Annotated in this window: 52 protein-coding genes (2 of these 52 cut by a window edge); 24 read left to right on the forward strand and 28 right to left on the reverse strand. The window is 63.1% G+C overall.

Annotated elements, in window-relative coordinates; genetic code table 11:
- Both queA and AC13C2_RS05205 read right to left on the reverse strand, forming a co-directional pair.
- Window positions 1–519, reverse strand: the start of a protein-coding gene (queA, locus tag AC13C2_RS05200; RefSeq protein WP_092762362.1) for a tRNA preQ1(34) S-adenosylmethionine ribosyltransferase-isomerase QueA. 540 nt of this gene lie to the left of the window's left edge; the window shows 519 of its 1059 coding nt (coding positions 1–519); it begins with the start codon at window positions 517–519; its stop codon lies beyond the left edge, outside the window.
- A 28-nt stretch (window positions 520–547) separates the two neighbouring features.
- On the reverse strand, window positions 548–3868 hold the full coding sequence (locus tag AC13C2_RS05205) for a YhdP family protein (RefSeq protein ID WP_482886139.1): 3321 nt from the start codon (window positions 3866–3868) through the stop codon (window positions 548–550).
- A gap of 109 nt (window positions 3869–3977) precedes the next feature.
- Between AC13C2_RS05205 and AC13C2_RS05210 the strand changes: the two genes are divergently transcribed.
- The 5 genes from AC13C2_RS05210 to AC13C2_RS05230 all read left to right on the forward strand — a co-directional run bounded on the left by AC13C2_RS05210 (window position 3978) and on the right by AC13C2_RS05230 (window position 8677).
- A complete protein-coding gene (locus AC13C2_RS05210; protein WP_092762358.1) occupies window positions 3978–4457 on the forward strand; it encodes a peroxiredoxin in 480 nt (159 codons plus the stop codon).
- Complete coding sequence (locus AC13C2_RS05215; protein ID WP_482886140.1) at window positions 4454–5269, forward strand: ferritin-like domain-containing protein; 816 nt, start codon at window positions 4454–4456, stop codon at window positions 5267–5269. Before AC13C2_RS05210 ends, AC13C2_RS05215 begins: the two co-directional genes overlap by 4 nt.
- 179 nt (window positions 5270–5448) lie before the next feature.
- Window positions 5449–6777: a M23 family metallopeptidase gene (locus AC13C2_RS05220; RefSeq protein WP_092762354.1), complete on the forward strand. Its 1329-nt coding sequence runs from the start codon at window positions 5449–5451 to the stop codon at window positions 6775–6777.
- Window positions 6767–7312 (forward strand): bactofilin family protein, encoded by a 546-nt coding sequence (locus tag AC13C2_RS05225; protein ID WP_092762351.1) that lies wholly within the window; start codon window positions 6767–6769, stop codon window positions 7310–7312. Before AC13C2_RS05220 ends, AC13C2_RS05225 begins: the two co-directional genes overlap by 11 nt.
- Window positions 7313–7417: 105 nt before the next feature.
- The gene (locus tag AC13C2_RS05230; protein ID WP_482886141.1) at window positions 7418–8677 is read left to right on the forward strand and encodes a nucleotide disphospho-sugar-binding domain-containing protein; all 1260 of its coding nucleotides are present in this window, start codon (window positions 7418–7420) and stop codon (window positions 8675–8677) included.
- Here AC13C2_RS05230 and prfB read toward each other — a convergent pair.
- Both prfB and AC13C2_RS05240 read right to left on the reverse strand, forming a co-directional pair.
- The gene (prfB, locus tag AC13C2_RS05235; protein ID WP_092762347.1) at window positions 8674–9798 is read right to left on the reverse strand and encodes a peptide chain release factor 2; all 1125 of its coding nucleotides are present in this window, start codon (window positions 9796–9798) and stop codon (window positions 8674–8676) included. The genes AC13C2_RS05230 and prfB overlap by 4 nt on opposite strands.
- 131 nt (window positions 9799–9929) lie before the next feature.
- Window positions 9930–12467 (reverse strand): penicillin-binding protein 1A, encoded by a 2538-nt coding sequence (locus AC13C2_RS05240; RefSeq protein WP_092762689.1) that lies wholly within the window; start codon window positions 12465–12467, stop codon window positions 9930–9932.
- Between the two features lie 262 nt (window positions 12468–12729).
- Here AC13C2_RS05240 and AC13C2_RS05245 point away from each other — a divergent pair, with 262 nt between their 5' ends.
- The gene (locus tag AC13C2_RS05245; protein WP_482886142.1) at window positions 12730–13242 is read left to right on the forward strand and encodes a methylated-DNA--[protein]-cysteine S-methyltransferase; all 513 of its coding nucleotides are present in this window, start codon (window positions 12730–12732) and stop codon (window positions 13240–13242) included.
- On the opposite strand, the gene AC13C2_RS05250 is transcribed toward AC13C2_RS05245, so the two are convergent.
- From AC13C2_RS05250 to purQ, 7 genes are all read right to left on the reverse strand, one after another.
- Entirely contained in the window at window positions 13243–14400 is a 1158-nt protein-coding gene (locus tag AC13C2_RS05250) for an N-acetylmuramoyl-L-alanine amidase family protein (protein ID WP_482886143.1), read from the reverse strand.
- The gene (locus AC13C2_RS05255; RefSeq protein WP_482886144.1) at window positions 14397–15545 is read right to left on the reverse strand and encodes a pyridoxal phosphate-dependent aminotransferase; all 1149 of its coding nucleotides are present in this window, start codon (window positions 15543–15545) and stop codon (window positions 14397–14399) included. The genes AC13C2_RS05250 and AC13C2_RS05255 overlap by 4 nt, the downstream gene beginning before the upstream one ends.
- A 159-nt stretch (window positions 15546–15704) precedes the next feature.
- Window positions 15705–18746: an Rne/Rng family ribonuclease gene (locus tag AC13C2_RS05260; protein ID WP_482886145.1), complete on the reverse strand. Its 3042-nt coding sequence runs from the start codon at window positions 18744–18746 to the stop codon at window positions 15705–15707.
- A 484-nt stretch (window positions 18747–19230) separates the two neighbouring features.
- Complete coding sequence (locus AC13C2_RS05265) at window positions 19231–19986, reverse strand: endonuclease/exonuclease/phosphatase family protein (protein WP_482886146.1); 756 nt, start codon at window positions 19984–19986, stop codon at window positions 19231–19233.
- Window positions 19987–20052: 66 nt separating this feature from the next.
- The gene (locus AC13C2_RS05270; RefSeq protein WP_339641874.1) at window positions 20053–21387 is read right to left on the reverse strand and encodes a sigma-54-dependent transcriptional regulator; all 1335 of its coding nucleotides are present in this window, start codon (window positions 21385–21387) and stop codon (window positions 20053–20055) included.
- Between the two features lie 9 nt (window positions 21388–21396).
- Complete coding sequence (locus AC13C2_RS05275; RefSeq protein ID WP_092762335.1) at window positions 21397–23208, reverse strand: sensor histidine kinase; 1812 nt, start codon at window positions 23206–23208, stop codon at window positions 21397–21399.
- A 63-nt stretch (window positions 23209–23271) separates the two neighbouring features.
- Window positions 23272–23940: a phosphoribosylformylglycinamidine synthase subunit PurQ gene (gene purQ, locus AC13C2_RS05280; RefSeq protein WP_482886147.1), complete on the reverse strand. Its 669-nt coding sequence runs from the start codon at window positions 23938–23940 to the stop codon at window positions 23272–23274.
- Between the two features lie 310 nt (window positions 23941–24250).
- Between purQ and AC13C2_RS05285 the strand changes: the two genes are divergently transcribed.
- Window positions 24251–24904, forward strand: coding sequence for a MarC family protein (locus AC13C2_RS05285; protein ID WP_175495838.1), 654 nt, complete (start codon window positions 24251–24253; stop codon window positions 24902–24904).
- Between the two features lie 118 nt (window positions 24905–25022).
- Here AC13C2_RS05285 and AC13C2_RS05290 read toward each other — a convergent pair whose 3' ends face one another.
- The 4 genes from AC13C2_RS05290 to purC form a co-directional block, all read right to left on the reverse strand.
- The gene (locus AC13C2_RS05290) at window positions 25023–26057 is read right to left on the reverse strand and encodes a zinc-binding dehydrogenase (RefSeq protein WP_482886148.1); all 1035 of its coding nucleotides are present in this window, start codon (window positions 26055–26057) and stop codon (window positions 25023–25025) included.
- A gap of 226 nt (window positions 26058–26283) precedes the next feature.
- Entirely contained in the window at window positions 26284–26481 is a 198-nt protein-coding gene (locus AC13C2_RS05295) for a CsbD family protein (protein ID WP_092762329.1), read from the reverse strand.
- 98 nt (window positions 26482–26579) lie between these two features.
- The gene (gene purS / locus AC13C2_RS05300) at window positions 26580–26822 is read right to left on the reverse strand and encodes a phosphoribosylformylglycinamidine synthase subunit PurS (protein WP_092762328.1); all 243 of its coding nucleotides are present in this window, start codon (window positions 26820–26822) and stop codon (window positions 26580–26582) included.
- A gap of 7 nt (window positions 26823–26829) precedes the next feature.
- Window positions 26830–27591, reverse strand: coding sequence for a phosphoribosylaminoimidazolesuccinocarboxamide synthase (purC, locus tag AC13C2_RS05305; protein ID WP_092762683.1), 762 nt, complete (start codon window positions 27589–27591; stop codon window positions 26830–26832).
- A 139-nt stretch (window positions 27592–27730) separates the two neighbouring features.
- Between purC and AC13C2_RS05310 the strand changes: the two genes are divergently transcribed.
- The 3 genes from AC13C2_RS05310 to AC13C2_RS05320 all read left to right on the forward strand — a co-directional run bounded on the left by AC13C2_RS05310 (window position 27731) and on the right by AC13C2_RS05320 (window position 30127).
- Window positions 27731–28051 (forward strand): DUF1476 domain-containing protein, encoded by a 321-nt coding sequence (locus tag AC13C2_RS05310; protein WP_092762326.1) that lies wholly within the window; start codon window positions 27731–27733, stop codon window positions 28049–28051.
- Between the two features lie 166 nt (window positions 28052–28217).
- Window positions 28218–29228: a betaine--homocysteine S-methyltransferase gene (bmt, locus tag AC13C2_RS05315; RefSeq protein ID WP_339641896.1), complete on the forward strand. Its 1011-nt coding sequence runs from the start codon at window positions 28218–28220 to the stop codon at window positions 29226–29228.
- Window positions 29228–30127: an endonuclease/exonuclease/phosphatase family protein gene (locus AC13C2_RS05320; RefSeq protein WP_482886149.1), complete on the forward strand. Its 900-nt coding sequence runs from the start codon at window positions 29228–29230 to the stop codon at window positions 30125–30127. Before bmt ends, AC13C2_RS05320 begins: the two co-directional genes overlap by 1 nt.
- 56 nt (window positions 30128–30183) lie before the next feature.
- Here AC13C2_RS05320 and AC13C2_RS05325 read toward each other — a convergent pair whose 3' ends face one another.
- Entirely contained in the window at window positions 30184–31227 is a 1044-nt protein-coding gene (locus tag AC13C2_RS05325) for a PA0069 family radical SAM protein (RefSeq protein WP_092762320.1), read from the reverse strand.
- Window positions 31228–31389: 162 nt separating this feature from the next.
- Between AC13C2_RS05325 and AC13C2_RS05330 the strand changes: the two genes are divergently transcribed.
- Complete coding sequence (locus AC13C2_RS05330) at window positions 31390–32088, forward strand: corrinoid protein (protein WP_482886150.1); 699 nt, start codon at window positions 31390–31392, stop codon at window positions 32086–32088.
- Between the two features lie 297 nt (window positions 32089–32385).
- Here AC13C2_RS05330 and AC13C2_RS05335 read toward each other — a convergent pair whose 3' ends face one another.
- Window positions 32386–32877: a gluconokinase gene (locus AC13C2_RS05335; RefSeq protein WP_482886151.1), complete on the reverse strand. Its 492-nt coding sequence runs from the start codon at window positions 32875–32877 to the stop codon at window positions 32386–32388.
- A gap of 120 nt (window positions 32878–32997) precedes the next feature.
- Between AC13C2_RS05335 and AC13C2_RS05340 the strand changes: the two genes are divergently transcribed.
- The 7 genes from AC13C2_RS05340 to grxD all read left to right on the forward strand — a co-directional run bounded on the left by AC13C2_RS05340 (window position 32998) and on the right by grxD (window position 37312).
- On the forward strand, window positions 32998–33210 hold the full coding sequence (locus AC13C2_RS05340) for a hypothetical protein (RefSeq protein WP_482886152.1): 213 nt from the start codon (window positions 32998–33000) through the stop codon (window positions 33208–33210).
- Window positions 33211–33214: 4 nt separating this feature from the next.
- Window positions 33215–33529, forward strand: coding sequence for a YbjQ family protein (locus AC13C2_RS05345; protein ID WP_482886153.1), 315 nt, complete (start codon window positions 33215–33217; stop codon window positions 33527–33529).
- Window positions 33526–34149 carry a DUF1638 domain-containing protein gene (locus tag AC13C2_RS05350; RefSeq protein WP_482886154.1) on the forward strand — a complete coding sequence of 208 codons (624 nt, stop codon included), beginning with the start codon at window positions 33526–33528 and terminating at the stop codon, window positions 34147–34149. The genes AC13C2_RS05345 and AC13C2_RS05350 overlap by 4 nt, the downstream gene beginning before the upstream one ends.
- Before the next feature lie 70 nt (window positions 34150–34219).
- Window positions 34220–36379: a phosphoribosylformylglycinamidine synthase subunit PurL gene (gene purL, locus AC13C2_RS05355; protein WP_482886155.1), complete on the forward strand. Its 2160-nt coding sequence runs from the start codon at window positions 34220–34222 to the stop codon at window positions 36377–36379.
- Window positions 36380–36446: 67 nt separating this feature from the next.
- Window positions 36447–36689 (forward strand): BolA family protein, encoded by a 243-nt coding sequence (locus AC13C2_RS05360; RefSeq protein ID WP_339645234.1) that lies wholly within the window; start codon window positions 36447–36449, stop codon window positions 36687–36689.
- On the forward strand, window positions 36686–36946 hold the full coding sequence (locus AC13C2_RS05365) for a hypothetical protein (protein WP_474520575.1): 261 nt from the start codon (window positions 36686–36688) through the stop codon (window positions 36944–36946). The genes AC13C2_RS05360 and AC13C2_RS05365 overlap by 4 nt, the downstream gene beginning before the upstream one ends.
- 3 nt (window positions 36947–36949) lie before the next feature.
- Entirely contained in the window at window positions 36950–37312 is a 363-nt protein-coding gene (gene grxD, locus AC13C2_RS05370) for a Grx4 family monothiol glutaredoxin (RefSeq protein ID WP_339645240.1), read from the forward strand.
- An 86-nt stretch (window positions 37313–37398) separates the two neighbouring features.
- Here grxD and AC13C2_RS05375 read toward each other — a convergent pair whose 3' ends face one another.
- The 4 genes from AC13C2_RS05375 to AC13C2_RS05390 form a co-directional block, all read right to left on the reverse strand.
- Complete coding sequence (locus AC13C2_RS05375) at window positions 37399–37623, reverse strand: hypothetical protein (protein ID WP_474520576.1); 225 nt, start codon at window positions 37621–37623, stop codon at window positions 37399–37401.
- A 122-nt stretch (window positions 37624–37745) separates the two neighbouring features.
- On the reverse strand, window positions 37746–39209 hold the full coding sequence (gene der, locus AC13C2_RS05380) for a ribosome biogenesis GTPase Der (protein WP_092762298.1): 1464 nt from the start codon (window positions 39207–39209) through the stop codon (window positions 37746–37748).
- A gap of 82 nt (window positions 39210–39291) precedes the next feature.
- Window positions 39292–40617, reverse strand: coding sequence for an outer membrane protein assembly factor BamB family protein (locus AC13C2_RS05385; RefSeq protein WP_092762296.1), 1326 nt, complete (start codon window positions 40615–40617; stop codon window positions 39292–39294).
- 40 nt (window positions 40618–40657) lie between these two features.
- Window positions 40658–41317 (reverse strand): hypothetical protein, encoded by a 660-nt coding sequence (locus AC13C2_RS05390; RefSeq protein WP_482886156.1) that lies wholly within the window; start codon window positions 41315–41317, stop codon window positions 40658–40660.
- A gap of 258 nt (window positions 41318–41575) precedes the next feature.
- On the opposite strand from AC13C2_RS05390, the gene AC13C2_RS05395 reads away from it, so the two are divergent.
- The 3 genes from AC13C2_RS05395 to AC13C2_RS05405 all read left to right on the forward strand — a co-directional run bounded on the left by AC13C2_RS05395 (window position 41576) and on the right by AC13C2_RS05405 (window position 47756).
- Entirely contained in the window at window positions 41576–42964 is a 1389-nt protein-coding gene (locus AC13C2_RS05395) for an efflux RND transporter periplasmic adaptor subunit (protein WP_482886157.1), read from the forward strand.
- Window positions 42961–46938: an efflux RND transporter permease subunit gene (locus AC13C2_RS05400; RefSeq protein WP_092762290.1), complete on the forward strand. Its 3978-nt coding sequence runs from the start codon at window positions 42961–42963 to the stop codon at window positions 46936–46938. Before AC13C2_RS05395 ends, AC13C2_RS05400 begins: the two co-directional genes overlap by 4 nt.
- 485 nt (window positions 46939–47423) lie before the next feature.
- Window positions 47424–47756, forward strand: a complete 333-nt coding sequence (locus AC13C2_RS05405) for a TfoX/Sxy family protein (protein ID WP_092762288.1) — start codon at window positions 47424–47426, stop codon at window positions 47754–47756.
- A 64-nt stretch (window positions 47757–47820) separates the two neighbouring features.
- On the opposite strand, the gene AC13C2_RS05410 is transcribed toward AC13C2_RS05405, so the two are convergent.
- From AC13C2_RS05410 to AC13C2_RS05435, 6 genes are all read right to left on the reverse strand, one after another.
- Window positions 47821–49020: a hypothetical protein gene (locus AC13C2_RS05410; RefSeq protein WP_482886158.1), complete on the reverse strand. Its 1200-nt coding sequence runs from the start codon at window positions 49018–49020 to the stop codon at window positions 47821–47823.
- 84 nt (window positions 49021–49104) lie between these two features.
- The gene (gene upp / locus AC13C2_RS05415) at window positions 49105–49734 is read right to left on the reverse strand and encodes a uracil phosphoribosyltransferase (protein ID WP_482886159.1); all 630 of its coding nucleotides are present in this window, start codon (window positions 49732–49734) and stop codon (window positions 49105–49107) included.
- Window position 49735: 1 nt separating this feature from the next.
- A complete protein-coding gene (locus AC13C2_RS05420; protein WP_482886160.1) occupies window positions 49736–50704 on the reverse strand; it encodes an adenosine deaminase in 969 nt (322 codons plus the stop codon).
- Window positions 50701–51876 carry a phosphopentomutase gene (locus AC13C2_RS05425; RefSeq protein ID WP_482886161.1) on the reverse strand — a complete coding sequence of 392 codons (1176 nt, stop codon included), beginning with the start codon at window positions 51874–51876 and terminating at the stop codon, window positions 50701–50703. Before AC13C2_RS05425 ends, AC13C2_RS05420 begins: the two co-directional genes overlap by 4 nt.
- Entirely contained in the window at window positions 51873–53189 is a 1317-nt protein-coding gene (locus tag AC13C2_RS05430; protein ID WP_482886162.1) for a thymidine phosphorylase, read from the reverse strand. The genes AC13C2_RS05425 and AC13C2_RS05430 overlap by 4 nt, the downstream gene beginning before the upstream one ends.
- A complete protein-coding gene (locus AC13C2_RS05435; protein ID WP_092762276.1) occupies window positions 53186–53584 on the reverse strand; it encodes a cytidine deaminase in 399 nt (132 codons plus the stop codon). The genes AC13C2_RS05430 and AC13C2_RS05435 overlap by 4 nt, the downstream gene beginning before the upstream one ends.
- 152 nt (window positions 53585–53736) lie before the next feature.
- On the opposite strand from AC13C2_RS05435, the gene AC13C2_RS05440 reads away from it, so the two are divergent.
- Window positions 53737–54210, forward strand: a complete 474-nt coding sequence (locus AC13C2_RS05440) for a YHS domain-containing (seleno)protein (RefSeq protein WP_092762274.1) — start codon at window positions 53737–53739, stop codon at window positions 54208–54210.
- 103 nt (window positions 54211–54313) lie between these two features.
- Here AC13C2_RS05440 and AC13C2_RS05445 read toward each other — a convergent pair whose 3' ends face one another.
- Window positions 54314–55228, reverse strand: coding sequence for an MBL fold metallo-hydrolase (locus AC13C2_RS05445; protein ID WP_482886164.1), 915 nt, complete (start codon window positions 55226–55228; stop codon window positions 54314–54316).
- Window positions 55229–55415: 187 nt separating this feature from the next.
- Here AC13C2_RS05445 and gltX point away from each other — a divergent pair, with 187 nt between their 5' ends.
- Both gltX and AC13C2_RS05455 read left to right on the forward strand, forming a co-directional pair.
- Window positions 55416–56747 (forward strand): glutamate--tRNA ligase, encoded by a 1332-nt coding sequence (gltX, locus tag AC13C2_RS05450; protein WP_482886165.1) that lies wholly within the window; start codon window positions 55416–55418, stop codon window positions 56745–56747.
- Between the two features lie 130 nt (window positions 56748–56877).
- Window positions 56878–57671 carry the 5' portion of a bifunctional alpha/beta hydrolase/OsmC family protein gene (locus tag AC13C2_RS05455; protein WP_482886166.1) on the forward strand. 469 nt of this gene lie beyond the right edge of the window, so only the first 794 of its 1263 coding nucleotides appear in the window; the start codon lies at window positions 56878–56880; its stop codon lies beyond the right edge, outside the window.

Consider the following 57671-nt stretch of genomic DNA (forward strand, 5'->3'; position numbering starts at 1 on the left):
GGTCTGATAATCGTCCTTGTCGCGCGCATCGGGCGCACGTTTGGCGGCGATATACGGCGGCAAAGGCATCTCGCCCGCGGCCTCAAGAACGGCGTGCAACGCGCTGGAGTCGCAGTCGAACCGCAGCGTCAGATCGGTCTCGCCCCGTGCAATGACCTGCGCCGTATGGCCCGCCGCCAATTCGATCAGATCGCCGGCGCGCAGCTTGCGCAGCGGCTTGGCCAGGGCCTTCCACGACCCGTCCGGCTGCGGCGCAGTCAGTGTCAGCTCGACCTTCGCGCGACCCGATCCATCCGCCGTCTGCCGCACCCGCGTGCCGTTCAGACGGGCTGGTATCACCTTGGTATCGTTCAAAACAAGACGATCTCCGGGCCGCAGCCAACGGGTCAGATCGGTGAAGACAGCGTCGCTGATCCGGTCGCCCTCCATCACCATCAACCGCGATGACGATCGCGGCGTGGCGGGCCGGGTCGCGATCAGGTCGTCGGGCAGGTCGAAATCGAAATCGCTGAGTTTCATGGCCGCCTCCTAGCAGCCGGGAAACCGCTCAGGAAGGTGGCGGCTTGCGGAAGATATCGCGGAACACCCCCGGCGTCAGGATCGACAGAGGATTGACCGAAACCTGCGGATCGGCGGCAAGCCCTGTCAGGCGATAGGTGAAGCCGAACAAGCCTTCGTCCCGTCGCGCAAACAGCGCACCGAACAGCCCGTTTACCAGATAGATGGGTGAAATGACGCCCTGCAGGTCCATCCGTTTAGTGCCGATATCATAGGTGCCGTCCGCCGTGATCGACATCGACGGGCCGACTGCGCTGGCCCGCTGCACGACGATGTCTTCGGGGCGTAACGTGAAGTCCGATTCGACCGTCTGGAAGAAAAGCCCCTCGCCGCCCAATTGCTCCAGAATGCCGACCACCGACAGCGCCTGCAAAAGCGAGGCCAGCGCAGGCGCGTTGCGGACGCGGACATTGCCCATGCGCAGCTCGCCTGAGTAAACGCCGGTCTGCCCGGTCGGGCGCAGCGTCATGGTGATCGACCCGCCGCGCGCGTCCCTGAACAGCCCGGCAGATTGCAGGACCGCGCCGCCATCCGTGCCCCGCACCTGCACCGCCGATCCGCCACCCTGTGGGGCCAGCACGCCCTCAACCGCAGCGCCGCCGTTGATGCGCCCGGTGAAACTGCCCGCTCCGCCACGCAGTGTCGCGCGCAGGTCGGTCAGCGCGATGCCTTCGGTGATCGTCAGGCGGTCAAGCACGATTTCCAGCGGCGCGCTGTCGCCCCCACCCCCGCTGCCCGCGTCGCCCGCCAGCAAGGCGCGGCGCAGGTCGGCCTGACCGCTGCGGATCGAGATGGCCGGCGATACGCCCGGACCCCGCCCCGTCAGGACGAGGGGGCCACGGAACCATCCGGTGTCGACGCTGTCGAAGGTGGCCCGCTCCAACCCGCCGCCGTTCGGGCGCAGGGTCACATGCCCCTGCGCGGTCAAGCCAGGTGCGTCCAGCTTGATCCGCGTGACCTCGGGCACGGCGCCCAATGTCGCTTCGACGGCGAAGGAGGCCGATTGTTCGGCGGGCTTGGACCAGCTGATGACGGGCAAAGCGACGGACATGCCGCGCAGATCGCTGGTGACCGACAGGCGCGGGGCAGCGCCCTGCGGCAAGCTGACGGAGATATCGGCCTGCGCCGATCCGCGCAGCGACAGCGCGTCCAGCGCTATCCCCAGCCGTGCCAGCCCATCGGGCGAAATGCGGGCCGTGCCGGTCACGCGCCCCGGCTCCGGCAGGGGCTGCGCCGGAGGCCGGGGCACATTCGGATCAAGGGGTATGGTCGAAGGGGGCGGCAGGGATTGTTGCCAGCGGCCGGAAAACGGCACACCTTCAAGCGCCATGTCGCCCGCGATCTGCACATGCCCCGGCACGACAGTTAGCGTCAGATCGTCCGCGGCAATCACACGCCCCGGAACGATGCTGCGACTTTCCACGTCCGTCAGGCGCGCGGTGACGTCATAGACGAAATCGGCCGGGGCATTGCCCTTGCGCAGAGGCAGGGTCGCCGACACCCGCGCCTCGGCCCGGCCAGATGCCATGTCGCGCGTCTTGTTCAGCCGTTGCAGCAGGCGGAATGGCGGGTTGTCCAGCAGGGTCAGCATGTCGCCGATCTCACCGCGAGCCAGAAGCGCGAGCTTGCCGGTCGAAGGTCGTTGTGTGGTATCGAGGATGGTAAAGGTACTGCCAGCGATATCGACTTCGCCCCCCGGCCCCGTCGGGTCGGACGGGTCTGGCCCGATGGCGGGCACGCGACCCCGGTCAACGCGCAGGGTCAGACGATTGCCACTCAGCTGTGCGGCCCCCGCCGCACCGGTAGCGAGCGGCATCGCACGCATGTAGCGGAAGTTGCCATCGGAGAAATCGAAGCTGGCCGCGACCTCGGGGGGCTGACCGGGCGCGATGCGGACCAGTGCCGTCGCATCCGTTGCCTGGCCGTCCAGAAGGTTCGTGGTGAACCAGTCGCGGGCCTGCGTCTGCAGGGACGGCGGCCAGAGCGCGGTCAGGTCCGCCACGTTCATGCGCGGCACCGACAGGCGCAGCGCACCGACCGCACCTTCAGCGCCGTAGTCCAGACGACCCGACAGACGCGCCGTTCCGCTTGGACCCGTTACCATTGCCTGCCCGATCCGCAGGCCCAGCGGACGCTGTATCAGCCGGGCCTCGATCACGCCCTGCCGGAATTCGACACGCCGGTCCAGCAGGCCTTCCGGGTCGAAGATCGTCTCCCCCAGTTGCAACTGCACCTGGACCGGTCCGGTCAATCCGTCGTCCAGAAGGACCTGACCGCCTGCGAGAACCGCAATCTCGTCCGACGAGGCCGAGATTTCCGACAGGCCGATCCGGCCCGATCCCGGCAACCAGTCGAAGGCCAGCACCGCCCTGTCCAGCGCCATCGACGCGTGATCCGTCATGCGGGCGTCGCGTCCCACCACGCGTCCCCGCAGCGGGCCGGGCGTGCCATCCTCGGACAGGGTCATGGCCGCGGTCGCCGACACCTCGCCCGTGACCAGCGTCAGGGCCGGAATATTGGGCAGCATGTCCGCCAATCCCGCCAGTGACAAAGAGGTCAGCGCAAAGGTCGCCTCGGCACCCTGTCCGGCTCCGTCGTCGTCCGTGCGCCGCAACAGGCTGAGTGCGGCCTGCGCCCTGCGCGCACCCAGCCGCAAATCCGACGTCAGGGTCAATCGCACGCCCGCGCCCTGTCGAGCCCAGGTGAAGGTGCCGTTTTCCGTCTGCTGCGACAGGCCGGTGATCACGTCGTCGAACCGGACGGTGACGCCCTCGATCGTGACGTTGTCCAGCGCGGCAATGGCCGGAGTCGCCAATGCTGTGTCCAGCGATGCAAGCGCCTCGGCCCAGGTGCCCGGCAGCGCGCCGCCGCCCGACCCGAATGCCAGCGAAAAGCGCCCCTCGGCATCGCGCGACATATCCAGCGTCAGTCCTTCGACCGCGACGGTGCGCGGGCGCAGCTTTCCGCGCAACAGGGCCGCGCCATCCAGTGTCACGCGCGCGTCGGGCAACAGCAGAACCTGCACGCCCGCGTCCGTCAGTTGCGCGTCGCGCAACACCAGCCGCAGCGCCTGGTCCCGCAGATCATACGAAATCGCGACCTGTCCCATGGATACGGCGCGCGGGCCCAGATTGCGTCCGATCCGCTCTTCGATCCGGTCAACCGTCCATTCCGGCAGGGCAATCGGTCCACGGGTCAGACGAAAGGCTGTTCCGGCCGCGATCACCCCCACGATCAGCAGCAGAACCCCGACCCCGCGCAGGGCGCGTTGGCCGGGTCGTCTGACCGGTCTGTCCGGGGCTTGTGGCATCTGAATTGGGCATCCGGAGTGTTGGGAAGCGCGGACTGCATCTTGACCTGACCCCTGCCGGGTTCCAAGTCCCCCATAGATAACAGTCACCCAACCAGCGGAGAATGTCATGTCCAGTCAGATCGAAGCGGGTGCGGACGCCCCCGGATTCACCCTGCCCCGAGATGGCGGCGGCCATGTCAGCCTGTCGGATTTCACAGGCAAGTCGGGTGGCAAACAGGTGGTGTTGTATTTCTACCCCAAGGACGACACGCCCGGCTGCACCAAGGAAGGCATCGCCTTTTCCGAAGCCATCGCCGCGTTTGATGCGGCGGGCGCTGTGGTGATCGGCGTGTCGAAGGACACCGCCGCCAAGCACGACAAGTTTCTGGCCAAGCACGATCTGAAGGTGATCCTCGCCTCCGATGCGGACGGCACGACCTGCGAGGATTACGGCGTCTGGGTCGAGAAGAACATGTACGGCAAGACCTATATGGGGATCGAGCGTGCGACGTTCCTGATCGACGGATTGGGCAAGGTGCGGCAGGTCTGGCGCAAGGTTAAGGTGCCGGGCCATGTGGACGACGTGCTGGACGCGGTAAGGGGATGACGCTCAGTCTCGCGCGGATGGCGGTCGAGGTGCTGACGACCGCCGAGGGCCGCGCCAAGACCGCCCTCTCTCGTGCTCACGCGGCCCGTTGGCGCGCATCCCGAGCCGAGGGGGGAGCGGTCATTCCGGTCGGCACCGCGACGCCGCCCGACAAGCCGGCACGCCCCGACCGGCCCGAACTGGCCCAGCCGCGCGACGTGCCGCGCCGCAAACCCGGCACGCCCGAGGGCCGGATCGCCCTCCTGCATGCTGTCGCGCATATCGAATTGAACGCCGTCGACCTGCACTGGGACATCATCGCGCGCTTTTCCACGACGCCCCTGCCGATGGGTTTCTTCGACGACTGGGTGTCGGCGGCGGACGACGAGGCGAAACACTTCAATCTGATGGCGGATTGCCTGAACGCGGTCGGCAGCCACTATGGTGCCCTGCCTGCCCATGCCGGAATGTGGCGCGCGGCGGAAGAAACTGCGGGCGACCTGATGGCCCGTCTGGCCGTCGTGCCGATGGTACTGGAGGCGCGCGGGCTGGACGTCACGCCGGGCATGATCGAGGTCTTTCTTCGCGCCGGGGCAACCGACGCGGTTACCGCGTTGGAAACCATCTACAGCGAAGAGGTTGCGCATGTCGCTTTCGGGTCGAAATGGTTCAACTTCCTGTGCGGACGGCAGGACCTGGACCCGAAGCCCGCCTTCCATGATCTGGTGCGCCGCCATTTCCACGGCAATCTGAAACCCCCTTTCAACGTCGAAAAACGTGCCGATGCCGGCCTTCCGCCAGATTTCTACTGGCCATTGACCGAAGACATCTGACCGGAGGTCGGACCCGGTACGCGCGGGTTTCTGCCGCCGACGGGCCTGAACGGTTGCCCGATTGCATCACAATGTCTAGAACCCGCCGAAATGACGAACCCTATGAAAAATTCAGGGCCGTCGGGGGAACTAAATTCGGGCCGGACACGGCTTGTCAGTATCAGACGGGGGAACGGCGCGTGAAGCAACGGCTGTCGGACAAGATCAACGCGAAACTGGAACGTCACCTGCCCGAGCAGAGACTGTTCCTGAAATCCGAAGAAGGCACACGCTTCATCCGACTCCGTCCTCTGACCCAGGCCAGCACCCTGATCGGCGGGGCATTGGTGGTGGGCTGGACGGTCGTGGTCACTTCGTTCTTCCTGATCGGAGCCATCACGTCCGGGTCCAGCCGCGACCAGACGGCGCGTGCCCAGATCGCCTATGAGACGCGTCTGGCCGCCCTGTCCACCGAACGTGACACCCGCGCGCAGGAAGCCGAACAGGCGCTGGAACGATTCTACTCCGCACTTGACGAAGTTTCGAAAATGCAGGGCACCGTCCTGACCTCCGAACAGCGCGTCCGCGAACTCGAGACAGGCATCGAAGTCATTCAGCGAACGCTGCGCCGCACTGTGAGCGAGCGTAACGAGGCCCGCGACGAGGCCGAGAGCCTGCTGGCCCGCCTCGATAACGCGCCCGAGGCGACGGCTCTGGCCGAGCGGTTGGCCGCGGATAGCGCAGAGACCGCCGAAATTCTGGCCGATGCGCTGGATGCAACCGCACTCGCCCGTGACGAAGCCATGGTTGTGGCGATGGGCGCTGACGCCGAAATCACCCGCATGGAAGCGATGGCCGAAGTCGTTGCCGAGCGGAACAATCGCATCTTTAGCCGTCTGGAAGACGCTCTCGAGACGTCGATGGTCCCGCTGGAGCGGGTGTTCAACCAGGCCGGCATCTCGTCCGATTCGCTCCTGCAATCGGTTCGCAGTGGGTACAGCGGTCAGGGTGGCCCCCTGGAACCCGTCGTCGTTTCCACGCGTGGCGGCGCCGATCTGGTCGATGTGGACACAGCCCGTGCAAACCGTCTGATGGACAAGCTGGAAGACGTCGACATGTACCGTATTGCAGCCGAAAGCCTGCCGCTGGGCAAACCTGTCAAGTCTGCCTATCGCCTGACATCGGCTTTCGGGCCGCGATGGGGCCGGATGCATTCGGGCGTGGACCTGGCAGCCAGTCGCGGAACGCCGATTCTTGCAGCGGCGGATGGCGTCGTCACCTTTGCCGGGTGGTCGTCAGCATATGGCAAGCTGATCAAAATTCGGCACCCCTTGGGCTTCGAGACGCGCTATGCACATAATGACTCCATTGCCGTTACCGTCGGCCAAAGGGTCTCGCGTGGGGAGACCATCGGTGGTATGGGGGACACCGGACGGGTTACCGGTGTGCATTCCCACTATGAGATCAGGCGGAATGGTGAGGCGCTGAACCCTAATACCTTTATAAAAGCAGGTCAGGATGTTTTCTAAATCTAAGTTGAACCAGCCCGGCGGTGACGCCTCGGACAAGCCTACCACACCCGGCGCGACACCGCCTCCTTCCTCGACGCCACCGTCGAAGCCTGCGGGTCTTGAACTCGGTGCCGGTCAGGCCGCGATGAAGCCCAAGGTGGCACCGTCGTCGCTGTCTTCGGACCTTGTTATCAAGGGCGACATCAAGACGTCCGGCGACATCCAGATCGAAGGCGAGGTCGAAGGCAATATCCAGGCCCACCTGCTGACCGTCGGCGAAGGTGCCGTGGTCCGGGGCGAAGTCATCGCCGACGATATCGTCGTCAACGGGCGTGTCATCGGTCGCGTCCGGGGCCTGAAAGTCCGGCTGACGTCGACCGCTCGTGTCGAGGGCGACATCATCCACAAGACGATTGCCATCGAATCCGGTGCGCATTTCGAGGGCGCGGTGCAGCGTCAGGACGACCCGCTGTCGAGTGGATCGCGCCAGAATGCCAAACCTGTCGTGACAACATCGCCGACCAACACGACCAATACGACACCCAAAAGTTAAGCACACTACATGGCCAATGTCGTGCGAACCCCGTTCCGGAAATGGAGCGGGGTTTCGCATCTTTCAGGCCTCGAAGGACGCATCCCGCCGTCCCGCCGGGGGGCCGTGGTTCTGACGACAGCGGGATCGCTGGGCGATCTCTATCCCGTTCTGTCGATCGCGCGGTCACTGGACCGGATCGGAGTGGAGGTCCGGCTGCTTCTGTCCCCCGACGATTGCGTCATTGCCCGGTCCTGGGGGCTTCTGGCTACGCCGGTCGGTCCGACCAGGGCACAGGTTGCCGCCGACCTGGGTGTGAGTTTCGACAGACTCGCCGACGACTTCTTCCGCAACCCGATGCCTTTCCTGCGCCGCGTGGTCTTCCCCGCTATTCCCGATACGCTGCCGCAGATCGAGGAAGCCTGTATCGGTGCGGCCTGTGTCGCCGGCACCGTCATGACCTTCACGGCGGCGATCGCGGCGGAACGGGCGGGCCTGCCCTTCGTGCCCCTGACCCTGCAACCGACGCTGGCGTTCTCGGCGTTGGACCCGCCGCGCGGACCGGGGATGGATCTGGCCGTCCGCACCCCGCGAAACCCGGTCACGCGGGGCTGGAACCGGGCTGTCATGGGCACGGCCAGATCGGTTCTGCGCGCCGGTCTGTCGCCCTCCCTGAATCGGGTCCGCGCCCGGCTGGACCTGCCGCCGCACCACGGCACGCCGATGGTCGATCCGGGTATGGAAGCCGTTCCGATCCGCCTTGGCCTCTGGTCCGAAAGCTTCGCGCCGGTCCCCGACGATGCCCCGCCCGGCCTGATCGCCGTCGGCTTCCCCCGCGCACCATTGGGAGATCTGTCGGCTTCGGTGCAGGCGTGGCTTGAAGCCGGGCCTCCGCCGCTGGTTGTCACGCTGGGCAGCATTGCTCAGGGTATCGGTGGCCCGGCCTTCTGGGACGAAGCGGTGCGGCTGTCGCGGGCGCTCGGCCTGCGGTCGGTGCTGTTGCACGGACAGGCGGAGGTTCCGGACGGCCTCGATATTCTGTCATTGCCGCACACGCCGCACGCGCCGCTGTTTCCACAGGCTGCAGCGATTCTGCATCACGGTGGCATGGGGACTGCTGCCGAAGCGCTGCGATCCGGTCGCCCGCAACTGGTCGTACCGATTGGCGGCGATCAGCTCGATAATGCCGCCAGACTGGCCCGCATGGGCATGGCTGTCGTTCTGCCCCGCCGCCAATTCAACGCATCGCGCGCGATGCCCAAACTGCGCGAATTGTTGGAGCGGTTCGATTACGCCCATGCCACCGATCTGGGCGAACGGATTGCGCATGAGGACGGGGCATTGCTGGCGGCGATGCACCTGGCGCAGATCGCCAGCGCGGATTAATCCCCGGTGCTGTCGGCCCGGCTCTTGCCTGATGCATCCGAGGCCAGAACGCTGGCCATGATCCCGTCGATCGACCCGTCCAGAACACCCTGCGTATCCGACGTCTCGTACCCGGTGCGCAAATCCTTGACCATCTGGTAGGGTTGCAGGACGTAAGACCGGATCTGATTGCCCCAACCGGCGTCACCCTTGGCTTCGTGGGCGGCGTTGATCTCGGCGTTTCGGCGATCCAGCTCCATCTGATAGAGCCGGGATTTCAGCGCCTTCATGGCGATATCGCGGTTCTGGTGCTGGGATTTCTCGGAACTGGTCACGACGATGTTCGTCGGCAAGTGGGTGATCCGAACGGCAGAGTCGGTGGTATTCACGTGCTGCCCGCCCGCACCGGACGACCGGTAGGTGTCGATACGGATGTCGTTGGGCGCGACCTCGATCTCGATGTTGTCATCGACAACGGGATAGACCCAGACCGAACTGAACGACGTGTGACGCCGCGCCGCGGAATCGTAGGGGCTGATGCGGACCAGCCGGTGCACGCCGGATTCAGACTTCAGCCAGCCATAGGCATTCTTGCCGCTGATCTTGTAGGACGCCGACTTGATCCCGACTTCCTCCCCCGGCGACCGCGACTGCAACTCGACGGTATAGCCGCGCTTTTCGGCCCAACGCGTATACATCCGCGCCAGCATATTGGCCCAGTCGCAGGACTCCGTGCCACCTGCGCCCGAGTTGATTTCCAGAAAGGTGTCGTTGCCGTCCGCCTCGCCGTCCAGAAGCGCCTCGAGTTCTTTCTCCGCGGCGGTCTCGACCAGTCTGGCGATGGCGGCTTCGGCCTCGGCAACGATCTCGGCGTCGTCTTCCAGTTCGCCCATGCCGATCATTTCGACATTATCGGAAGTTTCACGTTCCAGCGCCTCAATGCCCTCGATACTATCCATCAGGGCCTGCCGGTCGCGCATCAGCTTCTGCGCACGCTCGGGATCGTCCCAAAGGGTCGGGTCCTCGATCATCGCATTGAACTCCTCCATCCGGTGCGGCGCCGTTTCCCAGTCCAGCCGCCGCTTGAGAAGGGCGACAGACTTGCCGATGGCGTCGACGTTGTTCTGGACTTCTGCGCGCATCATCGTCTCCGGATATCATTCGTCAGGTGAGGTAGCCGCTGCGTGTCCGCGCGGCAAGGGACCGGCCAGAACGGAATCGGGTCGTCGGACCCGAAGGTCCTCCCGCAGCGGCACTCCGCAAATGACGGTGGCTAGTAAAGACCGCCCGAACTCAGCGATCCGAAGCTGGCGCGACCTGGTACGACGACCTTTCGGCCGGTCGAGGTCTGCACTTCCGAGGACGGCGGGGCAACTGTGCCGTCGCTGTCATCCCCCTCGCCCCGACCGAACAACGGCAAGTCACCTGCAAGGGCAAAGCCACCGTCGATGACGGTACTGCCCAGACCGACGAACGGGTCATCGCCGATGCGGAAATATTCGGCGACAACGTCATCGCCGGATGCGTCGTCGGGCAGACGCGCACCGGTGAAACGGTCGATATTCACGAAATAGCCACCATCGGGTACCTCGAACGGACCGCCCCCGTATTCCTTGATCGCTTCTTCCATGAACTCCTGGAACACCGGGCCGCACGTGCCGCCGCCCGAAGCCCCCTGACCAAGGCGTCGCGGTCGGTCATAACCGATGTAGCAGCCTGCCACGATGGTCGACGAAAAACCGATGAACCAGACGTCCTTGGAATCGTTGGTCGTGCCTGTCTTGCCAGCGATCGGGACCGGCAGGTTGACGGTGCGCGACGCGGTGCCCCGCTCGACCACGCCCGTCATCATAGAGGTCAGCTGATAGGCTGTGATCGGGTCCATCACCCGTTCGCGGTTCGAAACGATGCGGGGGCCGAACCCTTCGGACAAGGTCGCAAACTGTTCGCAATCGCTGCACGAACGCTGATCATGCTTGAACACGGTGCGGCCATAGCGGTCCTGGATTCGGTCGACCAGCGTCGGCTCCACCCGTTCGCCACCGTTTGCGAACATGGCGTAGGCCGAAACCATCTTGTAAAGTGTGGTTTCCTGCGACCCCAGGGCGTTGGCCAGCAATTCTTCCATGTCATCATACACGCCGAACCGTTCGGCATAGCTGGCGACGACGTTCATCCCGACATCCTGCGCCAGACGCACGGTCATCAGGTTACGCGACCGCTCGATCCCGGTGCGCAACGGACTAGGGCCATAATACCGGTTCGAAGCATTCTTGGGACGCCAGATTTCTCCGTTGCCCTGATCGACCTCGATCGGCGCATCGACGATGATGGTATTTGGTTGATAACCACTGTCGAGCGCCGAAGCATAGACGAATGGCTTGAAGCTGGACCCCGGTTGCCGTGTCGCCTGCGTGGCGCGGTTGAACAGGGAATACTGATAGCTGAAGCCCCCCTGCATCGCCAGAACGCGACCGGTGTTGACGTCCATCGCCATGAACCCGCCCTGAACCTCGGGCACCTGCCGCAGGGACCAGCGGATAAGATCACCGGTCGCGTCATCGGTCAGCTTACGCACATGGACGACCTGTCCGGGCTCGAAATTGTCGGTGAAGCTGCCACGTATCCATTCGATATCCGCGCGCGGAACCTCGATCGTGCCTTCGACCCCTTCGGCACCCAGCGTCATGGACTGATCACCGACGTTCAGGACGACCGCGGGCAGCCAGGGATTGCCGAGGTCTATGTCACGGGCGACGTCTGCCGCCTCGAGCGCCGTGCGCCATGCGACCTCATCATCCAGAATCTCGACCGGAATGGTCTCGCCAGTGCCGCGCCAGATGCCGCCGTTACGGTCGAACTTTTCCAACGCCCTGCGCAGAGCGGTAGCGGCAACGCTCTGCATCTTGGCGTCGATTGTGGCCCGGATGTTGAAGCCCTGCGTAAAGAAGGCCTCCGCTCCGAAATCACGGGTCAGTTGTCGACGAATCTCATCAGTGAAATAATCGCGCGCCGGCAGGCTGGCACGGAACGGCGGATAATGTCCCGACTGGACTGTCAGGAGTGGCTTCATCTGCGCTTCCTGCATTTCCGCGCGTGTGATGTAACCGTTATCGAACATTTCGCCCAGGACGTAGTTGCGGCGCTCGATTGCCCGTTCGGCCTCCCGGACGGGATGATAATCTGATGGAGCCTTGGGCAGAATCGCAAGGTAGGCGGCCTCTTCCAGCGTCAGGTCGGCCAGCGTCTTGTTGAAATAGGTCTGCGCGGCGGCAGCCACGCCATAGGAATTCTGCCCGAGAAAAATCTCGTTCAGATAAAGCTCCAGAATATCTTCCTTGCTCAGCGTTTCCTCGATGCGGGAGGCAAGAATGATTTCCTTCACCTTCCGCTCCGCCGACCGGTCGGATGACAGAAGGAAGTTCTTCATCACCTGCTGCGTGATGGTCGAGGCGCCGCGCAGACGCTCGCCCCGTGCGGCGTCCACCGCGGCCGAAATCATACCTATCGGATCATAGCCCGCATGCAGGTAGAAATTCTTGTCCTCGGCCGAAATGAATGCCTCTTTGACCAGTGTCGGGATATCTTCGGCCGGAACGAACAGACGGCGTTCACGGGCGAATTCGTCCATCAAACGGCCTTCGCCGGAATAGATGCGGCTGATCGTGGGGGGGGTGTATTGGGCAAGCTGTTCATAGTTGGGCAGATCGCGCCCGTACATCCAAAGTACGCCGCCGATCGAAATGGCGATCGCGATGATACCAAGAGTCACCGCCGAAAAGATGCCGCCGATAGCCGACAGCAGGAACATGCCGATGCCCTTCGTGGCATTGGCCCCCCCCCTGCCCATCGTCCGCATCGTGCCTATGATCTTCATGGTCGCCCCTGGACTATCCGCGCATGACACCGACCTTGCGGCATCAGGTTCGATATACGCAGACGTGCGTTTGCCGTCAAAGCGACAACGTGGGCACGGGCGACGCATCGCCCAAGGTCAATGGCAGCGCGATGGTAAAGTTTGCGTTACATCCGGGGGCTTTCGCAGACCCGGCCTGCATGGCACCTTCGGACGCATGATCGAGCCGCCCCTGTGCTTTGCCAATCACGACAGTCCTGTCGGCCCCCTTTTGCTGGCGGGCGATGCCGACGCACTGCATTTCCTCAGCTTCCAGGATGGGCACAAGGCCTTTGGGCCGAAGGACGGGTGGGCGCGCAATGACCGGGCCTTCGACGCAGTCCGCAAGCAGCTTGACGCTTACTTCGCTGGCCAACTGCGCGTTTTCGACCTGCCGATACGGCCACGCGGCACGGCGTTTCAGATGCGGGTCTGGCATTGGCTTGCCACGATCCCGTTCGGCGAAACCTGTAGTTATGGCGACATGGCCCGCGCCCTTGGCTGTCCCGGTGCCAGCCGGGCCGTTGGAGCGGCGAACGGGGCGAATCCGCTACCGATCATCCTGCCCTGCCATCGGGTGATCGGCGCATCGGGCAAACTGACCGGATTTGGCGGCGGGATCGGGCGCAAGGCTTTTCTGCTGTCGCACGAAGGCGCGATGCCCGGCGGGGGTCAGCCCCGCCTGCTGTGACTACTGCCGCAGGCGCAGCGCCTCTGCGGCATCCTCGATTGCCCATGCTTCGATACCGTCACTGACCGCCGCAGCCATTCGGGAACGCCAGTCGACAGATCTCAGGTTGTCCATGTCCTCCGGGTCGGACATGAACCCAAGCTCCAGCAGGACAGACGGGATATCCGGCGCTTTCAGCACGGTGAACCGCCCGCCCAGACGCGGGCGCTTGTGGAGCTGGACACCCGCCCCCGACAAGCCCGTCACCAGTGCATCGGCCAGCATCAGGCCGCGCGGCGCGGTTTCCGCACGGGCCAGTTCAACAAGGATGCGCGCGATTTCGTCCCCCTGTTCGATATCGCCTGCGCCCAGCAGAAGGTCGTCGCGACCGTGACGTTGCGCGATTTCGGCGGCCAGGGCGTTGGTATTGCCCGGTGACAATGTATAGACCGTCGCGCCCTCGGCCCCGCCACCCTCGACCGCATCGGCGTGCAGCGAAATCATCAGATCGGCCCTCGCCGCCCGCGCGATCGTGGACCGCCCGCGCAGGCCGACGAATTCATCGTTCTCGCGCGTCAGAACGACCCTGTGCCCCCGGCGCCGCAACACCTCGGCCAATTCTCGGGCGAAGCGCAACATCAGATCAGCCTCGGTCAGCCCGTCCCGCTCGGCCCCGGGATCTACACCCCCGTGACCGGGATCGAGGGCGATTACCAAGGGCCGATCGCCGGTCTGGCGGGGCCGCGCGGCAGTGGGCACGGCATCGGGTGCCGCGTCCCATTCCTGCGGGCTGAGCGGGCCGGTCGGGTTCGCACCGTCGGCCAATGCGATACGGATCGTCGCGTCCTGCCCGGTCTCCATCCAGGCACGGTCGATGCGACGGGGACCGGGCAGAAGGATGACCAGACGCGACCAGCCGGCCCGGATACGGCCGCTGCGCGCCTGACCAAGGTTGGTCAGCAGATCCGCATTCAGGGTGGTCCAGTCGACTTCGGACGTGTCGATCACCAACCGCCACGGGTCATCTTCCACGAATACCCGCCATGGTATCGGCTGGCTGAGCGTCAGAGTCAGGGCATCGCGTTTGGCCTGGGCATCGATAACGGTCGCGCGGGCATTGAAGTCCTGCGCGACGGCGACCCCGGCCATCCAGATCAGGAGGAACGCCAGTCGGATCATCGCGCCGCCATGAATGTTTCCAGTCGCGCCAGACCTTCTTCGATATCCGCTGTTGCGCGGGCATAGCTGAACCGTAGGGTTCCCGCCCCCCGGTCCGGATCGAAGTCAAGGCCAGGTGTGATAGCTACACCTGCTTTTTCCAGCACTTCCGATGCGAACTTCACACTGTCATCTGTCAGGTGGCTCACGTCGGCATAAATATAGAACGCCCCGTCCGGTGGCGCTATCCGGTCAAATCCCGCGGCTGGCAGGCCGTCCAGCATAAGCGCGCGATTGCGGGCATAGACGGCCCGGTTCGCCTCCAACTCGTCCTCAGCATCCATGGCATGCAGGGCGGCGATCTGGCTGGCGTGGGGGGCGCAGATGAACATGTTCTGCGCCAGCCGTTCAATGGTTCGGACGTGGCTTTCGGGCACGACCATCCAGCCGATCCGCCAGCCGGTCATGCTGAAATACTTGCTGAACGAATTGATGACATAGACGTCGTCCGACGCCTCCAGCGCGGTGACGGCGGGCGCATCATGATGCAATCCGTGATAGATTTCGTCCGAGATGAAAGCCGTGCCCCGCGCGTGACAGTTGTCGATCAGCAATGACATCGCCTTCCGGTCCAGCATGGTGCCGGTGGGGTTTGAGGGCGACGCGACGATCAATCCTGCCAGATCGGGCAATTCGGAGGCGACCGGCTGAAACCGGTTGGCCGCCTGCGTCGGAATCCCGACTGGCTGCAACGACAGTGCCTTCAGGATTTGACGATAGGACGGGTAGCCCGGCAATCCCAGACCGACCCGATCTCCTGCATCGAACAATGCCGTGAATGCCAGAAGGAACGCTGCCGACGACCCAGCGGTCACGACCACGCGGTTCGGGTCAAGGTCCACCCCGTACCAGCGACGATACAGGTCAGCGATTTTCGCACGCAAATCGGGCAGGCCCAGTGCAACCGTGTATCCCAGTGCACCGTCCGCCATGGCCGCCGCCAATCCGTCGCGTGCGATTTGCGGGGCAGGTGTGCCGGGCTGGCCGACCTCCATGTGGATGACGCTGCGGCCCGCGTCTTCCAGACGCCGGGCCTGTTCCATCACGTCCATGACGATGAATGGATCGACGTTCGACCGGGCTGACACCCCTGATGCACCTGTCATTCATTCCTCCGCCCTGCGTCTGCAGACAGATGGACCGGCCCCGCACCGGGCGTCAATGACGCGCCGCGTGATCTGCGACGTTCCGCAGGCAAACAGACGATCCGAACCTAACAGGGCGCCCCGAAGCGGGACGCCCCATTCAGATCTTGCCGGTTGGTGTCAGCCTCCGAAAGACCACCATCCCTTGCGTTTGGGCTTGGGCTCGTCGCCAGCGTCGGCGGTGACGACCGCGTCCGCTTCCTGCGCCGTCGGGGCGGAGGTTGCTTCGGGCGCGGCCTGCTGGGCTTGCTCGGCCTGTTCGGCGGCGTTGGCGACCTCGTCTGAAGTCCCGGCTGCCGGAACTTTGGTGCGGGCCCGCGACCGGGGTTTCGGTTTGGTCGCCGGGGCGGCCTCTGCCTCGGGTTCCGCCGGAGACGCGGCAACCGGCGCATCCTCGGCACCTGCTTCGGTATCGGATGGTTCGACCTTCTTTGACCGGGAGCGGCTGCGCGACCGTGACCTGGGCTTCGGCGCATCCTCTGCCGCAGGCGCGTCGGACGCATCCGTTCCGGTCGCCTCGGGTGCGGCACCCGCCGTCACAGCGTCGGAAGCGGCATCCGCAGAGCCATCCGAACCTTCATCGGCAGCGTCCGTCCGGTTCTCACCGTTCTGGCCGGCATTCTGGTCCGTCTGCTCGCCATTGCCGGACTTCTTGCGGCGCGACCGGCGGCGGCGCTTCTTCTTGGGCGCACCGTCATTATCGCCGCGTTCTCCGCCGTTGCCGTTTTCCGTATCGGCGTTTTCCGAATTGCCGATGTCGTTCGATCCGGCCTCCGGCGCTTCCTCGGCATCGACCTCCTCCGCCTCGATTGCGTCATCGTCATCAGACGTCCAGGAGGTGTCCACCTGAACCACATTGCGGGCCTTGGGGATCACCCGCGTCGCGGTCTTGAACTTCTCGATGGAATAATCCGGTGCGACCATCTGTGGATCGGCGATCACGCGCACGGCCATGTCGTAGCGCGCCTCGATCGAGGCAAGATGCTCGCGCTTTTCATTCATCAGATAGTTGCAGACGTCGACCGGAACCGTAAGCTTCACCTCGCGCGAGCGACGTTTGGTCCCCTCTTCCTCCAGAGCGCGCAGGATCTGCAAAGCGACCGAATCGTCGGAACGGATCATGCCTGTGCCATGGCAGTGCGGGCAGGCCTGTGTCGTGGCCTCCAACATGCCGGGACGCAGGCGTTGACGCGACATTTCCAGCAGGCCGAAGCTCGAAATCCGGCCAAGCTGAATCCGCGCACGATCGTTCTTGAGTGCGTCTTTCAGACGTTTTTCCACGGCAGCGTTGTTCTTGCGCTCGTCCATGTCGATGAAGTCGATGACAATCAGACCGGCCAGATCGCGCAACCGCATCTGGCGGGCTACTTCGTCGGCAGCCTCCAGGTTGGTCTTGGTGGCGGTATCTTCGATCGAGCCTTCCTTGGTCGACTTGCCCGAGTTGACGTCGACCGCGACCAGCGCCTCGGTGATACCGATAACGATATAGCCGCCGGATTTCAGCTGCACGGTCGGGTTGAACATGCCCGCCAGATACGATTCGACACCATACTTGGCGAACAGCGGCTGGCCGCCCTCCGCGTGCAACTTCACGTTCTTCGCATGGGACGGCATGATCAGTTTCATGTAGTCCTTGGCATCGCGATACCCGGCCTCGCCCTCGACGATGACTTCGTCGATGTCGCGATTATACAGGTCCCGGATCGACCGGTGGATCAGGTTGCCCTCTTCGTAGATCGGGGCGGGCGCGATTGATTTCAGCGTCAGTTCGCGGACCTGTTCCCACATCCGTTGCAGGTATTCGTAATCGCGCTTGATTTCAGTCTTGGTGCGCTTGGCACCGGCCGTCCGCACGATCAGGCCCGCACCCTGCGGCACGTCGATTTCCTGTGCGATTTCCTTCAGCTTCTTGCGGTCGGGCGCGTTGGTGATCTTGCGGCTGATGCCACCGCCCCGCGCGGTGTTCGGCATCAGGACGCAGTACCGACCGGCCAGCGAAAGATAAGTCGTCAGGGCAGCGCCCTTGTTGCCGCGCTCCTCCTTGACGACCTGCACCAGCATGATCTGGCGGACCTTCACGACTTCCTGGATCTTGTACTTGCGGGCCTTGGGGCGCTGAACGCGGGGGGCGCGAACTTCGGCAACGTCGTCGTCGCCCGATACTGTCTCGACATCGTCGGCGGGTGACACATCGTCCTGAGTTTCAGCGGGCTTTTCGGCCGGCTTCTTGCGACTCCGCGACCGACTGGTCCGCTTGGGCGCAGGCTCCTCGACCGGAGTATCGGCGGCGTCAGGAGAGTTGGTTTCCGCGGTCTCGCCTTCGGACAGGTCGACGGTTTCCATACCCGCCGGTACCTGCGGAGCTTCGGCCTCGGTCTGCGACGCTGTCTCTGCGGTCTGGTCGGAAGAGACGGTCTCGTCTTCCAGACCGGCGCTTTCGGCAATGGTCTTCACCGGACCGCTATCGTCAGAACCCTCGTCATCCGGGCCACTGTCATCCGGACCGGCATCTTGCGGGCCAGTCTCGTCGCGCGATCCGCCCTGCCCGACCGTTTCGGTTGCGGCTTCCGACACATCCGCGGATCCTCCAGTCACGATGCCGGGGGCGCTGGCCTCGGTCGCTTCGATCGCGGAGTTTGCCGAGGGCATTTCGTCGGGCGATGGCGCGTTGTCCGCATCAGGAGCGTCACCGTTGTCGGTCAGGGCTTCGACAGGTTTCTTGGATCGGCTGCGCGACCGGCTGCGTGACCGGGATTTCTTCGGTTTGTCTTCCTCGCCATCTCCAGCCGCCCCGCCATCTGGCGCATCCGATACAGCTCGAGCATTCGCGGCCCTGTTGTCCGCCGCTTCATCCGCAGCGTTCTGCGCCTCGGCAAAGGCGCGTTCCTCGGCCAGAATCGCATCCCGGTCGGCTTTGGGTATCTGGTAATAATCCGGGTGGATTTCCGAGAAGGCCAGGAAGCCGTGCCGGTTGCCACCATAGTCGATGAACGCCGCCTGCAACGAGGGCTCGACCCGCGTCACCTTGGCCAGATAGATATTTCCGGCAAGCTGCCTCTTGTTCAGATTTTCGAAATCAAATTCTTCGACCTTGTTTCCGTCTGCCACCACGACCCGGGTCTCTTCCGGGTGGGTGGCGTCGATCAGCATTTTCTTCGCCATTGTGCTTTCCATGACATCGGACCTGCATCCCCGGAGGGGCAAGATCGGCATGTCTTATTGATGGAGCGATAGCAGGCACACCGTCGGCGGGGCGGCTGTGCCGCATCCCGTCCGTCACTGTCATGTCCTGCCTCATCGCCCGTGTACTCCGACCCGCGCGCTCCGATTTCCGGAGGGCAGGTCTGTTCAATGCCCGACGTTGTGGGTACGGGCGTCTCTCCGAAGGCGGCATTTGCACGCTTTCGCAAACTTACCCCGATGCGCGAACCTATGATCGGTCCGATGATTGCACGGGAAAGAATCTCACCGGTCCCGACCACCGACCAACCGGCGGCACAACCGTATGTCCTATGTGTTACATAAGTGATGCAAAGACAATGGCACATCGGCAAAGGTGTGCCGGTTTGGCATCTGAATGCGCACCGAATTAGTTAACTCAGCTTTACCCGTCACCCTTTTCCAAAGGGATATACCGCCCGTCTTTTCAGATGGTCAGATCCAGGATCATGGGTCGGTGATCAGACATTACCGGCGTTGCCGGGACATCGAAGGCAATCACCCGGTCCGGGTCGGACACAAAACAGTAGTTCGCGTGTCGTTGTGCCTTGGGGTAGAGAACCGTTCGCGTATCGGAATGTCCGCGTGTCGTGACCAGCTCGATCAACCCTTCTGCTGCCAGCACGTCGAAGGTTGAGCTGTCCGGCAGCAGGTTAAAGTCTCCGGCGACAACCACGGTCTCATTCCCGTTCCGAAACTCTCGGAGCTGCCGACGCAGCGATGCAGCCTGCGTATCGCGGTCGGGCGTGTCACCCTTGCCGTTCGGATCGCGCAGCCCGTGCAGATGGGCCACAACCAGTGCCGCGCCACCGCTGGCGATCCGCTGCATCTGCACTGCGCGGGGAACAGGTTCGGGTCCCCAGCCGCTGGCCCGAAACCGACCGTGAACAAAGTCCTGCCTGCGACCCGTGACCGAAAGCTGCGGTGCGACCCAGCAGGCCAGCCCATGTTCAGACCAGATCGGCCGTCCGGCCGCATCTTCCAGCAAGCCACGAGTGGCGGGCGCGAAGGTGGCCAGCCAGCCGGGCAGAAGCCGGGAGATGTCGCCGAACAGGTCCGCACGCTGATCCAGCCTGCGATACGGATCGCGATAGATCAGCCAATCGGGCGATGGCGCAATCCGGCGCGTTACTTCCTGAAGGCAGAGGACGTCGAAGGCCGCCTGCTCCACCCAAGCGGACAATTGCTCCCAGACCGCGCCGCGCCCCAGGCATTCAGATTGACGATCCGCATACCGGCCTTTCAGCGACTAGAGGTAATTCCCACGGCTCAACCCGTATTTCGCCATCTTCTCGTTCAGGGTCCGGCGCGGCAGCGAAAGCTCCTCCATCACACCGGCAATCGACCCGCGATGACGGCGCATGGTATTGTCGATCAGCATCCGCTCGAACGCCTCGACATATTCTTTCAGCGGCTTGCCCTCGGTCGTGACCTGCACAGTCTCGCCCTGCTCCTGAGTGTCCGACATCAGCAGCGACGAAATCGATCCTGTGCCGCGACGCTGTTGCAAAACCGCACGTTCCCCCAGGTTTATCAATTGTCTGACATTTCCCGGCCAGGGCGCCTGCAACAGTTGAGCGGCTTCCTGCGCAGAGAGTTGCGGCGGGGCCGCACCGTATTCCTCGCCAAACGACTCGGCGAAATGCGTGAACAGCGTCAGCACGTCCTCACCCCGGTTTCGCAGGGGCGGCAAAACAAGTTTCATTGCCGCCAGCCGGAAGAACAGGTCTGGCCGCAACGAATCTTCAAGCGTCTTTTCGGGATCGGACCCATTGTGGATGGCTACGATGCGCGTCTCGGCAGGGGTGCCCTGATCGTTGATGAAGGTCAGCAGACGAGCCTGCAACGCCAATGGCAGCGCCTCAATATCCTCCAGCACCAGCGTGCCGCCGCGGGCTTCCTCGACCAGCGGCAGGCCGCCTTCGGTGACCGGGCCGAACAGCTTGGCGCCCAAGGCTTCCTCGCCCAAGGCCGCGCAGGAGGTCAGGGCAAAGGTCTTGCCCTGGCGCGGGCCGACGGCGTGCAGCGCGTGAGCCACCAGCGTCTTGCCGGTGCCGGTTTCGCCGTCGATCAGCACGTGCGTGTCGGCCTGCCCCAGATCGAGGATATCCTCGCGCAGACGCTCCATTGCCGGGGACGTGCCGATCAGCTTGCGCATCAGCACGGTACCGTCCGACAATTCCCGGCGCAGGGCACGATTGTCGAGCGTCAGCTTGCGGGCCTGCGCCGCACGGCGCGCAAGCTCGGTCAGACGGTCCGGATTGAACGGCTTTTCCATGAAGTCATATGCGCCAAGCTGCATCGCCTCGACCGCCATCGGCACGTCGCCATGCCCGGTGATCATGATGACCGGAAGACTGCTGTCGGCGCTCATCAATCGCTTGAGGAACTGCATCCCGTCCATGCCCGGCATCCGAATGTCGCTGATGACGACGCCGGGATAATCCGGCGTGATCTTCTTGAGCGCCTCTTCCGCGCTGGCATAAGTCTCGGTGGCAAATCCCGAGAGGGCCAGCCACTGGCTGATCGATTGCCGCATGTCCTGCTCATCGTCTACGATGGCGATCCGGGTCTGCTCGGCCATTTGAGTTCCTTACTCGGCTGCGTCCATTGCGATATCTACTGTCGGAAGGCGGACTTCAAAGACCGCCCCGCCTTTGTCGGCATTTCGCGCGGTCAGCCGCCCACCGAGGTCGTTGACGATGCCCGAGCTGATCGCCAGCCCCAGGCCGACACCCTCGCCCGGCTTCTTGGTAGTATAGAACGGCTCGAACAACTTTTCGGGCGCGTTGATGCCCGATCCGGTGTCGCGGACCGCCAGCACGACTTCTTCGCCCTGCGTCAGAAGGATGTCCAGCTCACGGTTCTCGGAACCTTTCATGGCGTCCAGCGCGTTGCGCACAAGGTTGATGATGACCTGTTCCAGACGCAGCCGGTCGGCAATCACAAGAACCGGCGTTTCAGGGATGATCTGGCTTAACTGCACCTGTTCTTGCCGCAACTGAGGCTCCATCAGTGTCAATGCCGAGGACAGGGCGTGGCGCATATCCACCTCCTCGAAGGCATCGCCACCTTTGCGGGCATAGGACTTTAATTGCCGCGTGATCGCACCCATCCGGTCGATCAGGTCGTCGATACGCTGAAAACTGGACAGCGCCTCGTCCGCGCGACGCCGTTGCAACAGAAGGCGCGCACCGGCCAGATAGGTCTTCATTGCCGCCAATGGCTGGTTCAGTTCGTGACTGACGGCGGCCGACATTTCACCCAGTGCGGCCAGTTTTGAGGACTGTGCAAGACTTTGCTCGGTTTCTTTCAACTCTTCCTGCACACGTTTACGTTCGGCGACTTCGCGCGACAGCCGGTCATTCAGACGGCGCAGCTGGACCGATTCTCGCTGGAACAGCATCGAGCGCAGGGTCGAGCGTCGGTTCAGGATATAGAACCCCAATGCCAGCAGCAGTGCGAACCCCGTTATAATCAGGGCGAGCACGCCGTTCACCCGTTCGCGGACACTTTCGTAAGTCGTGAAACTGACCAGGCGCCAGCCCCGGAACGGCACCCGCGTTTCCAATTGTATCAATGCGTTGCCCGAAAAATACCGTCCATCGAGATCGGTTCCGAAGGCACCGGTCGTTGCCAGCGCACGGTCCAGGGCCGAGGGAACCGATGTTCTCAGGATCGCCTCGCTCAGCGGCTTGCCGCGCCAGCGCGGTTCTGTCGACAGGATGACGGTTCCGCCCGCGTCGGTCACGGCAACGGCGGCTGTGGTGCCGCGCCACCGGCTTTCGAACTGTGACAGGTTCACCTGCACCTGCAACACGCCCAACTGTCGCACGCCGTCCTGAACGACACGGCTGAAACTGGCCTCATAAGCGCCTGCTTCATTGGGAAAGATGGTGAAGACGGTATCGGTGGTGTCGATCGCTTCGGTAAAGAATGGGCTGTTGGCATAATTCGAGCCGAGCTGTTCCCGGTCGGTAGCGGCGACAGTCCGGCCGTCCATATCCAGCAGGCGGATGGAAGCGGCGCCGATCTCGTCCACGTAGGAAATCAGGCGCTGGCTGGAGGTCGAGAAATCCTTGGCGTTCAGCGCGGCGATCAGCGTCGGGTCGCGCGACAGCAGCAGCGGCACGACCGAATTGCGCTGCAACTCCGACAGGATCGCACCGCCATAGAGCGATTGCCGAAGCTCCGCCCGCTGCCGCGTGGTTTCCACAAGCCGTTCGGTCAGAAGGATATTCACGACCCAGATCGCCGCAATTGCCGCTACGATCATCAGGACGATCAGGACGCGCACCGCCCAGGGAAGGCGCAACTTGACGCGATCGGACGCGCCCCCTGCAAGAGAGGCCGCCGGAACGGTCTCGGGGTCGACAGACCCACCGGAGCGATGACGCCAGAACATTCTGCTATCTACCGCAAGGGTTCACTACGTCTCAAGCGACGATGCGCCGATCGGCGGACATCGTCAGGCAGCGACAAGCGTCTGCGCCAGACTGCGGAACAACGCGGCCCCGTCGGCCTTGCCATGCAGCGGCTCTGCCGCGCGTTCGGGGTGCGGCATCATGCCCAACACCCGTCGGTTCGGCGACAGGACGCCCGCAATACCGTCCATTGCGCCATTGGGTGTCGCAACATACCGGAATGCCACAAGGTTTTCGCCCTCCAGCCGCCGCAAGGTGTCGGGATCGGCGGTGTAATTCCCCTCGTGATGGGCGATCGGAATCTCGATGACCTGCCCCTTGGAATAGCCTGCGGTGAAAGCACTCTGTGTTTCTTCGACGCGCAAGGCGCTGGTCTGACAGATGTATTTCAGGCCGGAGTTTCGCAACAGCGCACCAGGCAGCATCCCCGCTTCGGTCAGAATCTGAAATCCATTGCAGGGCGCGAAGACATAGCCGCCACGGTCCGCATGGGAAATCAATGCACTGGAAATGGGCGACCGGGCCGCGATGGCGCCGCAGCGCAGATAATCGCCATAGCTGAACCCACCCGGAACGCCAACGACATCAATGTCTTGTGGAAGCTCCGTTTCTTTGTGCCAGACCATCGTCGTATCGAACCCGGCACCCCGAAAGGCCACGGCCAGATCGCGGTCGCAGTTGGACCCTGGGAAGACGAGGACGGCGGCTTTCATGGCGCGGCTTTCACATTCTGGGGTAACTCTGGGCGCGACATTTCACATTTTGTTCAAGAGTTCTAGCGGTGGATATGCGTCGATTGTCGTCCCGCATATCCGTCACGGAAAATTCCGACCCGCTTTTTAGGGTCCTGTCAGATGTAACCAAAGGAATAATTCAGACCGACGCCAAAGTATTGTCCGCCTCGGTCAGCGCAAAGCACGGACCCATAAGGTATCTGGCAAGCAGGCACAGCTATGTTCCATCCGACAGATGGTCAGGTTAGGACAGCCGTTTTCAACCCATCGCCAAGAAAGACTGCCCATCATGGACTGGACCGCCCTTACGAAAGAGCTTGTGACGCTTCTGGTGGTTATAGACCCTGTCGGCTCGATCCCGGTCTTTCTGTTCGCCGTCCAGAATGTGCCGCGTCATCTGCATCGACGGTTCGCATTGCGGGCCGTCGCCATCGCGGCCATGGTGTTGCTGTCGTTTCTCGTCGGGGGCCAGTTTCTTCTGGAGACGCTGGGCCTGCGGCTGGGATCGTTTCAGATCGCGGGCGGGGTCATCCTTTTCCTGTTCGCGATGACGATGATCTTCGGCGATTCCAAACCGTCCCGCGAAATCGAGGAAGCTGAACGCGATCACCTGGCCGGCGCGGTTTTTCCGCTCGCCATGCCATCTATTGCCTCGCCCGGCGCGATGCTGGCGATCGTGATCCTGACCGACAACAATACCGAGTCCGTTTTGGACCAGGCCGTTACCGCCGGGCTTCTTATCATCGTCTTGATCGTGACAACGGGGCTATTGCTGGCGGCAAGTTTTGTTCACCGTTTTATCGGCAACACCGGCGCGAGCGTGATCAGCCGGGTGATGGGGATCGTGCTGGCAACCATCGCAGTGGATTCGATCCTGGGAGGCTTCGATGCCCTCGGCGTGCTTAATGTCGCACCCGCGCCCGTAGAAACTCCGCTAGGGTAGATGCCCGCGTTCGCACACCCGCTCGGAAGGCGATGCGGTGCATTTACCGATCATTCGGTCAAAACCAGGAGATGGGCGAAATGCTCTCTGGGTTCGAAATCGCCATTTACCCATGTCCCTACCCGGCAAAATCCGTGATGACGGCCACGCCCGGAGGGGTCGGGCCATTGAATGCGGCGAGTTCGGCAGATGTATCGGACAAAGCGACCTCGCGGGCGATGAGGGGGGACATATCGACCCTGCCGCTGGTGATCAGGCCGAGCAGTGACGGAAAACGCCAGCCGGGCATGCCGCGCGTCCCATAAAGCGCGAGGTTGCCTTGATAGACAGCGGACATGTCGACATCCATCCGTGCGGTGTGACCGACGGGCATTCCGACCTGAACATGACGTCCCAGCACGCGCAGGCAGTTCAACGAGGCGTTGACGGTAACGGGAATGCCCAGTGCCTCGACGCTGACGTGAGCCCCGCCTCCGGTGATCTCCTTGATCTGCGCTGCAGTGTCGTCGGATGCGAGGACGGCGGCGTCGATGCCAAGCGACAACGCATGGTCGAGCTTTTCCTGCACCACATCGACGACCACGACATAGGCACCGAGCGCCTTGCCCAGAAGGGCCGCCGACAGCCCGATTCCGCCGGTGCCGTGGACGGCCAGCCATTCGCCCGCCTGCAATGCCGCACGCCCGGTCAGCGCGTGCCATGACGTCGTGACGCGACAGCCAAGGCCTGCAGCGACGGTCGGCGACAGGGTCTCCGGCAGGCGGGTCAGGTTGTGATCGCGGGGCACGGCAACATATTCGGCGAAGGCACCCGGTTCGATAAACCCCGGCAGACGTTGATCGAAGCAGGTATTCTGTTGCCCCGCGCGACATTGCGGGCAGATGCCACAGGCAAGGATGAAGGGGGCGACCAGTTTGTCTCCGACCCCAAACTGCGCATCCGGACCAGCGGCCACCACTTCGCCGCAGTATTCGTGACCTCCGATCTGACCGGGTTTGACGCGCGGGTGTTCACCGACCCAGCCGTGCCAGTCGCTGCGACAGACGCCGCAGGCGATGGTTTTCAGGACGACGCCATCCGAAGGGCAGTCCGGGTCGGGGAAATCCTCTATGACCAGGGGTTGGTTGTAGGCTCTGAGAATGGCGGCGCGCATGGTGTCTCTCCTCCGGTGCCATGAGGTTTTGCCGGGAGGATAAGATTGTAAAGGATTCGCGAGACCGGGTGGCAAGCTGACAAGGTGCAGGGAGGGTCTTCTGGACCGGGGCGGGGCGGGACATCTGTCGTCGCAGTGACTGTTGCGCAAACCGGTGCGACCGCAAACGAAAAGCCCCGGCCGCGCGGGGGCACGACCGGGGCAGCACACTTCGATCGTCAGACGATCAAAGCGAGTCGATCCAGTTGTCGACCTTGCGCTTGGCGGTTTCCTTGTCGTCGCCGTAGCGTTCCTGAATCTTGCCTTCCAGCACTTCACGGTCGCCGTTGGCCTGCTGGATGTCGTCATCGGTCAGATCGGCCCATTGTTGCTTGGCCTTGCCGGTAAATTGCTTCCAGTTACCCTGTACTTGATCCCAGTTCATCGCGTCTCTCCTTGCAGGTTGAGTTACGGAGATTGAACGCAGAAGGGCGCGCCATCGTTCCCGACAGCGCGCCCTCATAAGCCAGACTTGGCCGTTCCTTACATCTCGATGCGGTAGCTTTCGATCACGGTGTTCGCCAGCAGTTTGTCACACATCGCAGTCACGTCGGATTCTGTGGTGCCGGATGTCACGTCCAGTTCGATCAATTTGCCTTGGCGGACACCTTCGACGCCGCGAAAGCCCATCGTGCCCAAGGCGTGGCGCACGGCCTCGCCCTGGGGGTCGAGAACGCCCTGCTTGAGCATGACGGTCACGCGGACCTTCCTGGTGTCTGCTGTCATCGGAGCCTCAGTTGATCAGATGCGGCTTGGTCGCCGGGGCGGAGTTGGTGGGCAATACACCCAGACGACGCGCGACTTCGGTATAGGCATCGGTCAGCGAGCCCAGGTCGCGGCGAAACACGTCCTTATCCAGCTTTTTGCCGGTTTCAATGTCCCACAGGCGACAGCTGTCGGGGCTGATTTCATCGGCCAGGATAAGACGCTGGAAATCATTGTCCCAAATGCGTCCGACCTCGATCTTGAAATCAACCAGCTTGATCCCGACAGCCAGCATGCAGCCCGACAGGAAGTCATTTACCCGAAGGGCAAGTGCAACGATATCGTCCAGATCCTGCTGCGTGGCCCAACCGAAGGCAATGATGTGTTCCTCGGCCACGAGCGGGTCGCCCAGCTTGTCGTCCTTGTAGCAGAACTCGATGATCGGGCGCGGCAGAGGCGTCCCTTCCTCAATGCCCAGACGGGTCGAAAGGCTGCCCGCGGCGACGTTGCGCACGATGATTTCCAGCGGAATGATCTCGACCGCGCGGATCAATTGTTCACGCATGTTCAGACGCTTGATGAAGTGCGTCGGCACACCGATCTGACCGAGGCCGACCATGAAGAATTCGGAAAGGCGGTTGTTCAAAACGCCCTTGCCGTCGATCACGTCCTTCTTTTCAGCGTTGAAGGCTGTCGCGTCGTCCTTGAAATACTGGACCAGCGTACCCGGCTCGGGGCCTTCATACAGGATCTTGGCCTTACCTTCGTAGACCTTCTTGCGTCTGGCCATCATATCCTCGGGGGTGAGTTTGGTCGCGGTTCCGGCAGTCCATAAGCCGATCCATCCGCTTTGCCAAGCGAAGCGGCTTGCAGCGGCAGGTCAGGCTGCGCATATCGAAGGGATAATTGATTTATCCGGGAGTCCACCCATGGCCGACAACTTCAAAGACCGCGAAAAGAGTTTCGAGAGCAAGTATGCGCATGACGCCGAAGTCCAGTTCAAGGTCGATGCGCGACGCAATCGTCTGCTGGGCGAATGGGCCGCAGAGCTTCTGGGCAAGGAAGGCGACGAAAAAGCCGCCTACGCCAAGGAAGTCGTCAAGGCCGATTTCGAGGAGGCGGGAGATGACGACGTGCTGCGCAAGGTCGCGGGTGATCTGGGCGAAAAGGTCCCCACAGCCGAGATCCGCGCCAAGATGGATGCGTTGATGGTCACCGCCAAGGAACAGGTGATGACCGAATTGAAGTGAGATCTGCTGCGGTCAGGCTTGCGGGCCTGATCGTCCCGCCCTGCCGGGGAACTGCGGTGCAGGCGTATTTGCGCGCACCTCATGTTTTTCATGCATAATATGAATTTGCCTGCGCGCCGCGCCCGCGCGAGAAGGCCCCCCTTCCTTTCCGTCCCGGAGACTGTCCATGTCCAATGCCCTGACCGACCTGCTCAAGACCCGCGACTGGCTGCTGACAGACGGGGCTACGGGCACGACGTTGTTCAATATGGGACTGACGTCCGGCGATGCGCCCGAAATGTGGAATGAGACCGAAACCGACAAGATTCGCGCGCTCTATTCCGGTGCGGTCGACGCGGGTTCGGACATCTTCCTGACCAATACCTTCGGCGGCAATGCTTCGCGACTGAAACTTCACGGTGCCGAAAAACGCGCCGGAGAGCTGTCGCGGATGGGGGCGGAAATCGGACGGGAAATTGCAGACAAGGCCGGGCGTACGGTTGTCGTCGCCGGTTCCATGGGTCCCACTGGCGAGATCATGGCACCGATGGGACCGCTGACGCATGAGATCGCGGTCGAAATCTTCCACGATCAGGCCGAGGGATTGAAGGCAGGCGGAGCCGATGTGCTCTGGGCCGAGACAATTTCCGCCCCCGAAGAGCTGCGTGCCGTGGCCGAAGCCGCAGCATTGGCCGACATGCCGTGGTGCGTCACCATGAGCTTTGACACCGCGGGCCGCACCATGATGGGCACAACGTCGGGCGAGATGACCCGGATCATCGGCAAATTGGCGCATCAGCCGGTTGCTTACGGGGCGAACTGCGGCGTGGGGTCGTCGGACCTGATCCGCACCCTCATGGGTTTCGGCAAGGGATCGGGGCCGCTGATCGCCAAGGGCAACGCGGGCATTCCCAAATATCACGATGGCCACATCCATTACAACGGCACACCCGAACTGATGGCAGATTACGCCGTTCTTGCGCGCAATGCCGGGGCCACGATCATCGGGGGCTGCTGCGGCACGACGCCCGACCACCTGCGGGCGATGCGCGCGGCGCTGGAATCCACGCCCAGAGGTCCGGCCGCGCCTTTGGCCGAAGTGGCCGAGCGGCTGGGCGGGTTTTCGTCCGACAGCGACGGGACCGACGGCAAAGGCCCGACGCGGGATCGGACCAGCAGACGGCGCGCACGCGTCTGATGCGTCGGTCCCTGCGCGGTCTGTCGGTCGCCGTGATCGCGGCGAGCGTGATTTGCGTGCTGGCCGCGATGGCTGCATGGTGGTTACCCGCGTTCGATTCGCTGCGGATCGTGTCGCCCTATGCGGCTGTCGTCATCCTTGGTCTGGCCATGCTTGGCCGGGGTCTGACGCAAGGGATGCGATGGGCGGTTCTGCCCGTGGCCATGATTGGCATATGGCCGGTGGTGGATCTGACCTGGCCGGTCGCCAATGCCGCCCCGACGGATGCAACGCTGCGATTGTTGCAGCACAATCTGTATTACAAGAACCCGGCGACGGATCTGACCGCGCGGCTGGGTGATTTCGATATCGCCACCCTTCAGGAGACGCGTGGGGCCAGGGTCGCGCTTTCCGGATTGCCGCCCGGATGGACCGTTATCACCTGCGGGGATAAGACATTGACGCAGAAGGCAGTGGTATCTCGGTTTCCGGCCCTTGCCTCCGGATGTCTTGCGAACGGCGAGGCCTGGATGCGGGTCGAGACACCGGGTGGCGACGTCACCATTGTGTCCCTTCATCTGGTTTGGCCGTGGCCAGCCGGTGGAAATGCGCAGGCCCGACAGGTCGCGCGACTGACATCGGATCTCGCAGCCCTGCCAGGTCCCGTGATTATAGGCGGCGATTTCAACCAGATGCCCTGGTCGGCTGCTACCACCCGCATTGCAAGGGCCAGTAACACACGACCGATCGACGGCATTCGCGCGACATTTATCAAGAAGAATGGCCTCGTTCGCCTGCCGATCGACCACGTTCTGGTACCGCCGGGCTGGAACGCCCGCGCGACCGTCACAGGACAAAATGGATCGGACCACGAGGCTGTCTTGGCGGAGATCAACGTTGGACGGAGTGTCGGCGGATGATCGACTTGAGACACAGGCTTCTCCATCCTGCGGGCACGCGTCGGCGGCACAGCCCCCTAGAACAACGACATCTGCGATCCTGGTACGCTGAACAGATCGGTCCGGAGCGGCGGCAGACGCGAAACAAGTCCTGTCTCTCGGCAGGCCCGCTCGAACCGTTTTTGCAGCAGGTCGGCATGCACACCCTTGCCGCGCATCCGGTGACCGAAGCCAGCATCATAGAGCTTGCCCCCGTGAAACTCCCGCACCCGATTCAACACCTTGCGGGCGCGGTCGGGGACATGGGCACGAAGCCATTCCTCGAACAGGGGAGCGACTTCCAGCGGCAGGCGCAAGGGAATCATGCTGGCAGCGACTGCACCCGCGTCGGCGGCGGCGCGCAGGATCGCCTCGACCTCGTGATCGGTCAGACCGGGAATCACCGGGCTGACCATGACGCGGACCTGGACACCGGCATTCGCCAGCCGTTCGATCGCCTTCAGTCGGCGCGACGGGACCGGCACCCGCGGCTCCAGTCGACGGGCCAGCGCGTCGTCCAGCGTCGTAACCGACAGGCCGACGCGGCAAAGCTCCGGCCCCATCTCGGTCAGGATATCCGCGTCGCGTTCGACCATCACGCCCTTGGTGGTGATGCCGACCGGATGGGCGTGGTCGCGCAGGACGCAAAGCAATTGCCGCATGATCTTCCGGTCGCGTTCGATGGGCTGGTAGGGGTCAGTGTTCGTGCCGATGGCGATCAGCTTCGGAACATAGGATCTGGCTGCCAATTCGCGCGTCAGGGCGGCGGCGGCGTTCGGGCGGGCAATCAGCCTGGTCTCGAAATCAAGACCCGGCGACAGGCCAAGCCACGCATGCGTCGGGCGGGCATAACAATAGATGCAGCCGTGTTCACAGCCGCGATAGGGGTTGATCGACCGGTCGAACCCGATATCGGGCGATGTATTGGTCGAAATGACCCGACCCACCACTTCATCCCGCACCTCGGTCCGCAGGGTATCCGGCAAGGGCGCATCGCGCTGAAACGCCTCGTACCGGCCAGTGTCGTTGGACAGGGCCCCCCGGGCCACAAGCCCTGGATAATCGTGCCGTTCATGGCCCATGATAACCCTCGTTCCCAAGTCTGGCGAATGAGAACATATGTAGAACACTTATCCCGATCCGACAAGAGGCGTCGCCCGATGCGCGCCCGATGTCGCTTTCCGCGCTGACCCCTGCGCTGCGAACCCGCAATTCTCGATCATTACCGTGCCCCGGAGGCCCCCATGTCCGACGATGACGAAATCATCCTTGCCGATCTCGATGACGAAGAACTCGTCGCGCAGATGTTCGACGATCTTTACGATGGCCTGAAGGAAGAGATCGAGGAAGGCGTGAACATCCTGCTCGAACGGGGTTGGGAACCTTACGATGTTCTGACCAAGGCGCTAGTCGGTGGAATGACCATTGTCGGCAACGATTTCCGCGATGGTATCCTGTTCGTTCCCGAAGTCCTGTTGGCGGCGGGCGCGATGAAGGGCGGTATGGCGATCCTGAAACCACTTCTGGCCGAAACCGGCGCGCCCCGCGTCGGCAAGATGGTGATCGGCACGGTCAAGGGCGACATTCATGACATCGGCAAGAACCTCGTCGGCATGATGATGGAGGGCGCAGGCTTTGAGGTCGTGGACATCGGCATCAACAATGCCGTCGACAATTATCTGGACACGGCCAAGGCCGAAGACGCTGATATCATCGGCATGTCGGCCCTTCTGACGACGACGATGCCGTATATGAAGGTCGTGATCGACACGATGGTTGCGCAGGGCATCCGCGAAAATTACATCGTATTGGTCGGCGGCGCCCCCCTGAACGAGGAATTCGGCAAGGCCATCGGTGCAGATGCCTATTGCCGCGATGCCGCCGTCGCGGTCGAAACGGCGAAAACATGGATGGCGCGCAAGCATAACCAGATGTCGGCCTGAAGGCGCGATTCGGCCGGGGTCGGAGGGGGCGCTGCCCCGCCCTTTGGGGCCCCCGGAATATTTTACGAGCAAAGAGGCGCGCGCACCCCGAGCTCAGTTTGAACCCGCCCGCCAACACGGAAGTTTCGGATGCGCGAGACTTTGTGCGTCATTTCGCCAGCGGTCCCCATGATCTTGGCACCAAAACAACGCTGCCCCAGCCGGCCTACGGCGTTGAGCCACAGGCTGGGGCGCAGGCGAACGGATTGCCTGCAAGGGTCTGCTTTCGACCTTATCTGCCCATCAAGGTCAGGGCCATCACGCAAGCGCGCGCAGCCGGTTCATGATATCGCCCAGCACACGGGCAGGCGGGCGCGTGATATCGACCTCGACCGCGATTTCACCCGGCGCAAATCCCTCCAATGTAGCCAGTTGGCTGTCCAGCAAGGAGACCGGCATGAAATGCCCCTCGCGGGCCTTCATCCGTTCGGCAATTACTTCGCGCGGACCCGTCAGGTGCACGAAGATCACCGATCCGGCGTGTTTGCGGATACGATCCCGGTAAATCCTCTTGAGCGCCGAACTGGCCACTACCACGGTGCCCTGCCCCTGAGCCAATCGCTGCCCCACAAGATCAAGCCAGGGCGCGCGGTCCATGTCGTTCAGCGGCTCGCCCCGCGCCATCTTGGCGACGTTGGATTTCGGATGCAGGTCATCGCCGTCGATGAACGTGCCGCCAAGGGCATCGGCCAGCATCCGTCCCATCAGGCTCTTGCCCGTCGAGGTCACACCCATCACGACAATTCTCAAGTCAATTCTCCTCCGCATGGCCTTGCGAAGCTGACTTCGACGGACAACGACGTCAACGGGCCATTGGCAGGGCGCGCCATCGTCCCCATACTAGGAATACGTTTTTCGTCGGAGACCGCCATGCCGCTGGACCGTCTTGTCCTGATCCTCGTGATCGTGATTGCCGCCGCCGCCGCAACGGTCTGGCTGGCGGCGGTCATCGCGGCATCGACCATGATGCCGATCGGAATTTTCGCCCTGATTCCCGGACTTCTGGTGGCATATGTGGTTTGGCGCGTGGTCGCGGACCGGTTGGGCAGCGACGACGACGATCACTACGACAAGATGGAGTAGGACGATGATCCTGACGACGACGGATGCCGTGCCGGGGCGCGAGATTACCAGCTGTTTCGGGCTGGTCAAAGGATCGTCCGTGCGCGCCAAACATATCGGGGCGGATATCGTTGCCAGCCTGCGCAACCTGGTGGGCGGAGAGGTCAAGGAATACGCGGCCCTTCTGGCCGGGACCCGCGAACAGGCCATTGACCGGATGGTGGCGGAAGCGCGCAAGATGGGTGCCGATGCCATTGTCGCCATGCGGCTGGAGACATCGACTATCACGGATGGTGCGTCGGAAGTCATAGCTTATGGCACAGCGGTGAAATTGACGTGACGCCGGATGCTACGCTTACCGCCAGCGGGCCTGAGGCGACCGGCAAGGGCCGTGTCCTGATCGTGGCATGCGGGGCTCTGGCGCATGAAATCCTTGCGGTGAAGGCGGCCAACCGGCTGGATCATATCGACCTGCATTGCCTGCCGGCCATCCTGCACAACCACCCCGAAAAGATCGCGCCCGCCGTGGAAGCCGCCATAGCGGCGCGCGCCGGAGGGTATATGCGGGTCTTCGTGGCCTATGCCGACTGCGGCACCGGCGGCGATCTGGCGCGGCTGTGTGACCGGCTGGGCGTCGGCATGATAGAGGGGCCGCATTGCTATGCCTTCTTCGAAGGGCTGGGCACTTTTGCCGACCGCGACGAGATTGATGCCTTCTATCTGACCGATTTTCTGGCGCGGCAGTTCGATGCCTTCGTGACGCGGCCTTTGGGCCTGGACCGGCATCCGCAGCTGCGGGACATGTATTTCGGGCATTACACCAAGGTCGTCTACCTGGCTCAGACCGATGACCCCGATCTGACCGCCAGGGCGCAGAAGGCGGCCGACAAACTGGGGTTGGCCTTCGAACGGCGGGCGACAGGGTATGGCGACCTTATTCCAGCGATCAAGCAGGCCTAAGGCAGGGCTTCACCCCCCGGCCACCCTGCCCTATGACACGGACCAAGCCGCCGCGCCCCGGAGACCGTGCATGCAAGACCCCGACCTGACACCAGACTTGATCGCCGCCCACGGGCTGAGCGACGCAGAGTACGACCGCATTCTGGAAATCATGGGTCGGGAACCGTCGTTCACCGAGCTGGGTATCTTTTCTGCGATGTGGAACGAGCATTGTTCCTACAAATCATCGAAGAAGTGGCTGCGCGGGTTGCCGGTCGAAGGGCCCCAAGTCGTCTGCGGACCGGGCGAGAACGCGGGCGTGGTCGACATCGGCGACGGGCAAGTCGTCGTGTTCAAGATGGAGAGCCACAACCACCCGTCCTACATCGAACCCTATCAGGGGGCGGCGACCGGCGTGGGGGGCATTCTGCGCGACGTATTCACCATGGGCGCGCGGCCCGTCGCGGCGATGAACGCATTGTCCTTCGGCGAAGTGTCGCACCCGAAGACGCGGCAGTTGGTACATGGCGTGGTCGAAGGCATCGGTGGATATGGCAATTGCTTCGGCGTGCCGACGGTGGGTGGCGAGGTTCGCTTCGACGCCAGCTATAACGGCAATTGCCTTGTGAACGCCTTCGCGGCGGGCATCGCGGACGCGGACAAGATCTTCTATTCGGCGGCCAGCGGCGTGGGGCGTCCGGTGGTCTATCTGGGTGCCAAGACCGGGCGCGACGGCGTCGGCGGAGCGACGATGGCCAGTGCCGAGTTCGACGATACCATCGAGGACAAGCGCCCGACGGTGCAGGTCGGTGACCCATTCACGGAAAAGCGGCTGATGGAGGCCACGCTGGAGCTGATGGCGACAGGTGCGGTCGTGTCGATACAGGACATGGGCGCGGCTGGCCTGACCTGTTCTGCGGTCGAGATGGGTGACAAGGGTGGCCTTGGTATCCGGCTGGATCTGGACCGCGTGCCAGTGCGCGAAGAGAACATGACCGCCTATGAGATGATGCTGTCCGAGAGCCAGGAACGCATGCTGATGGTCTTGGACCCGGAGCGGGAGGACGCTGCCCGCGCGGTATTCGACAAATGGGATCTGGATTTCGCTATCGTCGGCGAAACCATTGCTGAAGATCGATTTCTGATCATGCTGGCCGGTGAGATCAAGGCTGATCTTCCGCTCTCGACACTGGCATCCAGCGCGCCGGAATATGACCGCCCCTGGGTGCCGACGCCCGCCCCCGCACCGTTGGCCCATGTTGCGGAGATCGACCCTGTCGACGGCCTGCGCGCCCTGATCGGCAGCGTGAATTACTGTGCCCGCGACTGGATAATCCGGCAGTACGACACGCAGGTCATGGGCGACACCGCGATCCTGCCGGGTCTGGATGGCGGCGTGATCAGGGTGCATGGCACCGACAAGGGGTTGGCCTTCACATCGGACGTGACGCCACGTTACGTCAAGGCAAACCCGGTCGAGGGGGGCAAACAGGCCGTTGCCGAAGCCTATCGCAACCTGATCTGCAAGGGCGCGAAACCGTTGGCGACGACTGACAACCTGAACTTCGGCAACCCCGAGAAACCTGAGATCATGGGTCAGTTCGTCGGCGCGCTGGACGGTATCGGCCAGGCCTGCCGCGCGCTGGACATGCCGATCGTGTCTGGCAATGTCTCGCTCTATAATGAAACCGATGGCACCGGCATCGACCCCACGCCCACCATTGGCGCGGTCGGATTGATCGACGTATTGGGCAGCCGCATCGCAGGTCCGGTGCACGAAGGCATGATCGCCCTTCTGTTGGGCGGCGAAGGCACGCACTTGGGTTGTTCGGCGTTGCTGGCAGAACATCTGAACCGGCGCGACGGCGATGCCCCCGTCGTCGATCTGGAGGTCGAGCGACGGCACGGCGAGTTCATGCTGGCCAACCGCGCCCTGATCACGGCCTGCACCGACCTGAGCGACGGTGGACTGGCGCTGGCCGCCTTCACATTGGCCGAGACATACGGGTTGGGTGTCACGCTGGACGTTACCGGCACCGCAGCCCTGTTCGGAGAGGATCAGGGCCGCTACCTGATTGCCTGCACCTTCGACGCCGCCGAATCGCTGATGGTCGCGGCTGGTCAAGCCGACGTTCCGCTTGCCATGGTGGGTCAGTTCGGGGGTGAATTTGTCAAGTTCGGCCCCACCGAGACCCCTCTGGCAGGCTTGTCGTCATTGTATCGCGGTGCGTTCGAAGCCGCCTTTGCCTGAACCAACGCGACTTGTCCGAAACCACTTCGACGCCTATTTTCAGGTATGACACCACGAGGAACCGCCAATGGCCATGCAGGCACGTGATATCGAAGACCTGATCCGCGAAACGTTTCCCGACGCGCAGATCACCATCACCGACCTTGCGGGCGACGGGAACCATTATGCCGCCGAAGTCGTTGATGCGTCCTTCGCAGGCAAGTCGCGGGTGGCGCAGCAGCGCGCGGTCTATGCGGCCTTGAAGGGCAAGATGGACGGTGCGCAGGGCGAATTGCATGCGCTGGCCCTGACCACTCGTGCGCCAACATGAGTAGCCTTGCGGCCTGGATCTCGGCGGGGATTCTGACGATGCTGGTGGCCCGCGCCGTCTGGGTCCTGCGGTCCGAGGCCGCGCAGGAGGACGACGGGCGCCCCCGTGGCATCCCACCCGGCGACGGGTATACCGAAATCACAAGCGACTATTCTTCGGGCCTGGGCGGGGGCAATCAGCTGACCACCCGTGTCCCGCAAGACCCACAGGAATACGCGCGCAGCTTCGTTCCGAAGCGCGACAGACAAAGGAGCTGACAGATGGCCGACGCCAAGACCAAGATAGACGAAATGGTGAAATCCAAGGATGTGGTGCTGTTCATGAAAGGCACCAAGGCGATGCCGCAATGCGGATTTTCCAGCAAGGTGGCCGGGGTGCTGAACTACATGGGCGTCGATTATTCCGATGTGAACGTGCTGGAAGACGCCGACATCCGCCAGGGCATCAAGGAATATTCGGACTGGCCGACCATCCCTCAGCTTTATGTAAAGGGCGAATTTGTCGGCGGATGCGACATCATAACCGAAATGACCCTTTCGGGCGAATTGGACACAATGCTGGAACAGAACGGCGTCACCTATGACAAGGACGCCGCGAACAAGATTCGCGAAGCCAACGCCTGAACAGCCAGAATGGTGACAGACATGCCGAAGGCGCGCGTCCCGACAGGGTCGCGCGCCTTTTTTAGGCCTGAAGGTTACTGGTGAGGTTACTGGTCGGTATTTTCCGCCGGGGCCGCGAAACGATCGCAGAATTCCTCGCAGATGATGTCATCGCGGGCCAGAGAGACCTGAATTTCGGTGGACTGGGTCTCGAACGCAGTGAACAGAACTGCCGTAACTGCAAGTCCCAGTGCGACAAGCGTGGCCGTCAGGACCACCCAGTCAACGGTCACGGCACCGGAATCGTCTGTCAGGAAGGTATTGAGCATCATTGCAGCGGGTTTCCTTTGAATTACCCCCCGACATAGACGGTCATATTGGCCAAAACTGTGGCGTAACCCGTTCTGAACTTGGGAGTTTTAGAAACAACGGTATCCGTCGCCCGATCCCGCGGTCACTCCGGTTTGCGCCCCAGCGTATGTTTGCGCAGGCGTGACGGCTCGACCCGCCTGCGGTTCTTGTAGGGGTTCGCATCGCCCTGCCCACGAAGGTGCAGACGGATTGGCGTGCCCGGCATGTCGAAATCGACGCGCAGCCCGTTTACCAGATAGCGGGAATAGCTTTCGGGCATCAGGTCGGGGTGCGAGCACATCACGACGAAGCCCGGCGGCCGCGTCTTGACCTGCGTCATGTAGCGCAGGCGAATGCGTTTGCCCTGCGGTGCGGGCGGCGGATGCTGTTCCAGCATACCCGCCAGCCAGCGGTTCAGCGCCGCGGTCGGGATACGACGATTCCAGACTTCATGTGCCTTGAGGATCGCCTCTTGCAAGCGGTCCATGCCGCGGCCCGTCTTGGCGGACACGGTGACAAGCGGCGCGCCGCGAAGTTGTGGCAGAAGGCGTTCGAACTGCTCTTTAAGGGCAGCCAGCTTTTCCTGCCGGTTCTCCTCCAGGTCCCACTTGTTGACGGCCACGACAACGGCGCGGCCCTCGCGTTCGGCCAGGTCGGCGATCCGCAGATCCTGTGTCTCGAACGGAATGTCGGCGTCCAGCAGAACGACGACGACTTCGGCGAACTTCACGGCCCGCAGACCGTCGCTGACCGACAGTTTCTCCAGCTTTTCGACGACCTTGGCGCGCTTGCGCATCCCGGCCGTATCGAACAGACGAGTCGGCACACCGTCCCATTCGAAGTTGACCGAGATGGCATCGCGCGTGATCCCGGCCTCGGGTCCGGTCAACAGGCGTTCCTGGCCGATGATCTGGTTGATAAGCGTCGACTTACCCGCGTTCGGACGGCCCACGACGGCGATTTTCAGGGGGCGTTTGACGGTCGGGGCCCAGTCGGCCTCCTCGCCGATATCGTCACCGTCGACGGAAACGTCGGTATCGGCTTCCTCGTCCATCTCCTCGGCTTCGGCTTCGGCGGCGTCGATCAAAGGGCGCAGCATTCCGGCCAGCTCCGCCATGCCTTCACCGTGTTCGGCAGACAGGGCCAACGGCTCGCCCAGACCCAGCGAATAGGCCTCCAGCAGGCCGGATTCGGCGGCGCGGCCTTCGCATTTGTTGGCGGCCAGAAAGACCGGGTGGCCCTTCTTGCGCAGGATTTCGGCAAAGACCTGATCGGTGGGCGTCACGCCGACGCGGGCGTCGATCACGAAAAGCGCGGCATCGGCCATGTCGACAGCGCGTTCGGTCAGACGGCGCATGCGGCCCTGAAGGCTGTCGTCAGTCGCTTCCTCCAGGCCCGCGGTGTCAATCACCGTGAACTTCAGGTCGCCCAGACGGGCAGAACCTTCGCGCAGGTCGCGTGTTACGCCGGGCTGGTCATCGACCAGCGCCAGACGTTTGCCGACAAGACGGTTGAACAGGGTGGATTTGCCCACATTGGGCCGTCCGACGATGGCGAGGGTGAACATGGGGCACAGCTTCCGAAAACTCAGAGACGCCGCCTAGCGCATCTCGTGGCCAACGACCAGAGAGGTTTCGCCGCCCTGCCGCTCAGCGGAAGGCGAGCAGGGAACCCTTGCGGCTGACAACATAGAGCGCGTCGCCAAAGGCGATCGGACGTGAGGCCGCGCCACCCGGCAGGTCGACGGTCGCCGTCAACTGACCAGATGTCGGGTCGAAGCCACGCAGCACACCGTCGGATGACGCCACCCAGAGGCGTCCGCCAGCCAGAACCGGGCCATAATGCGCATAAATGCCCTGACGGCGCTTGAGCCGCTGGTTGCGATAGAACGGCAGGTCCGACCGCCACAACACCTGACCCGTCGCCGCGTCCAATCGCAAAAGTTGCGCCCGATCGGACACAGCGAACACTGAACCACCCGCGACGGTCAGCGGCGAAACCGCACCTTCGTTCGCCGTCCATATCCGGTCCCCCGAGGAGGTCGACAGAGCGACCATGCGACCAGACGATGTGCCAACAAAGGTCGATCCGCCCGACACGACCGGATCCCCGGTGATATCGCCAACGCCGTTATAGGCCACGCCCCGGCGACGGCCCGAGACAGGGCTGCCCCAGACACGCACGCCGGACTGACGCAGGGCGGCAACGACTTCGCCTGATCCAAAGGGAAACAGGACAGCGCGATCGGTGATCGCGGGTGCCGGCGCGGTGGCCATGACACTGGTCGATGGCGCGGCGGAGAGGTCCCACTGGATGCGACCGGTATCGGCGTTGATGGCCCAGGCACGATTGTCGCGACTGACCACATAGACCAGCCCCCCGGCAACTTTGGGTGTGGTGATCGGCGCGTCAAGACGCTGAACCCAGCGTTCGCGGCCCGTTGCGGCGTCCAGCGCATGAAGATCACCGAAGCCCGTCGAGACGAAAACCGTGCCGGCCGCGACGGCCACGCCCCCGCCGGACGCATCGCTGGCCCGCTCGGAGCCGGGGACAAGGTTGCGGGACCAGATCGTGCCACCGTTCAGGGCGGTAGCGGTCACGCCGGAGCGTGCATCGAGGGTATAGATCCGACTGCCGTCCGAGACCGGGTCGGCCGTGATACGCTGACGACGGCTGTCACCTGCCCCGATATTTGCCGACCAGACCAGTTGCGGCGCGGCGGACAGCGTTGCGTGCGGCGGATCGTTCAGCACGTTGCCGACGCGCATCGGCCAATCGTCCAGACGACGGGGCGCGGCAAGTGACAGCGCAGGAACCGCGACGGCATCGGTCACGGTTTCGGATGCGGCGGCGATCACGCCGATACCGCTGTCATTGCGCACCGGAAGCCGTTCACCGGGAAGGATGACTTCTTTCTCGGCACAGCCCGAGATCGTCAGCCCGACGCTGATCAGAATGCCCGCGATTGTTCTCATGGTCCTGCCCTTCAGTCGTCCCCGTCAGCCCGTCCGGTGTTCACGCCGGTTCAGGCAAAGCGCCCAACGCTACAATCAACTGCTGGGCGCGTCGGCGCAAGGCTTGCGTGGCCTCGGCGTCTTCGGTCAGCGCGCGCAGAAGCGTCAGTGCCGTCTCCTCGTCTCCCGCGTCCAGTGCCGTAAGGGCCTGAAGTTCGATGGCCATGGACCGGAACGGCGCGCCCGGCGCGGCCAGTTCTTCCAGAATTGCGCCATCACGCGCGGCATCGCCGCTGCCCCCGGCCAGCATCGCCTTGATCAACGCCAGGTGCCGATAGGTGGTCGCCAGATCCGGCGTGTCGGCCACGGCCAGAAGACGGTCGCGGGCCGCCTGTGCATCGGCATCATCGCCATCCAACGCGGCACTGGCCTGCAACAGGCCCAGGATCGCGACCTGATTAGCGTCAGCAGGTTCGATGCCGGCAAGCGCGGCGCGGCGGGCGGCAACATCCTCGGCTGTCAGCGCAGCCATCACGGAATCGCCGAATGCCTGGGCTTTCTCCGCCCTGTTGGCACGAGACCATTCCGTCCAGGCTGCACCGCCGACGATGCCGATGACGATCAGCGCGGCGACCCATCCCCAGCGCCGCAGTAACGCATACAGACGGTCGCGGCGCACCTCTTCGCTGATCTCGTTGATGAAGCTATCCGGATTGGACATGCGGCCCTCCTGCAGGTGTCGGCGCGTTCTAGCGCAGGGGACACGACGCGCCAACCCGCAAAGGCTCTGCCATGGCATTGTGCGTGCAGGGGCACGTCTGTGGCGCGCATTTGGGCACATTGGCATATGGCATTATTCAGCATATCGGGGGTCTTGCTGATCAGACCCATCCACATTAAAAACTAAACCAAACGGTTTACCCGACTTTGGCATGTTGCAAAGATCAGTTCCCGCCTTACGGCGCAGAAAGGCCAGACCATGCGTTTCTTTCCTCTCTTGACTGCGATCCTGGTCGGCATCGCCCTGTTCTTCGTGGTTCTGCAACGCGATGCCCTGTTTCGGTTTGCCCAAGGCATCACAACGGATGGCACGGCTCCGCCGGTGATCGACAATGCCGCCGCGCCCGCCGCTGCGCCCGTGTCGATCACGGATGACGACAACCAGGCGGGGCCCCGCGCCGTGCCTGTCGTCGCCATTCGCTCCAAGGCGCAGGACGTTCCCGATGCCGTGCGCGTCCGCGGTCAGTCCGAGGCGGCGCGGCAGGTCGAGGTTATGGCCGAAACAACTGGCAGGGTGATTTCCACGCCGATCCGCAAGGGGGCCTTTGTCGAGGAAGGGCAGCTTCTGTGCGAACTCGATCCGGGCACTCGTGACGCATCTTTGGCCGAAGCCCGCGCGCGGCTGGCCGAGGCGCGCGCGCGCCTTCCCGAAGCGGAGGCCCGCATCCCCGAAACCCAAGCCCGCATCGCCGAAGCGGAAGCCGTGCTGGAGGAAGCGCGCCTGAACCAGACCGCCGCCAGCCGCCTGTCAGAAGGCGGCTTCGCATCCGACACGCGCGTCTTGAACGCTGCCGCCGCGCTTCGTTCCGCCGAAGCGGCGGTCATTGCGGCTACGACAGGGCTGGATACGGCACAGGCCGGCATCGAATCGGCGCAGTCCGGGATACAGGCCGCCGAAGCCGCCGTGGACCGGGCCGAACTGGATATTGCGCAACTGACGATCGAGGCACCTTTCTCGGGGCTGCTGGAAACGGATACGGCTGAACTGGGCGCGCTTTTGCAAAGCGGTGGCCAGGGCGCGGGCAGCTGCGCGACGATCGTGCAGCTGGACCCCATAAAGCTGGTCGGGTTCCTTCCGGAAGCGCAGGTCGACCGCGTGACGGTGGGGGCCAACGCCGGGGCGCGACTGGCGTCCGGCCAGACGGTCGAGGGCGTCGTCACCTTCCTGAGCCGCTCGGCCGACGATCTGACGCGCACCTTTCGGGTCGAAGTGACGGTGCCGAACCCGGACATGCGCATCCGTGATGGCCAGACGGCGGAAATCCTGATCGAGACCCCGGCGACCGTTGCGCACCTGATCCCTGCGTCGGCCCTGACGCTGAACGACGAGGGGCAATTGGGCGTACGCATCATCGAAGACGGCAAGGCCGGTTTCGCCGCTGTCGACCTGGTCCGCGATACGCTGGATGGCGTTTTGCTGACGGGCCTGCCGAATACGGTCGACGTGATCACCGTGGGGCAGGAATACGTCACCAACGGTGTTCTTGTGCGCCCTACCTTTGTCGATGAGGTCTCCACCCTGGGGACATCGGTCAACGATCCGGCGACCGGGGGCGGTTCGGGGCTGACACCGGAGATTACGCAGTGACTGGCCTGATCGACTGGGCCGCCGAACGGGCACGGATGGTCATGGCCTTCGTGGTCTTGTCCATTATCGCCGGCACGGTCGCTTACATCTCGCTTCCGAAAGAGGGTGAGCCCGACATCGACATACCCGGCATCTTCGTGTCGGTTCCCTTTCCCGGCATAAGCGCCAGCGATTCCGAAAAGCTTCTGGTCAAGCCGATGGAAACCAAGCTGAAGGAACTGGACGGTCTGAAATCCATGACCGCAACGGCGGCGGAAAACTATGCCGGTCTGTTTCTGGAATTCGAATTCGGTTGGGACAAGTCCGCGACCATCGCCGACGTCCGCGACAAAATGGGTCAGGCAGAGACCGATTTCCCCGACGGGGCCGAGCAATACACCATCAACGAGATCAACTTTTCCGAATTTCCGATCCTGATCGTATCGCTGTCCGGCTCCGCGCCCGAGCGTACGTTGCTGCGGTTGGCCAACGAATTTCAGGCCCTTCTGGAAGGAATGCCTCCGATTCTGGAGGCCGGGCTGGCCGGGCATCGCGAAGAAATGCTGGAGGTGCTGATCGATCCGCTGGCGTTGGAGGCATATAACGTGACCGCCGGGGAATTGTCCGCCGTGGTGACGCAGAACAACCTTCTTGTGGCTACCGGGTCGATCGAAACCGCGTCAGGGGCCTTTCCGGTGAAAATCCCCGGATCATTCGAGTCGGCGGCGGATGTCTATGCCCTGCCGGTCAAGACCAATGGCGACCGCGTCGTGACGCTGGGCGATTTGGCCCGGATCAACCTGACGTTCGAGGATCGAACCGGCACCGCTCGTTATAACGGCGATACGACGGTCGCGTTGCAGGTGGTGAAGCGCAAGGGCTTCAACATCATCGACACGGCACAGCAGGTCCGCGACGAAATCGCGCGTGAAACAGAACGCTGGCCCGAAGAATTGCGCCAGGCCGTCGATGTCACCATCACGCTGGACCAGTCGCGCACCGTGCGTTCGATGGTGTCGCAGCTGGAAGGCTCGGTCCTGACGGCCATCGCGCTTGTCATGATCGTGGTCCTGGCCACACTGGGCACGCGGTCGGCGCTGTTGGTGGGGTTCGCGATCCCAACTTCGTTCCTTTTGTCCTTCGCGATCATGGCCGTCATGGGCATCACCATTTCGAATATCGTGATGTTCGGCCTTATCCTGTCCGTCGGCATGCTGGTCGACGGGGCCATCGTGGTGGTCGAATATGCCGACAAGCGCATCTCCGAGGGCTCCGGCCCGATGAAAGCCTATACCGAGGCTGCGAAGCGCATGTTCTGGCCGGTCGTGTCGTCCACCGCGACAACGCTTTGTGCGTTCCTGCCGATGCTGTTCTGGCCCGGCGTTCCGGGCGAATTCATGGGAAATCTGCCGGTCACCCTGATCTTCGTGCTGTCCGCCTCACTGGTCGTGGCGCTGGTCTACCTGCCGGTGCTGGGCGGCGTTGCGGGCCGTATTTCCCGCATATTCGAGGGTGGGTCGAACTGGCTGCGTCGCAGCTTCCCGTGGATCGTCCGGCTGGTGCTGACGCTGGCGTCCGCTTGGTTGATGATCGTGTCGATCCTGCAGGTCCTGAATCCCGCCTATCTGTTGCCGCCCGGAGTTCCGATGGGCAACCTGATCGGCGCGCTGATGTTCGTGGCGTCGGCGGCGCTGTTATCCACGACGCTGGGGTCGGTCACCTTTCACCGTCGCGCCCGCCGGGTCCGGTCGGGATATCGGCGCAGCCTGTTCGGTCAGTTCATCCACCTGATTGTCGGCAACCCGATCGGTCCGATCGTTGCCGTTGTGATGGTCGGGTTCACGGTCGTTTCGGTGTTCACCTACTTCGGGGCCAACAACAATGGCGTCGAATTCTTCGTTGAAAGCGAGCTTGAGAACGCCAATATCTTCGTCCGGGCGCGGGGCAATCTGTCGCTGGAAGAAAAGGATGCCTTGTTGCGTCAGGCCGAACGGATCGTGCTGGATACGCCCGGCATCCAGTCGGCTTTTGCCTTCGCGGGCGAAGGTGGTCTGCAATCGGGCGGTCCCGGCGCATCAAGCGGGCCGGGCGATACCATCGGACAGATCCAGATCGAAATGGTCCCCTGGGAAGACCGCCCGACCATTTCCGAACCATTGTTCACGCTGTTCGGTGTGACGTTCAATAAATCCGTCGTCGATCCGGCGTTCGACGGCGATATGATTGCTGAGGATCTGCTGGCGCGGTTGCGTGAACTTCCGGGTATCAAGATCGACCTGTCTGCACAGGATCGCGGCCCGGCGCAGGGCAAGCCTGTGCATCTGCGCCTCAAGGGTCAGAACTGGGCCGACCTGCAGGTGGCCACGGCGACAATGTCCGAAAGACTGTCTGGAATGGCGGGCCTGATCGACGTCGAGGATACCTTGCCCCTGCCCGGTATCGACTGGGAAATCGACGTCGACGTCGAGAACGCAGGCCGTTTCGGTGCGGATGTGGCAACGGTCGGCGGCATGGTGCAACTGGTCACGCGCGGCATCCTGCTGGACAAGATGCGGGTGGATACGTCCGACGACGAGATCGAAATCCGCATCCGCCTGCCCGAGGAGGATCGCGTTCTTTCGACACTGGACTCCCTCAAGGTCCGGACAACCGACGGACTCGTGCCGTTGGACAATTTCATCACCCGCCGCCCGGTGCCGCAACTGGCGCAGATCGACCGCTTCGATGGCGAACGGTTCTTTGATGTGAAGGCCGATGTGGTGACGGGACTGACGATCCTCAAGGCGACGCCAGTGGCCAGCGACGATCCAGCTTCGGGCGGCCCGTCTGACGATACGGTGGCCGTGGACCTTGGTTTCGGCAGCGCCGTTTCGGAAGCCCAGATCGCGGCCGGCGCAAGCTATAACCTGACACGGCGTGTTCAAGCGACCGGGCTTGCCGCAATGCTCGCCGGGATCGGGCTGGGACAGGCCGAAACCGTCACCTATTACGATCTGGACCAGCCAACGATCGCAGGCGGTGTCGCTGCCGCGCAGGACCTGCTGGATGCAGGTGCCTTGCCGTCCGTCGTCCCCGTCACCGCGAACGAACGCATCGCCCTGATCACCGAACAATTGCAATCCGACGATCTGTTGCCCGCATCGGTTGCATGGGAATGGACCGGCGATCAGGAAGAACAGGCCGAAAGCGAAGCATTTCTGGGCCAGGCCTTCATCGGTGCCCTGGGCCTGATGTTCGTGATCCTGCTGGCGCAGTTCAACTCGATCTACAACTCGGTCCTCGTGTTGCTGGCAGTCATCCTGTCGACGACCGGCGTTCTGGTCGGGATGCTGGTTATGGGTCAGGCGTTCTCGATCATCATGACCGGCACCGGTATCGTCGCACTGGCCGGGATCGTGGTGAACAACAATATCGTGCTGATCGACACCTATCAGGACTATTCCCGCTACATGCCCCGGCTGGAAGCGATTACCCGCACCGCCGAGGACCGCATCCGACCTGTCCTGCTGACTACGCTGACCACGATGGCGGGACTTGCACCGATGATGTTCGGCCTGTCGATCAACTTCATAGGCGGCGGCTATTCAATCGGGTCGCCGACCGCGCTGTGGTGGATCCAGCTTGCAACGGCAGTGGTCTGGGGTCTGGGTGTAGCCACGGTCCTGACGCTGATCTTTACGCCCGCGATGCTGGCGGGCCGGGTCTGGGTCGTCGCCTATGCACGGGGGATCGGCCGCTTGCTGGGACGTCTGGGTATGGGACAAGGAAGTCGTGCCGCACACGATTGGGCCCTGCGGCGTCAGGCCAAGCGGGTGCGAATGCCCGTCCTGCTCTGGGCCGAGGAAATCGACGAGGAGCCGGAGCTGCCGATGGATCTGCCTTACGCAGGAAATGCTGTTCCGGTTGGCGTATCGGACCGGTCTGACGATACCGGACAGACCCCGGAGGACCATCCTCCGATCGGTTCGCGTCCTCCGCTTAGGGCTGCCGAATAGGACGTCACCTTATTTAACAGAACGCCTGCTTTTTGACCTCTTCGCGCGGATTCTGCACAGTTCCGCCGGGAAAGCCGACCATAGCAGGCGCTTTTCGTTCAATTCGGTGTGTTTTCCGCGCAGCAGCATTGACCACGCTGCATCGCAGCTTAACCTGAAAATCATAGGGCAAGCGGTCTTTCCTCCTCCCTGACTGCGACGCCTGAAATAGCAGAAGCGGCCTTGTCCCTCCTCTTCCCGAGACAAGGCCGCAATTCTGCCTAAATTCAAACAAACCTTAATCATTGTTTCCGTGTTGGATACAGCATCGTCCTCGTACGGAGCAGTCCGATGATTCATTCCACCCCGACCCAGCAACCCATCCCCGCGCAAGCCCCGGTCAAGCGCAAGCCGCGCCCGGCACTAGTCCGGTTCACCGATTGGGCCTCGATCTAAGGTCGCACCAAGACTGGACAGCGGACGCCGGACGGCTTTTCCTGTCAGCCATGGACAACGACTCGCCCCTTTCGGCGTTGCGGAACCTTGGCCCCGCCATGGAGCAGGCCTTTGCCAGGGTCGGCATCGAAACAGTCGGCGAATTGCGAGATCTGGGCACCGATGCCGCTTATGCCCGCCTGTTGCAGAACGGCTCCCGCCCGCATTTCATCGCCTTCTATGTGATCGAAATGGCGCTGCAGGGCCGCCCTTGGAACGATTGCAAGGGCGACGAGAAGGCCGCTCTGCGGGTCAGGTTCGATACCCTCAAATCCCGCAATACTGACCCGGATACCGATGCTTTTGAGGCGATGATGAACGCGATCGGCGTGATTGAACGCTAGGATTGTCGTCAACCGAAAGGCCGCCGGAGGACACTCCGACGGCCTTTTGCGCGGCTTGCAATGTCTATTGCGTGACGAGGATGATCGGACGCAATCGCCGGGGCGTCTCGTTCGTCCAGATGCCCTGCGACTGGTAATCGCCTTCCAGCGTGCGTGGCCCCCGGTTCGGGTTCAGCCGTCCATCGCGCCATGCAGCCCGGTATCCTTTGGGCGGATGTGACACATCGAACGTGGTACGCGCGGCAGGCACTATCACCGTGCGCCGCCCATTGCGCGTAGACGCGCTTGTCACCGTGGTGGCGGTCTCCACCGATGATGATCGACGTCCGTCCAACGACCAGTTCTTGTCACCGCCACAACGCGTGGCGCGGCGCAGATAGCGTGACGACAGCTCGGATGCGCCAGCACAGCCCTTGGTCACGGGCGCTACACCCCGCGCAGTCGCACGGTTCGGACTGGGCGCATTCGGATTGACTCGAACTGCATGCGCGGGCGGCGTCACGGCCACCACCGTTTGCCCCCGAAGACTGCTGCGGACGGCGCGGCGCGGGATGGCCGGGGTCGTATCAATGTTCGGGGTCGCAACGCCCGTGGGTATTGTGACCCGGCTTGTCGGCGTTGTGGCCCGAAGTGCGGCGGCACAGGCGGGCGTATTCCGCAGATAGCGCGTCGACAGATCCGATGCCCCGCAGCCGACGGGCAAAGGTATAACTGCCTGATGCGGTGCTACGGCCTGATGAACCGGCCGGGGCGCCGCTGATCGAGGCGCCGCTGGCCGGGGCGCGGTTGCGACACGGGCCGGAGCGGTGGAGGGTTGCCGGACCGGAGCGCGACGGGGTGCAGGTTCGACAATCTGGCGCGGTGCGGCGGCGGCGGGCTGGCGACGGATCACCGGCTTGACAGTCTCAACCGGGACAGGAGCGGCGGTCGCAGTCGGCGCAGCGGTGGTCGCTGGTGTGACCGGCTCGGACACGGCCGTCGTCGTCACAGGGCGCCTCGATGGCGTCTGGCCGCATACCACGGTGCGATCGCGATTGACGCGCGGCACCCATCTGGTCGTATCGCCAAACCCCGCACGAATGAAAAGGCAGCCCTGGCTGTCGATGTATTGATCGGCGGAATAGCTGGCGGGCGGCACCTCGGCCGGGCCCTGCGTGTTGCGAACCGTGCGTGTCTGTGCTTCGGCCAGACCGCCCGTGATCGCAACGGCAACGGCGGTCACGGCGAATGCCAGACCCCTCGTGAAGTTAAGCCAAAGGGCCATGTCGCATTCTCCGAAAACCATCCATCCCGTTGGCATCCTGCCCGCCGCTCCGGAGCAAGTAAAGCACGGTCCAGCCCTTCGCCGCTATTTGGTGCCGAACATCCGGTCGCCCGCATCGCCAAGTCCCGGCACGATATATCCCTTGTCGTTCAACCGCTCGTCGATCGCGGCAGTCACGATCGGCACGTCCGGATGCGCCGCTTTCATTCTGGCGATGCCCTCGGGCGCGGCCAACAGGCACAGGAACCGGATGTCGGTCGCGCCCCTGGCCTTGAGCAGATCGATGGCGGCAGCAGAGGAGTTGCCCGTCGCCAGCATCGGATCGACGGCGATGACCAGCCGTTCGTCCAGCTGATCGGGAACCTTGAAGTAATATTGCACCGGCTCAAGCGTAGCTTCGTCGCGGTAAAGGCCGACGAAGCCCACACGCGCCGACGGCACCAATTCCAGGATACCGTCCAACAACCCGTTGCCCGCGCGCAGAATGGACACGAGAGCCAGCTTGCGGCCAGCCAGAACCGGGGCATCCATCGCCTGCAACGGCGTCTCGATGCGACGGGTCGTCATCGGCAGTTCGCGGGTAATCTCATAGGCCAGCAACTGACTGATTTCGCGGAGAAGCTGGCGGAACACGGCGGTGGACGTGTCCTTGTCGCGCATCAACGACAGTTTGTGCTGCACCAGCGGGTGTTTGACATGGGTCAGGTGGTCCATTTCAGGCCTCCAGTTTCGAGAGCAGGGCCGCGCGGGTTTCGTCATCGCAGAATGCCGCGCGGGCAGCGGTCTGATTCAGGGCACGGAAGTGATCTTCGCCCCATCCGAAATTGTGCTGCAACGCATCGTATTCGTCGCGCATGCTTGTATGGAAGAATGGCGGATCATCGGTCGAAACCGTGACATTTACCCCATCTGACATAAGTTTTTCAATAGGATGGACGGCGAAGTTCTTGTAAACTCCAAGCGCCACATTGGAGCCGGGACAGACCTCAAGCGTGATCTGCTCCTCGACCAGTCGCCGGACCAGTGCCGCGTCTTCGATGCTGCGAACACCGTGGCCAATGCGGGTGACATTCAGGTGGTCCAGTGTATCGCGGACCGATTCCGGGCCGCCAAATTCACCCGCATGCGATGTCAGGCCCAGGCCTGCCTCGGCAGCGCAATCGAAGGCCCACCCGAAGTCGGCGGCTTTGCCCAAGGTCTCGTTGCCACCCATACCGAACCCGGTAATGAACCTGCCTGCTGTTTCAGCCGCGCAACGCGCCGTTTCCCGTGCCTTATCGGGACCGAAATGGCGAATGCAGGTTATAATACCGCGCATTTCAATTCCCTGTACGGAATTCGCCCCCTCCTGGATAGCTGCGAGATACTCATGCCAGGCACCCAGATCCCGACCGCCGCAAAAATCGGGACTGAGAAAAACTTCCGTATAAATGACACCCTGATCGCGCGACTGTTCCAATACGGCTTGCGTCAGGCGGGCAAAATCTTCGGGCGTTTCAAGGACTTTTGTCGCGGCCTCGTATACATTAAGAAAACCTTGGAAGTCTTTGTATTTATATGACCCATCTAGATCAAATATGCCGTCGAGCGCGACCCTCTTTTCGCCACCCAGACGTCGAATGAAATCCGGAGGTGCCGCGCCTTCAAGGTGCAGATGCAGTTCGATCTTGGGATTGAATGTCACAGGAAACTCCGTCCGGGTCCGATGATAGGCACGCCGAGATGAGTACAGACCGACGCGGCAACGTCGGCGAAGGCAACCAGACCGGCCTCCCCGGATTTGCCGGCGACCAGCACCGGAACCCGCTCTCGCGTGTGGTCCGATCCCCTCCATGTCGGGTCATTGCCATGATCGGCAGTGAAAATCATAATGTCGTCGGGCCGCATCGCGTCGAGGATCGGTGGCAGGCAGCCATCGAACCACTCCAGATGCGCAGCATAGCCCGCGGGGTCGCGGCGGTGGCCATAGAGGCTGTCGAATTCGACGAAATTCGCGAAGGTCAGACTGCCGTCGGGCATATCGCGCACTGCATCCTGAAGATGACGCATCAACGCCGCATCAGGGCCTTTGACATGGGTGTCGATGCCGCGCATCGAGAAGATATCCCCGACCTTCCCAATGGCATGAACCTGTCGGCCTGCGCCCTGCACAATGTCACACAGCGTTGGTGCGGGCGGCATGATCGCGAAGTCGCGGCGGTTCGATGTCCGCTCCCACGGGCCATTTCCGACAAAAGGCCGGGCTATGACACGGCCCACCTTCATCTCGTGCAGAGTCGGGGCGATGGTGCGGCACAGGTCCAGCAGGCGGTCGAGGCCAAAGTGATCTTCGTGCGCGGCGATCTGAAACACGCTGTCGACCGAGGTATAGCAGATCGGCCAACCGGTGCGGATGTGGTTTTCGGCCTCGTCTTCGATGATCAGGCTGCCGGATGCGTGACGATTGCCAAGAATACCCTCCGTTCCGGCAGCCTGCCTGACCAGATCGACCAGCGCGGGTGGAAAACAGGGTTCGGTATCGGGAAAGTAGGTCCAGTCGAACGGCACAGGCAGCCCCGCCAGCTCCCAGTGACCCGAAGGCGTGTCCTTGCCGTTCGAGACTTCGGTCGCAGCCCCCCAGAGGCCACTGGGCATTTCGTCCAGTCCGGGTGCCTTTTCGCCGGATGCTATCCTGACAGCCGCTCCCAAGCCCAATTTATCTAAATTAGGTAATTTCAAGCCACCTGAAGGTCGTTCAGCGGCGCAATACTGTGCGACATGGGCAAGCGTATTTGCACCTTCGTCACCAAAATCATCGGCATCGGGCGCACCTCCACACCCAACGGAGTCAAGAACGATCAGGAAAGCACGGCTCATCGGATCGTCTCCTGCACAAGTTGCGGCGGTGTCACGGCACCGCTGGCCATGACAATCGCGCGGGCCACCCGCTCGGCGGCTTCTTCGGCGGCGTCACCTGTGGCGGCGTGGACGCGAGCCAGCGGCTGTCCTTCGGTTACGACGGCCCCCAGTTGCGCGATGTGACTGATGCCGACAGTGGGGTCGATGCGGTCATCCTCGCGCCGCCGTCCTCCGCCCAGATCGACCACCACCTCACCCAGCGTGCGCGCGTCGATGCGGCCGACAACACCGGGTTGATCGGCGCGCAGTTCGGCAACGACGGGTGCGGCGGGCAAGCGGTCGCGCCAGCGGTCCGGAAAATCGCTGGGGCCGCCCTGCGCTGCAACCATGCGACCGAAGACTTCCGCCGCAACGCCCGAAGTCAGCGCCGTGCCGATGCGCGCAGCCCCCTCCTCCGCGTCGGCGACCAATCCGCCCAGCGCCAGCGCCTCGCCGCCCAGCGCGCGGGTCAGCGCGATCAACCGGCTGGACCGGCGGGTCGACGGCTCGGTCAGTGCCTCCATCGCTGCGATCACTTCCAGCGCATTGCCGCAGGAGGTTGCGGCAGGCTGCGACATATCCGTCAGAATGGCGGAGGTCATAACGCCGTTCGCCTGCCCCGTCTCGACAAGGGCCTGCGCCAGAGCACGAGCGGCGGCGGCGTTCGCCATGAAAGCACCCGGTCCTGTTTTAACATCCAGAACAAGAGCTTCTATGCCTTCTGCCAGCTTCTTAGACAGGATCGACGCAACGATCAGGTCCAGGCTTTCCACCGTTCCGGTCACGTCACGCACGGCATACAGCCGACGGTCGGCGGGCGCGATGTCCGCAGTTGCCCCGACGATGGCGCAGCCGACGCGGCGGACGATGTCCTGCAACTCGTCCGTCTGCATCTCGGTCCGGAAACCGGGGATCGACGACAGTTTGTCCAGCGTGCCGCCGGTATGACCCAGACCGCGGCCCGAAATCATCGGGACATAAGCCCCGCAGGCGGCAAGAGCCGGGGCCAGCACCAGTGACACGCAGTCGCCGACCCCTCCGGTCGAATGCTTGTCGACGACCGGGCCAGGCAGATCCCATTCCAGAACGTCCCCCCCATCGCGCATCGAACGGGTCAGCGCGACGCGGCCTTCGGGGGTAAGCGGTGTATGGCAGACACCCATTGCAAAGGCTCCGGCCTGCGCGTCGGATACCGTGCCGTTGGCCAATCCTTCGGCAAACTCCGTCAGCGCTCCGGCCCCAGGAGCGTCTCCAGCCCGCAAGGCGGCAAGGGTCTCGCGCGCGCCGGTCAAGCCATATGGCCTGCGTCGAAGGCCCCCGGCAGGAGGTCCGCAATTGTGGTGGCTCGCTCGATCCCGTCCACGGTGGCCAGTGTAACCGACACATCGCCCGACCCGAATTCGGCCAGCTTCTGGCGGCAGCCGCCGCAGGGCGGAACCGGAGAGGGCGATCCGGCCACGACATAGACCTGTGTCAGTGCGGTTTCGCCCGAAGCGACCATGGCGGCGATGGCCCCCGCCTCGGCGCAGGTGCCTTCGGGATAAGCCACATTCTCGACGTTACAGCCGCGATAGATCGTGCCCGACACAGCCCGGATCGCCGCGCCGACCTTGAACTTGGAATATGGGGCATGGGCATTTTCGCGCACGGACAGGGCGGCATCGCGCAGATCGGACGTCTGTTGCATCGGGGGCCTCCGGCATCGGTTGGGGTCTGGTTCCGTGCTAGGCTCCAGACCCGGAGGGATGCAAGCCCGAAGCCTCGCGCAAGCGTGACGCGGCTTGATTGGCCATACGATGCGACAAGCCTCATCTTCGGTTTAATGCAAAGGATTTTTCCATGAACCGAAGAACTCTTTTTATCGGGGGCGCAGCCGCCCTGACCGCCTCTGCTGCGGCAGCCAGTCTTCTGTTGCCACGCAAGCTGCCCCCGGCTTTGACCTATACCCGAGACGGGTTCGCGATCGGCGGGACGGATCCGGTTGCATATTTCACGCATGCCCGCCCGATCGGCGGCGATCCGGCCTATACCCATGACTATGCAGGCGCCACATGGCGATTCATCAGCGCGCTGAGCCGGGATGAATTCGCCGGAAATCCTGACGCATACGCCCCTCGATACGGAGGCTTCTGCGCCTGGGCCGTCGCTGCCAAGAGCGCGTTGTTCAGCACCCAGCCCGACAATTGGGCCATCGTGGACGGCAAGCTTTACCTGAACTTCAGCGACGAGGTGCAGGCCGATTGGGACAAGGACCGGGCGGGGTTCATCCGGCAGGCCAATTTGCGCTGGCCCCGGATCGTGGCGTCCCTATGACCTGAGAAGCCTATGACCTGAGAAGGACGCCCCGGAAACCGGCGCGCCCTCTTTGCGCCGGAATTTTTCCGGAAAGCGCGAGGGGAAGTCCCCTCGCCCGACCTCACAGCATCATCTGATAACTCTCGGGGACCCAGCGAAACCCATCGCCCCGCGTCTCGACGTATCCCACCGCCGGGAACGGCATATGGTAGCCGATCATCGGTATCCGTTCGGACGCCAACATCCCCAGAATGGTCCGGCGGCTATTGGCTGCGGCTTCCTTGTCCATGTCGAACTTCACCTCCCAGTCCGGATACGCAAGCGACCAGACGTAGTGGTTCGCCAGATCGGCGGCGATCAGCAGTGACTTGTCGCCCGACGACAGGCGATAGCTCATGTGACCCGGCGTATGGCCGAAGGCCGCGATTGCCGTGATCCCGGGTGCCGCGTCCTGCCCGTCACCGATGAATGTCATCTTCTCGGCCAGCGGTCGCACCTTCGTCTCGAAGCCCTCGTTTTCCATTGCAGCCCATGCATCGAATTCGGTCTGACCGGTCACATAGGCGGCATTGGCAAAGGTCGGCGTACCATTCGCCATCAGTCCGCCTATGTGATCGCCATGCATGTGCGTCAGGACCACCGTGTCGATATCGCCGGTCGCATAGCCCGCGCCTTCGACGGCTGCGGTTATGTCTTCGGGCGATTGGCCCGTGTCGAACAGGATCAGGCTTTCGCCGTTGTTCACCAGGGTCGGGGTGAAAAAGAACTGATTCACGTCGGCGGGAATGAAGGCTTCGGCACTGACGGCGGCGAAGGTTTCCGCGTCGACGTTCATGCCGAAGATCTCCTGCGGCGGCGTCGGGTTGGTCAGCGTGTTGGCCAGTAGGGTCGTGACCTCCAGATCGCCCAGCATGAAGCGGCGGGCGTTCTGGACTGTCGGCTCCTGCATCGGGGCGGCGGCCTGAGCGGGAAGGACTGCCGCGATAGGCAGGGCGGCGCCTGCGCCAAGCGCGGCGCGACGGGTCATTAGGGTCATTGGAAATCCTCCGGTCTGTTGGTGCATTTTCTTCAACCTAGCCCGTCCCGCCCCGGCAGCCACTGCACAACGCCGCGAGGCGGACCACCACTGGACAGAACCCCGGCACGGGTGGCACATGATCCCGATAAACGGCATATCTGCCGGAACCGGGGCAGATCCGCCCGCACGAGACACAAGGCCCCCAATGCCCGACACCAGCACCGTTACCCGTTTCGCCCCCTCGCCCACGGGATATCTTCACGTGGGCAACATGCGCGCGGCCCTGATGAACTGGGTGATCGCGCGAAAGGCGGGCGGCACTTTCATCCTGCGTCTGGACGATACCGATCCCGAACGGTCACAGGACAGATACGCCGACGCGATCCGCGAAGACCTCGAGTGGCTGGGTCTGACATGGGACCGGGAGGAGCGGCAATCGTCGCGTCTGGACCGCTATGCCGCCGCCGCCGACAAGTTGCGCGATATGGGTCGTCTGTACGAAGCGTTCGAGACCCCGACCGAGCTGGACCTGAAGCGCAAGAAGCAGCTCAACATGGGGCGACCGCCGGTCTATGACCGCGCGGCACTTGCCCTGTCCGATGCCGATAAAGATGCATTGCGCGCCGAACGCGGTGGCCATTGGCGCTTCAAGCTGGATCAGGAGCGGATCGAGTGGACCGACGGCATCCTAGGCCCGCTGTCCATTGACGCGGCTTCGGTCAGCGACCCGGTTCTGATCCGGGGGGACGGTCAGGTGCTCTACACGATCGCCAGCGTCGTCGACGATACCGAGATGGGCGTGACGCATGTGGTGCGCGGGTCGGATCACGTCACGAATACCGCGACGCAGATCCAGATCATCCAGGCATTGGGCGGCAAGGTGCCCGCCTTCGCGCATCATTCCCTGCTGACGGGGCCGCAGGGCGAAGGTCTTTCGAAGCGGCTGGGCACGCTGTCCCTGCGCGACCTGCGTGCCGCCGGGATCGAGCCGATGGCCCTGATTTCGCTGATGGCGCGGCTGGGATCGTCACAACCGACGGAGCTTCGGACCTCGCTGGACGAAATCGTCGAAGGGTTCGACCTGAGCCAGTTCGGCGCCGCCCCCACCAAGTTCGACGAGGCGAACCTGAAGCCGCTGACCGCCAGCTATCTACAGCATCTGCCCCTGTCGGCGGTCGAAGACGAAGTTGCGGCCATCGGCGTGCCCGAAGACCAGCGAGAGGCGTTCTGGACCGTTGTGCGCGACAACATCGCAACGCGCACCGAGATGGCCGGTTGGTGGCAGTTGATGACCGAAGGCGCCGCCCCTGAAATCCCCGAGGAAGACATTGATTTTATCAACGAAGCCATGGGCTTGCTGCCCGATGGACCTTGGACGCCGGAAACCTGGGGCGACTGGACAGGCGCGGTCAAAGCGGCCACCGGACGCAAGGGCGGCGCGTTGTTCAAGCCGTTGCGTCTGGCGATGACCGGGCGGACGAACGGGCCGGGCATGGGCGACCTGATGCCGTTGATGCAAAAGAGGCCGCGACTCTAGAACCGACCAAGCCAGGGTCTGTCGAATTGCAAAACCTCGCGCATTGTCACACCCCCGTGACACAGGTCGCCAGGCGGTTGTCCGGTCGGGGGTGCATGGTCATCTTCGCTGCAACCCCAGAGGATCTCGCATGCGGACCGAACGATTCACCTTCAAAGGCCATGACGGCAGTGACCTTAGCGCTCGTCTGGATCTGCCCGACACTGCCCCACTGGCCACAGCGCTGATGGTGCATTGTTTCACTTGCGGCAAGAACATCCCTGCGGCTCGACGCATTGCCGCCCGTCTGACCGGACTGGGCATCGCTGTGCTGCGGTTCGACTTCACCGGCCTCGGCCATTCCCAAGGCGAATTCGAGAATACCTCGTTCTCCAGCAACGTGCACGATGTGGTCGCCGCAGCGGCCGCCTTGGAATCGCGGGGGCATGCCGTCGACCTTCTGATCGGACACAGTCTGGGCGGCGCGGCAGTGCTGCGCGCTGCGCATGACATTCCGACTGTCAAGGCCGTCGCCACCCTCGGCGCGCCGTATGATCCGGGTCACGTCACGCATCATTTCAATGATGCGCTGGACAGGATCGCGCGCGACGGCGTCGGCGAGATCAAGCTGGGTGGACGGAAGTTGCGCATCGGCAAAGCCTTCGTCGAAGACATCTCCGGTCAGAATATGGAACAGGCAATACGAACGCTGAAGCCTGCCCTGCTGGTCCTGCATGCGCCCCGTGACGAAACCGTGGGCATCGACAACGCGACGCGCATCTTTCTGGCCGCCAAGCACCCCAAAAGCTTCGTAACGCTTGACGATGCCGACCATCTGATCACCCGCGAGCCGGATGCGGATTACGCGGCTGACGTGATCGCGGCCTGGGCGACCCGCTATCTGGACCTGCACCGTCCGGCCCCGCCGATCGGCGCACCCGAAGG

This window comes from Jannaschia sp. L-14R, assembly GCF_056857695.1.

Bases quoted from the DNA above. Each gene is read 5' to 3' on its own strand.
- AC13C2_RS05205 (WP_482886139.1), bottom strand. From the start codon at position 3,868: ATGCCACAAGCCCCGGACAGACCGGTCAGACGACCCGGCCAACGCGCC.
- AC13C2_RS05210 (WP_092762358.1), top strand. From the start codon at position 3,978: ATGTCCAGTCAGATCGAAGCGGGTGCGGACGCCCCCGGATTCACCCTG.
- AC13C2_RS05215 (WP_482886140.1), top strand. From the start codon at position 4,454: ATGACGCTCAGTCTCGCGCGGATGGCGGTCGAGGTGCTGACGACCGCC.
- AC13C2_RS05225 (WP_092762351.1), top strand. From the start codon at position 6,767: ATGTTTTCTAAATCTAAGTTGAACCAGCCCGGCGGTGACGCCTCGGAC.
- prfB (WP_092762347.1), bottom strand. From the start codon at position 9,798: ATGCGCGCAGAAGTCCAGAACAACGTCGACGCCATCGGCAAGTCTGTC.
- AC13C2_RS05240 (WP_092762689.1), bottom strand. From the start codon at position 12,467: ATGTTCCTGCTGTCGGCTATCGGCGGCATCTTTTCGGCGGTGACTCTT.
- AC13C2_RS05245 (WP_482886142.1), top strand. From the start codon at position 12,730: ATGATCGAGCCGCCCCTGTGCTTTGCCAATCACGACAGTCCTGTCGGC.
- AC13C2_RS05250 (WP_482886143.1), bottom strand. From the start codon at position 14,400: ATGATCCGACTGGCGTTCCTCCTGATCTGGATGGCCGGGGTCGCCGTC.
- AC13C2_RS05255 (WP_482886144.1), bottom strand. From the start codon at position 15,545: ATGACAGGTGCATCAGGGGTGTCAGCCCGGTCGAACGTCGATCCATTC.
- AC13C2_RS05260 (WP_482886145.1), bottom strand. From the start codon at position 18,746: ATGGCGAAGAAAATGCTGATCGACGCCACCCACCCGGAAGAGACCCGG.
- AC13C2_RS05270 (WP_339641874.1), bottom strand. From the start codon at position 21,387: ATGGCCGAGCAGACCCGGATCGCCATCGTAGACGATGAGCAGGACATG.
- AC13C2_RS05275 (WP_092762335.1), bottom strand. From the start codon at position 23,208: ATGTTCTGGCGTCATCGCTCCGGTGGGTCTGTCGACCCCGAGACCGTT.
- purQ (WP_482886147.1), bottom strand. From the start codon at position 23,940: ATGAAAGCCGCCGTCCTCGTCTTCCCAGGGTCCAACTGCGACCGCGAT.
- AC13C2_RS05285 (WP_175495838.1), top strand. From the start codon at position 24,251: ATGGACTGGACCGCCCTTACGAAAGAGCTTGTGACGCTTCTGGTGGTT.
- AC13C2_RS05290 (WP_482886148.1), bottom strand. From the start codon at position 26,057: ATGCGCGCCGCCATTCTCAGAGCCTACAACCAACCCCTGGTCATAGAG.
- AC13C2_RS05295 (WP_092762329.1), bottom strand. From the start codon at position 26,481: ATGAACTGGGATCAAGTACAGGGTAACTGGAAGCAATTTACCGGCAAG.
- purS (WP_092762328.1), bottom strand. From the start codon at position 26,822: ATGACAGCAGACACCAGGAAGGTCCGCGTGACCGTCATGCTCAAGCAG.
- purC (WP_092762683.1), bottom strand. From the start codon at position 27,591: ATGGCCAGACGCAAGAAGGTCTACGAAGGTAAGGCCAAGATCCTGTAT.
- AC13C2_RS05310 (WP_092762326.1), top strand. From the start codon at position 27,731: ATGGCCGACAACTTCAAAGACCGCGAAAAGAGTTTCGAGAGCAAGTAT.
- bmt (WP_339641896.1), top strand. From the start codon at position 28,218: ATGTCCAATGCCCTGACCGACCTGCTCAAGACCCGCGACTGGCTGCTG.
- AC13C2_RS05320 (WP_482886149.1), top strand. From the start codon at position 29,228: ATGCGTCGGTCCCTGCGCGGTCTGTCGGTCGCCGTGATCGCGGCGAGC.
- AC13C2_RS05325 (WP_092762320.1), bottom strand. From the start codon at position 31,227: ATGGGCCATGAACGGCACGATTATCCAGGGCTTGTGGCCCGGGGGGCC.
- AC13C2_RS05330 (WP_482886150.1), top strand. From the start codon at position 31,390: ATGTCCGACGATGACGAAATCATCCTTGCCGATCTCGATGACGAAGAA.
- AC13C2_RS05340 (WP_482886152.1), top strand. From the start codon at position 32,998: ATGCCGCTGGACCGTCTTGTCCTGATCCTCGTGATCGTGATTGCCGCC.
- AC13C2_RS05345 (WP_482886153.1), top strand. From the start codon at position 33,215: ATGATCCTGACGACGACGGATGCCGTGCCGGGGCGCGAGATTACCAGC.
- purL (WP_482886155.1), top strand. From the start codon at position 34,220: ATGCAAGACCCCGACCTGACACCAGACTTGATCGCCGCCCACGGGCTG.
- AC13C2_RS05360 (WP_339645234.1), top strand. From the start codon at position 36,447: ATGGCCATGCAGGCACGTGATATCGAAGACCTGATCCGCGAAACGTTT.
- AC13C2_RS05365 (WP_474520575.1), top strand. From the start codon at position 36,686: ATGAGTAGCCTTGCGGCCTGGATCTCGGCGGGGATTCTGACGATGCTG.
- grxD (WP_339645240.1), top strand. From the start codon at position 36,950: ATGGCCGACGCCAAGACCAAGATAGACGAAATGGTGAAATCCAAGGAT.
- AC13C2_RS05375 (WP_474520576.1), bottom strand. From the start codon at position 37,623: ATGATGCTCAATACCTTCCTGACAGACGATTCCGGTGCCGTGACCGTT.
- der (WP_092762298.1), bottom strand. From the start codon at position 39,209: ATGTTCACCCTCGCCATCGTCGGACGGCCCAATGTGGGCAAATCCACC.
- AC13C2_RS05385 (WP_092762296.1), bottom strand. From the start codon at position 40,617: ATGAGAACAATCGCGGGCATTCTGATCAGCGTCGGGCTGACGATCTCG.
- AC13C2_RS05390 (WP_482886156.1), bottom strand. From the start codon at position 41,317: ATGTCCAATCCGGATAGCTTCATCAACGAGATCAGCGAAGAGGTGCGC.
- AC13C2_RS05395 (WP_482886157.1), top strand. From the start codon at position 41,576: ATGCGTTTCTTTCCTCTCTTGACTGCGATCCTGGTCGGCATCGCCCTG.
- AC13C2_RS05405 (WP_092762288.1), top strand. From the start codon at position 47,424: ATGGACAACGACTCGCCCCTTTCGGCGTTGCGGAACCTTGGCCCCGCC.
- AC13C2_RS05410 (WP_482886158.1), bottom strand. From the start codon at position 49,020: ATGGCCCTTTGGCTTAACTTCACGAGGGGTCTGGCATTCGCCGTGACC.
- upp (WP_482886159.1), bottom strand. From the start codon at position 49,734: ATGGACCACCTGACCCATGTCAAACACCCGCTGGTGCAGCACAAACTG.
- AC13C2_RS05425 (WP_482886161.1), bottom strand. From the start codon at position 51,876: ATGAGCCGTGCTTTCCTGATCGTTCTTGACTCCGTTGGGTGTGGAGGT.
- AC13C2_RS05435 (WP_092762276.1), bottom strand. From the start codon at position 53,584: ATGCAACAGACGTCCGATCTGCGCGATGCCGCCCTGTCCGTGCGCGAA.
- AC13C2_RS05440 (WP_092762274.1), top strand. From the start codon at position 53,737: ATGAACCGAAGAACTCTTTTTATCGGGGGCGCAGCCGCCCTGACCGCC.
- AC13C2_RS05445 (WP_482886164.1), bottom strand. From the start codon at position 55,228: ATGACCCTAATGACCCGTCGCGCCGCGCTTGGCGCAGGCGCCGCCCTG.
- gltX (WP_482886165.1), top strand. From the start codon at position 55,416: ATGCCCGACACCAGCACCGTTACCCGTTTCGCCCCCTCGCCCACGGGA.